The organism is Aquitalea palustris (assembly GCF_003693445.1).
GTDB lineage: Bacteria > Pseudomonadota > Gammaproteobacteria > Burkholderiales > Chromobacteriaceae > Aquitalea > Aquitalea palustris.
In genome coordinates, this window is sequence record NZ_RFAR01000014.1 from 1 (window position 1) to 57,671 (window position 57,671).

51 protein-coding genes (1 of these 51 running past the window's edge) are annotated in these 57,671 nt (G+C 60.5%); 23 read left to right on the forward strand and 28 right to left on the reverse strand.

What is annotated here, in order from left to right; all coding sequences use genetic code 11:
* The 4 genes from EAY64_RS04800 to EAY64_RS04815 all read right to left on the reverse strand — a co-directional run.
* Positions 1-1,169 (reverse strand): methyl-accepting chemotaxis protein (locus EAY64_RS04800; RefSeq protein WP_158604609.1); only part of this gene is annotated, 1,169 nt, incomplete at its 3' end.
* A gap of 475 nt (positions 1,170-1,644) precedes the next feature.
* Positions 1,645-2,646, reverse strand: coding sequence for a cytochrome-c peroxidase (locus EAY64_RS04805; RefSeq protein ID WP_199734386.1), 1,002 nt, complete (start codon positions 2,644-2,646; stop codon positions 1,645-1,647).
* Between the two features lie 522 nt (positions 2,647-3,168).
* Complete coding sequence (locus tag EAY64_RS04810) at positions 3,169-3,387, reverse strand: hypothetical protein (protein ID WP_147456177.1); 219 nt, start codon at positions 3,385-3,387, stop codon at positions 3,169-3,171.
* 233 nt (positions 3,388-3,620) lie between these two features.
* Positions 3,621-4,016, reverse strand: coding sequence for a hypothetical protein (locus tag EAY64_RS04815; protein ID WP_147456178.1), 396 nt, complete (start codon positions 4,014-4,016; stop codon positions 3,621-3,623).
* Positions 4,017-4,870: 854 nt separating this feature from the next.
* Between EAY64_RS04815 and EAY64_RS04825 the strand changes: the two genes are divergently transcribed.
* The 3 genes from EAY64_RS04825 (at position 4,871) to EAY64_RS04835 (ending at position 8,184) form a co-directional block, all read left to right on the forward strand.
* A complete protein-coding gene (locus EAY64_RS04825) occupies positions 4,871-5,119 on the forward strand; it encodes a hypothetical protein (RefSeq protein ID WP_103523658.1) in 249 nt (82 codons plus the stop codon).
* 155 nt (positions 5,120-5,274) lie between these two features.
* A complete protein-coding gene (locus tag EAY64_RS04830; RefSeq protein ID WP_103523659.1) occupies positions 5,275-6,201 on the forward strand; it encodes a restriction endonuclease in 927 nt (308 codons plus the stop codon).
* A gap of 174 nt (positions 6,202-6,375) precedes the next feature.
* The gene (locus tag EAY64_RS04835) at positions 6,376-8,184 is read left to right on the forward strand and encodes an ATP-dependent nuclease (protein ID WP_103523660.1); all 1,809 of its coding nucleotides are present in this window, start codon (positions 6,376-6,378) and stop codon (positions 8,182-8,184) included.
* A gap of 164 nt (positions 8,185-8,348) precedes the next feature.
* Here the strand turns inward: EAY64_RS04835 and gyrB are convergent, their stop codons facing one another.
* From gyrB to dnaA, 3 genes are all read right to left on the reverse strand, one after another.
* Positions 8,349-10,739 carry a DNA topoisomerase (ATP-hydrolyzing) subunit B gene (gene gyrB, locus EAY64_RS04840; RefSeq protein ID WP_103523661.1) on the reverse strand — a complete coding sequence of 797 codons (2,391 nt, stop codon included), beginning with the start codon at positions 10,737-10,739 and terminating at the stop codon, positions 8,349-8,351.
* 146 nt (positions 10,740-10,885) lie between these two features.
* Positions 10,886-11,992 (reverse strand): DNA polymerase III subunit beta, encoded by a 1,107-nt coding sequence (gene dnaN, locus EAY64_RS04845; RefSeq protein WP_103523662.1) that lies wholly within the window; start codon positions 11,990-11,992, stop codon positions 10,886-10,888.
* A 53-nt stretch (positions 11,993-12,045) separates the two neighbouring features.
* Entirely contained in the window at positions 12,046-13,443 is a 1,398-nt protein-coding gene (gene dnaA, locus EAY64_RS04850; RefSeq protein ID WP_103523663.1) for a chromosomal replication initiator protein DnaA, read from the reverse strand.
* 354 nt (positions 13,444-13,797) lie between these two features.
* Between dnaA and rpmH the strand changes: the two genes are divergently transcribed.
* From rpmH to EAY64_RS04910, 12 genes are all read left to right on the forward strand, one after another.
* Entirely contained in the window at positions 13,798-13,932 is a 135-nt protein-coding gene (gene rpmH / locus EAY64_RS04855) for a 50S ribosomal protein L34 (protein ID WP_103523664.1), read from the forward strand.
* Positions 13,933-13,939: 7 nt separating this feature from the next.
* Positions 13,940-14,302 carry a ribonuclease P protein component gene (rnpA, locus tag EAY64_RS04860; RefSeq protein ID WP_103523665.1) on the forward strand — a complete coding sequence of 121 codons (363 nt, stop codon included), beginning with the start codon at positions 13,940-13,942 and terminating at the stop codon, positions 14,300-14,302.
* Entirely contained in the window at positions 14,278-14,487 is a 210-nt protein-coding gene (yidD, locus tag EAY64_RS04865; RefSeq protein WP_045848138.1) for a membrane protein insertion efficiency factor YidD, read from the forward strand. The genes rnpA and yidD overlap by 25 nt, the downstream gene beginning before the upstream one ends.
* Positions 14,488-14,506: 19 nt before the next feature.
* The gene (gene yidC, locus EAY64_RS04870) at positions 14,507-16,156 is read left to right on the forward strand and encodes a membrane protein insertase YidC (protein WP_103523666.1); all 1,650 of its coding nucleotides are present in this window, start codon (positions 14,507-14,509) and stop codon (positions 16,154-16,156) included.
* Between the two features lie 151 nt (positions 16,157-16,307).
* On the forward strand, positions 16,308-17,660 hold the full coding sequence (gene mnmE, locus EAY64_RS04875) for a tRNA uridine-5-carboxymethylaminomethyl(34) synthesis GTPase MnmE (RefSeq protein ID WP_103523667.1): 1,353 nt from the start codon (positions 16,308-16,310) through the stop codon (positions 17,658-17,660).
* A 147-nt stretch (positions 17,661-17,807) separates the two neighbouring features.
* Positions 17,808-18,923: a sterol desaturase family protein gene (locus tag EAY64_RS04880; RefSeq protein WP_103523668.1), complete on the forward strand. Its 1,116-nt coding sequence runs from the start codon at positions 17,808-17,810 to the stop codon at positions 18,921-18,923.
* A 194-nt stretch (positions 18,924-19,117) separates the two neighbouring features.
* A complete protein-coding gene (locus EAY64_RS04885; protein WP_103523669.1) occupies positions 19,118-19,903 on the forward strand; it encodes a substrate-binding periplasmic protein in 786 nt (261 codons plus the stop codon).
* Between the two features lie 673 nt (positions 19,904-20,576).
* The gene (locus EAY64_RS04890) at positions 20,577-21,698 is read left to right on the forward strand and encodes a Re/Si-specific NAD(P)(+) transhydrogenase subunit alpha (RefSeq protein WP_103523670.1); all 1,122 of its coding nucleotides are present in this window, start codon (positions 20,577-20,579) and stop codon (positions 21,696-21,698) included.
* 10 nt (positions 21,699-21,708) lie between these two features.
* Positions 21,709-22,005 carry a proton-translocating transhydrogenase family protein gene (locus EAY64_RS04895; RefSeq protein WP_045848133.1) on the forward strand — a complete coding sequence of 99 codons (297 nt, stop codon included), beginning with the start codon at positions 21,709-21,711 and terminating at the stop codon, positions 22,003-22,005.
* Between the two features lie 9 nt (positions 22,006-22,014).
* Positions 22,015-23,388 (forward strand): NAD(P)(+) transhydrogenase (Re/Si-specific) subunit beta, encoded by a 1,374-nt coding sequence (locus EAY64_RS04900; protein WP_103523671.1) that lies wholly within the window; start codon positions 22,015-22,017, stop codon positions 23,386-23,388.
* 182 nt (positions 23,389-23,570) lie between these two features.
* A complete protein-coding gene (locus EAY64_RS04905) occupies positions 23,571-24,251 on the forward strand; it encodes an META and DUF4377 domain-containing protein (protein ID WP_158604610.1) in 681 nt (226 codons plus the stop codon).
* 29 nt (positions 24,252-24,280) lie between these two features.
* Positions 24,281-24,718 carry an META domain-containing protein gene (locus EAY64_RS04910; RefSeq protein WP_158604611.1) on the forward strand — a complete coding sequence of 146 codons (438 nt, stop codon included), beginning with the start codon at positions 24,281-24,283 and terminating at the stop codon, positions 24,716-24,718.
* A gap of 66 nt (positions 24,719-24,784) precedes the next feature.
* On the opposite strand, the gene EAY64_RS04915 is transcribed toward EAY64_RS04910, so the two are convergent.
* From EAY64_RS04915 to EAY64_RS04940, 6 genes are all read right to left on the reverse strand, one after another.
* A complete protein-coding gene (locus tag EAY64_RS04915) occupies positions 24,785-25,993 on the reverse strand; it encodes a heme biosynthesis protein HemY (RefSeq protein WP_103523674.1) in 1,209 nt (402 codons plus the stop codon).
* Between the two features lie 3 nt (positions 25,994-25,996).
* On the reverse strand, positions 25,997-27,019 hold the full coding sequence (locus tag EAY64_RS04920; RefSeq protein WP_103523675.1) for a uroporphyrinogen-III C-methyltransferase: 1,023 nt from the start codon (positions 27,017-27,019) through the stop codon (positions 25,997-25,999).
* Positions 27,016-27,756, reverse strand: coding sequence for a uroporphyrinogen-III synthase (locus EAY64_RS04925; RefSeq protein ID WP_103523676.1), 741 nt, complete (start codon positions 27,754-27,756; stop codon positions 27,016-27,018). Before EAY64_RS04925 ends, EAY64_RS04920 begins: the two co-directional genes overlap by 4 nt.
* Positions 27,753-28,682, reverse strand: a complete 930-nt coding sequence (hemC, locus tag EAY64_RS04930) for a hydroxymethylbilane synthase (protein WP_103523677.1) — start codon at positions 28,680-28,682, stop codon at positions 27,753-27,755. Before hemC ends, EAY64_RS04925 begins: the two co-directional genes overlap by 4 nt.
* A gap of 190 nt (positions 28,683-28,872) precedes the next feature.
* Positions 28,873-29,190, reverse strand: coding sequence for a hypothetical protein (locus EAY64_RS04935; protein WP_103523678.1), 318 nt, complete (start codon positions 29,188-29,190; stop codon positions 28,873-28,875).
* A gap of 30 nt (positions 29,191-29,220) precedes the next feature.
* A complete protein-coding gene (locus EAY64_RS04940) occupies positions 29,221-29,451 on the reverse strand; it encodes a hypothetical protein (protein WP_103523679.1) in 231 nt (76 codons plus the stop codon).
* Between the two features lie 524 nt (positions 29,452-29,975).
* Here EAY64_RS04940 and ppc point away from each other — a divergent pair.
* Both ppc and EAY64_RS04950 read left to right on the forward strand, forming a co-directional pair.
* Entirely contained in the window at positions 29,976-32,675 is a 2,700-nt protein-coding gene (ppc, locus tag EAY64_RS04945) for a phosphoenolpyruvate carboxylase (protein ID WP_103523680.1), read from the forward strand.
* Positions 32,676-32,867: 192 nt separating this feature from the next.
* Positions 32,868-34,820: an oxidoreductase gene (locus EAY64_RS04950; RefSeq protein WP_103523681.1), complete on the forward strand. Its 1,953-nt coding sequence runs from the start codon at positions 32,868-32,870 to the stop codon at positions 34,818-34,820.
* A 12-nt stretch (positions 34,821-34,832) separates the two neighbouring features.
* Here the strand turns inward: EAY64_RS04950 and EAY64_RS04955 are convergent, their stop codons facing one another.
* The 4 genes from EAY64_RS04955 to EAY64_RS04970 form a co-directional block, all read right to left on the reverse strand.
* Positions 34,833-35,645, reverse strand: a complete 813-nt coding sequence (locus EAY64_RS04955) for an FkbM family methyltransferase (RefSeq protein WP_103523682.1) — start codon at positions 35,643-35,645, stop codon at positions 34,833-34,835.
* A gap of 59 nt (positions 35,646-35,704) precedes the next feature.
* Entirely contained in the window at positions 35,705-36,286 is a 582-nt protein-coding gene (locus EAY64_RS04960; RefSeq protein ID WP_103523683.1) for a TMEM175 family protein, read from the reverse strand.
* Positions 36,287-36,306: 20 nt separating this feature from the next.
* Complete coding sequence (locus EAY64_RS04965) at positions 36,307-37,323, reverse strand: sensor histidine kinase (RefSeq protein ID WP_103523684.1); 1,017 nt, start codon at positions 37,321-37,323, stop codon at positions 36,307-36,309.
* Between the two features lie 75 nt (positions 37,324-37,398).
* Positions 37,399-38,304, reverse strand: a complete 906-nt coding sequence (locus EAY64_RS04970) for a DMT family transporter (RefSeq protein WP_103523685.1) — start codon at positions 38,302-38,304, stop codon at positions 37,399-37,401.
* A 90-nt stretch (positions 38,305-38,394) separates the two neighbouring features.
* Between EAY64_RS04970 and EAY64_RS04975 the strand changes: the two genes are divergently transcribed.
* From EAY64_RS04975 to EAY64_RS04995, 5 genes are all read left to right on the forward strand, one after another.
* Positions 38,395-39,327 carry a LysR family transcriptional regulator gene (locus tag EAY64_RS04975; protein WP_103523686.1) on the forward strand — a complete coding sequence of 311 codons (933 nt, stop codon included), beginning with the start codon at positions 38,395-38,397 and terminating at the stop codon, positions 39,325-39,327.
* Positions 39,328-39,433: 106 nt separating this feature from the next.
* Positions 39,434-40,816 (forward strand): argininosuccinate lyase, encoded by a 1,383-nt coding sequence (argH, locus tag EAY64_RS04980; protein ID WP_103523687.1) that lies wholly within the window; start codon positions 39,434-39,436, stop codon positions 40,814-40,816.
* Positions 40,817-40,908: 92 nt separating this feature from the next.
* Positions 40,909-42,495: an EAL domain-containing protein gene (locus EAY64_RS04985; RefSeq protein WP_103523688.1), complete on the forward strand. Its 1,587-nt coding sequence runs from the start codon at positions 40,909-40,911 to the stop codon at positions 42,493-42,495.
* A gap of 18 nt (positions 42,496-42,513) precedes the next feature.
* Complete coding sequence (locus tag EAY64_RS04990) at positions 42,514-43,221, forward strand: aspartate/glutamate racemase family protein (protein WP_158604612.1); 708 nt, start codon at positions 42,514-42,516, stop codon at positions 43,219-43,221.
* A 125-nt stretch (positions 43,222-43,346) separates the two neighbouring features.
* The gene (locus tag EAY64_RS04995) at positions 43,347-44,117 is read left to right on the forward strand and encodes a DeoR/GlpR family DNA-binding transcription regulator (protein ID WP_059286917.1); all 771 of its coding nucleotides are present in this window, start codon (positions 43,347-43,349) and stop codon (positions 44,115-44,117) included.
* An 86-nt stretch (positions 44,118-44,203) separates the two neighbouring features.
* On the opposite strand, the gene EAY64_RS05000 is transcribed toward EAY64_RS04995, so the two are convergent.
* On the reverse strand, positions 44,204-45,835 hold the full coding sequence (locus tag EAY64_RS05000; protein WP_226034220.1) for a GGDEF domain-containing protein: 1,632 nt from the start codon (positions 45,833-45,835) through the stop codon (positions 44,204-44,206).
* Positions 45,836-46,114: 279 nt separating this feature from the next.
* Between EAY64_RS05000 and EAY64_RS05005 the strand changes: the two genes are divergently transcribed.
* Positions 46,115-47,989, forward strand: coding sequence for a ribonuclease catalytic domain-containing protein (locus tag EAY64_RS05005; protein ID WP_103523690.1), 1,875 nt, complete (start codon positions 46,115-46,117; stop codon positions 47,987-47,989).
* Between the two features lie 79 nt (positions 47,990-48,068).
* Here EAY64_RS05005 and EAY64_RS05010 read toward each other — a convergent pair whose 3' ends face one another.
* The 10 genes from EAY64_RS05010 to edd all read right to left on the reverse strand — a co-directional run.
* The gene (locus tag EAY64_RS05010) at positions 48,069-48,887 is read right to left on the reverse strand and encodes an HDOD domain-containing protein (RefSeq protein ID WP_103523691.1); all 819 of its coding nucleotides are present in this window, start codon (positions 48,885-48,887) and stop codon (positions 48,069-48,071) included.
* Positions 48,888-48,975: 88 nt separating this feature from the next.
* The gene (locus EAY64_RS05015; RefSeq protein WP_103523692.1) at positions 48,976-49,872 is read right to left on the reverse strand and encodes an aldo/keto reductase; all 897 of its coding nucleotides are present in this window, start codon (positions 49,870-49,872) and stop codon (positions 48,976-48,978) included.
* Complete coding sequence (locus EAY64_RS05020; RefSeq protein WP_103523693.1) at positions 49,872-50,981, reverse strand: ABC transporter ATP-binding protein; 1,110 nt, start codon at positions 50,979-50,981, stop codon at positions 49,872-49,874. Before EAY64_RS05020 ends, EAY64_RS05015 begins: the two co-directional genes overlap by 1 nt.
* 3 nt (positions 50,982-50,984) lie before the next feature.
* Entirely contained in the window at positions 50,985-51,842 is an 858-nt protein-coding gene (locus EAY64_RS05025) for a carbohydrate ABC transporter permease (protein ID WP_103523694.1), read from the reverse strand.
* Positions 51,835-52,737 (reverse strand): carbohydrate ABC transporter permease, encoded by a 903-nt coding sequence (locus tag EAY64_RS05030; protein WP_103523695.1) that lies wholly within the window; start codon positions 52,735-52,737, stop codon positions 51,835-51,837. The genes EAY64_RS05025 and EAY64_RS05030 overlap by 8 nt, the downstream gene beginning before the upstream one ends.
* A gap of 208 nt (positions 52,738-52,945) precedes the next feature.
* Entirely contained in the window at positions 52,946-54,190 is a 1,245-nt protein-coding gene (locus tag EAY64_RS05035) for an ABC transporter substrate-binding protein (RefSeq protein WP_103523696.1), read from the reverse strand.
* 259 nt (positions 54,191-54,449) lie between these two features.
* Positions 54,450-55,877 carry a sensor histidine kinase gene (locus tag EAY64_RS05040; protein ID WP_103523697.1) on the reverse strand — a complete coding sequence of 476 codons (1,428 nt, stop codon included), beginning with the start codon at positions 55,875-55,877 and terminating at the stop codon, positions 54,450-54,452.
* 6 nt (positions 55,878-55,883) lie between these two features.
* Positions 55,884-56,579 (reverse strand): response regulator transcription factor, encoded by a 696-nt coding sequence (locus tag EAY64_RS05045; RefSeq protein WP_103523698.1) that lies wholly within the window; start codon positions 56,577-56,579, stop codon positions 55,884-55,886.
* Between the two features lie 127 nt (positions 56,580-56,706).
* On the reverse strand, positions 56,707-57,330 hold the full coding sequence (locus tag EAY64_RS05050) for a bifunctional 4-hydroxy-2-oxoglutarate aldolase/2-dehydro-3-deoxy-phosphogluconate aldolase (protein ID WP_103523699.1): 624 nt from the start codon (positions 57,328-57,330) through the stop codon (positions 56,707-56,709).
* A gap of 1 nt (position 57,331) precedes the next feature.
* Positions 57,332-57,671, reverse strand: the end of a protein-coding gene (gene edd / locus EAY64_RS05055; RefSeq protein WP_103523700.1) for a phosphogluconate dehydratase. It continues 1,496 nt past the right edge of the window; the window shows 340 of its 1,836 coding nt (coding positions 1,497-1,836); the start codon falls outside the window, past its right edge; the stop codon is at positions 57,332-57,334.

Below are 57,671 nucleotides of genomic sequence, written 5' to 3' on the forward strand. Positions count from 1 at the left end.
GCGGCATTCAGTGCCAGCAGATTGGTCTGGTCGGCAATATCGCGGATCACATTGATCACGGTTGCCACCTCGCCGCTATGCGCTTCCATCTCATGAATGCTGCTGGCCGACACGGTGACCACCTGGGAAATCTGGTGGATGTCGTGGATGGTCTGTTCGATGATGCCGCTGCTGTCCAGCACCAGCGTCTGGGCCGATTTGGCACCAGCACTTTGCTGGGCCGACTGGTCGGCCACATGGTTGATGCTTACCGTCATCTGCTCGATGGTGGCGGCGATATTGGCCGAGGCCTCGCTTTGCGCGCCAGAGGCCATCGATACCTCATTGGCGGTTTGTGCCAGTTCCTGCGACGAGCGCTTCACCTGATGCGCGCCATTGGCCAACTGGCCAAACGACTGCTGCAGGCCATCCAGCAGCTGGTTGAAGGCGCGGGCGGTCAGGCCGATTTCATCCTGGCTGCTGCTGTCGGCGCGCAGGCGGAAATCCCGCTGGCTGCTGACCGTTTCGATGGTGTGCTGGATGCTGCCCAGCCCGTGACTGATGCTGCGATACAGCATCAGGGCCAGCACGCTGGTGACCAGCAGCGCCACGGCCATCAGCCCCAGTGCCACGGCAAATACCGTCTGGTAGGTGTGATCGTTATCCGCCGCCAGCTGCTCGGCCAGCCGGTAATTGAACTTGGCATGCTGTTCTACCGCCTGCATCAGCTGGGTGGCGGTCTGGCTGAATTCACTATTGATCAGCGCCACCGCCTGTTCGGTCTGGTTGTTGCGCGACAAGGCCAGAATCCGGCTGCGGCCCTCGCGGTACTGCGCCATCATCGTCTTGTCTGCCGCCAGCAGCTGGCGGTCTTCATCGCTCGCGCTGGCATTGATCTGGTACGACTCCATCAGTGTGTCAAAGCGCTGGTCGGCATCGGCCAGGTTTTTTTCGGCCACTGCTTTTTGCTCGGCCGAGCTGGCCAGTACATGGCGCAAGGTATTGGCACGGATATCCGCCACAGCCCGCAGCGTGCCCTGCATGACTTTCAGATCGGGAAAGGTACTGTTCCGCACATACCCGAAGCGCTGCTGCCCATCATGCAGCGCGTGAATGGCATAACCACCAACCAGCAACATGCCGGCCAATGCAATCGACAAGGTGAGCAATAATTTTTTCGTGATGGTCATCATGTATCCCGAAATCAGAAAGTAGCAATGATTCGCCAGATTAAACCCATTGGAATGACTTTGGCTAAACCGTTTCAGCTTAGGTTATAAGCTAATGTTCGGCCATCTTGAAGTCAATATTTGCAAATTTTACATTAATGTAAATGACATTTTTTGCTGAACACGGAGCAAAACCAAGCCGGACAAGGGTGAGCCGCTGCTGATCGCAGCTGGCAGAGCGCTTGCCATGATCCAGCCGCCGGCCGGCCAGGATGTTGCGCCATATCAGAAATTGCTGATTTTTTAGGGAAAGTCAGGGTTTTGCGGCACAAAAGACCGGCTAGTGCTTGAAAAGCAAACAGGCCTGCCAAATCAGCAGACCTGTTGCCATGTCAAAACCCGCTGGCGTGCTGCCGCTTGACCGCGGCTAACAAGATAGCGTTGCGTCGCAGGGGCAAGGCGGCGCAATGCCGTAGCAGGATATTCTCAGCAGCGCCTAGTTGAAAGGCGTCGGGTGCGGCGTGTTATTGCTGGAAGCCGGCAGAATCGGCAGCACGATCTGCGGCTGCTTGCCGGTCAGCGTATGCAGGAAGGCGACGATATCGCCTATCTCCTGCTGATTGAAGGCCCGGCCCAGCTGCAGCTTACCCATGGTGGACACCGCAGCCTCCAGCGTCGGGGCACCGGCATCATGGAAATAGGGCGCACGCAATGCCACATTGCGCAAGGACGGCACCTTGAACGCCATGCGGTCGGCATCGTTACCGGTGACACCGGCCCGGCCCTGCGCCGGGTTGCTGGTTTGGTACGGCGCCACCAGGCCCATTTTTTGGAAGGAATTGCCCCCCACCGCCGGGCCGTTATGGCAGGCCACACAACCGGCGGTCTTGAAGGTTTGATAGCCGCGCAACTCCTGCGCATTCAGCGCTTTCTTGTTGCCCTTCAGCCACTGGTCAAAGCGCGAATCCGGCGTGACCAGGGTTTCCTCAAACGCAGCAATCGCCTGGGTTACCTCCTGCATGGTGATTTGCTTGCGGCCAAACACCTGGTTGAACTCATTCACATAGGCGGGAATGGAGCGCAGCACATCCAGCGCCAGCACATGGTTGGACGCCATTTCCCGGGGATTGGCAATCGGGCCGCTGGCCTGCTCCTGCAAGGACTTGGCACGGCCATCCCAGAACTGCGCCACATTCATGCTGGAATTAAGCACCGAAGGCGAACGGATAGGCCCTTGCTGCCAATGGTCACCAATCGACGAACTGAGATTGTCACTGCCGCCGGTAGACAGGTTGTGACAGGAATTACAGGAAATGAAACCCGACTTGGACAGGCGCGGTTCAAAAAACAGCTTTTTGCCTAATTCCACCATGGCCGGGTTTTTAATGACGGCTTTGGGAATAGGTTGAATCGGCTCACTCTGAATACTGGGTGCAGCATTGGCAGATATTGCCAGCCATAGCGGAAACATCATGCCGAGATATTTAAGGGATTGCATTGCCATCTCCATTTGCGGTTGAAAAATTCTGTTTGCGCACTGCGCGTCGCGTGTTGTGGTGTGTTGGCAATGATCCGTTACGGCTTTTTATTATAAATATCGCTGTTAAATTATGGTGTTCAGCATGCGTATGGCAGCCCGGATTAAGCCGTGCATAATCCGGGCGTAATGCCAGCCTAAATAATCCCGCAGTGCCAGGATAATGCATGGCCAAGGCTGGGAGACAAGATGAGGCAGATTAAGGCGGGCTGATTTGTCGCAGATCAAATAGCACAAATCAAAATGCTGGCAGGCGAATTGATATTTTCAATTAATATGATAGCCAAAACAAATCAGCATGAATTATTTGGAGGTAGGAATAGCGCCAGATCATTGCGGGGCAATGCTGGGAGTGCAGATGGCTAAAGCCGAATAAAGCAAGTGGCCGTGCCAGTATTCACCACAGCATGTATGCCGGCTATGGCAGATAAAAGCAGGGCAGTGGTATGCCAGGGACGGGCATGAGGCAGAGTATGGCGGGAATTATTTAATTAAAAACATGAAACCCAGGGTGAGCAGGATAAGCAGACACAGCATGCTGATACCACACATCTGTTCGATGATGGCATCCAGACAAACCATCATCCAGCGCACGGCCTTGCCCCTGAAGCCCTCCGCTGGCGGCTGCAGCAGCAGTGGCCTGGCCATGTATTTTTGTCTGAAGGGAAACATTTCTTGAATACTCTTAACAATAATTGCCACAAGACAATAATTGTTAAATTAGTGCAAATCAAGATATTAAAAGGTAAATAAGATGTTAAGGAATGAAAATAATTATATGGCATTAACAAACCAGCCAGCTTGAACCGCACAGAATGGCTGGTCCGCATAGCGGCAGACAAAACAGCGCAGCGCCCTGCCACACTACGCGCCGGCACAGAAAAGAAAGGCTGCGCCAGGATGCGTCACGCGTAGCAGGGCTTTTGTCAGCGGCGCTAAAACCGCTGTAGGGCGGCCAGCGTGCGGGTGAGCAGATTATGCAGATGCTGCAGGATCAGATACTGGTCGCTCGGCTCCAGCGCGGCCGCATGCTCGGTATTCAGCAACTGCAGCAAACCTTCCAGCGTGCGGCGGCTTTCCAGCAAGCGCGCATCCACCTCAGTCAGCTGCGCCTCCAGCCGATGGCAGACCGCCAGCACATCCTGCCAGGCCTGCGCCACGGCCGGTGCGGGCTGATCACCCAGCGCCGCCTGCATGGCAGACAGGCTGGCATGCAGCGGCCCCAGCGGCAGGCAAGCATGCTGCAAGAACTGGGCAAACTGCGGAGCAGACTGAGGGGGAGAAAAAGACGGCCGCCCGGACGGCGGTGTAGCGCGAGGCGTGCTGCTCATGGCAAAACCCTCCTTAGGTAGGTTCACCCGCCACACGTCGCCAAACGGAGGTGGCAGGCGCAAGGCAGGGTTGGCGAACCGGACCTAAGAACCGGCATACCCGAAGGTATCCCCACCAAGGCCCGCCATAGATGCTGCGAAGCAATGGTGTGTTCGGACACTCCGCAGTCGCAGCTGCGTCAGTCCGTCTTAGGTCACAGGTCGCCAAACCTGATGCCGCTATTGAACGACACCGGGGGATTATCAGCCGATAAGAGTACTAGAAGCAAGGCAGGCGGCCAGCCAAAAGCCAACACCCGACCAGACGACACGGCGTGGATGAGCAAGCCAATGGATGAGCAGATTGATGTCCCGCGCAATCCGGCAAGGCAGAGTAAAGAATGTGACGTAAAAGCGGCTGACAAACCAATGCCAGCCACCCAAGATGGCAAAGGCGTTACCAACAACAGGAAACCGGTACCAAAGCGGCTCCCACCAAGGACTGTAAAAGCATAAAAAAGCCCACCATGTTCAGACGTGGTGGGCTTTTTTTGTGATCGCTTACCGCTCGTAGGCTTTGAGAATCAGTGCCTTGGCCAAATCAAATTGCGGGCGAAACACCAGCCGGTCTGGCTGACACAGCGTGAAATGGCTCAGTTGTTTGATGTGAGCACGGACAATGTGGGGCTGCATCTCAAGAAAATCTTTGAGGATGGCAAGTTGCTGCGGGAGGCAACTACCGAGGAATCCTCGGTAGTTCAAACCGAAGGGGGCCGAGAAGTAAACCACCCTGTTACGCTGTACAACCTCGATGCCATCCTAGCCGTCGGCTAGAGGCACTGACAAACATCAGACCCCACCACGAGAAACCAGCCATGTACGACGAAAAAGACCTGATCTACTCCCCGCTGCAACAGAAATACACCGCCGATGGCAAAACGGTGGAGGTGTTCATCTATCGCCTGCCGGATAGCGGCTGGACACTGGAAATCGTCGATCAGTACGACAACTCAACAGTTTACGATGGCGAGTTCGCTACCGATCAGGAAGCCTTTGATCTGTTTCTGGAAGAAGTGGCATCAGAAGGTATTGAGGCAATGATCGGCCCGGCTCCCGGCTTATAAGGTCAGATCTGTAGGGTGGAAGCCCCGCGATTTTTGGGGCGTTCCGCCATCACACACCCACCCCATTGCGTATTAACTGCTTTTCAGGCTTGTGCTTATGCCAATCGCGTGTTTTCCTGTTGGGGTCAATTTATTGATGCTAAGGGAGAGTGGGTGTGGCCCGTCGCAAGCCAAAGCAGAGTTTCGCTCAGGGGCTGATTGCCTCGCCGTGGTATATCAGTGTGGGCTTTGCTGTTGCCAGTTTGATTCTGTTCAAGCAGATACTGCCCGCCATGTGGGCGGGCAATATGTTCTTGAAACCGCTGTCACAAGCCTTTGCCACCATGGCGTGGCTGCCTGCTGGTTTCTTTTTCCTGCTTGCTGCATTAGCAGCCCTGCGCGAGTTTGGCCAACGTCCACCCGCCAACAAACGGGTTATTCCGCCACTCACCCCCGCCACACCACGGCCAAGCACAGCCCCTCCACATGATGTCGTCGCTGATGCGCATGTCCCCCCGCCTACCATTACCAAACCCACGCCAACGTCCAAACCCCAAGTCTGGTCGCTGGCACTGATTCATAGTCTGGAATGGAAACGCTTTGAAGATGTATGTCAGCAGTTTTACCAACTGCACGGCATTAAAAGTGAAACCACCCCGCTGGGGCCGGATGGCGGCATCGATATCCGCCTGTTTCAGGATGATTCCGGGCAGGCAACGTCAATCGTACAGTGCAAGGCCTGGGGCGAACGCTATGTGGGCGTGAAACCCGTGCGCGAATTACTGGGCGTGATGACGCACGAAAAAATCACCAAAGCCTTCTTCATGACCAGCGGCAAGTTTTCCGACGACGCCAAGCAAGTGGCCCGCAGCAACCACATATCCCTGATCGACGGTGCCACGATGCTGACCATGATCGAGCGCCTGCCCACTGCTGCAAAACAACAGCTACTGGAATTTGCCATCCGTGGCGACTACACCACCCCCACTTGTCCGCATTGCGGCATACCCATGCGCCATGTAAACGGCAAAGCAGGCCGCCCGGATTTTTGGGGGTGTCACAACTATCCGAGGTGTAGGCAGGTGCTGGGGATGAGGGGGTAACTCAATGTGGGTCGCTGTTCGTTCAAAATTTATATCCGAATCCTAGAGTAACATCGGTTTTTTGCTGATTAGTGGTGGGTACAAAGGTATCTGGTAAAGACAATGCCATTTAGTAGTTTTAAAAAATTATTTATTGCTGGAATTTAAACGCACTGTTATTCAAAGGAGCAATGCATGAAGTTGCACTCGCTACAGATTGAAGGATTCAAAAGAATTAAATCAGCAAAAATTATTTTTGGTGAGGCAACATTTCTAATAGGTTCCAATAATGCAGGTAAAAGTACCGTATTGAAAGCAATTGAATGTCTGCTGTCAGCAAAAAAGACGATTCCAAGTCCTGAATATTTCTCTATCGTTGATGATGAAACTGGAGAGACCAAGCCAGCAGTAGATACAATTACACTGGAAGCTGAGTTTAGAAATCTTCCAGTTGAAGCAAAGGAGTGGCGAGGGTTCAAGGGGAGAATTTTTTCCTATCATACAGATGATGCATTGGATTCGGGGCTGTCCGTTACATATAAGAAAACATACCCGCTAGGCAAGGATGTCATTATCGAATTTAAGTCAAAAGAACGCACTATCAAGCCAGAGTTCTCATCCTGCAAGACGGTTCAGGATTTAATTGATAGTGGAGCTCCCTTTGCTGATGTTCAAGATATTTTCCCTGATCTCACTGCCAGAATTGTAAACAAAGCAATGCAGGAGAAGCTTGATCAGCTAGATGCTATTTGGGATACAAAGGAAACGGAGACATGGTTTCAGAATCCGGGAGGTATTCCCGGTGTGGTTTTAAAAATGTTACCGCGTTTTTTGCTTATACCGGCAGATACCTCAGCAGGAGAAATCGAGGGTGCTGCTTCAGGAGTGCTTGGAAAGACACTGAACGAATTATTTGAAGATGTACGTGGCGCATCGGAAAACTATGCACATGCACAAGGCTATTTGGACAAGCTTGCCAAAGAGCTAGACCCAGAAGATAGTAGCTCTGAATTCGGAAAGATGATTTCTGAATTGAACTCTGTACTTGCAAGTATTTTTCCAGATTCACAACTTCATGCTACGGCGAGCCTGAATGATCCTAAGACAGCGTTGAAGCCGACATTCAATGTCGAGATGTCTAGCAACGTTCGAACTCCCGTTAGCTATCAAGGGTCGGGGATGATTCGAGCGGCAGCATTTGGCATGCTCAGGTTTCGTCAGAAATGGCTTTCAAAGAGAGAAGATGATCATTCACGATCGCTACTCGTTTGCTTTGAAGAGCCTGAGATCTATTTACACCCAAGTGCAGCGAACCAAATGCGTGACACAATCTATGAATTGAGCAGTCATGATTCGCAAATTGTTGCCACGACACATTCACCTTTCATTATTGATCTTGCACGAAAACCGAAACAAGTATTAAACAGCCTTCAATCTAATGCCGATGGAGTTCATGTATCTCCTTTTAATGTAACTGACGCATACCTAGCCTTGGCGGATGATGCCAAAGCACATGTAAAGATGCTTTTGCGAGTTGATGATCACGTGGCAAGAGTGTTTTTTACCAAAAATGTCGTAATCATTGAGGGTGATACTGAAGAGATTGTTCTTAAAGAAACTCTCAAACGACTTCCCAAAGAGCGTTACCTTAAAATTATCTCAGACTTCGAAATAGTAAAGGCAAGGGGGAAGGCCTCAATCATTGGGTTAGTGAAGTATCTTGTCGCTATGGGCATTAGCCCTATTGTTGTGCATGACCGTGACGGGGGTGTTCCAGGAGCTGAAATATTCAATCAACCAATTGCTGAGGCACTTGCGGGCTGTGGTAAAGTTATTCAGATGCATGAGAACATTGAAGATGAAATGGGATACCTTGCCCCAAGTTCAGAGAAGCCATTTAAAGCATATCAACATACACAAACTTGGGGAGATGATTGGGCAGACCTGCCTGCGGTATGGAAAGAAAAGATGGTAGAAATTTTCGGTAATTATATTGAAAATTAAAATGCACAATTTGGTAGATACAGACTGATGTATCTGTCCATCGTAGATCTCGCTTAGTCTGGCCTTAAATAAAAAAAGCTCCATGTTGGAGCTTTTTTTATTAGCTGAGTCGCTAGTTTTTACTTTTGCGAACAACTTTTACTTGCGATGTCACCCGTCTGTGCTTACACATCAATATTCCGCGCAATCAGGGCATTGCCTTCGATGAAGGCGCGGCGGGGTTCCACGTCGTCGCCCATCAGGGTGGTGAACACGTCGTCGGCACCCATCACGTCCTCGATACGTACCTTCAGCAGGCGGCGCACGTTCGGGTCCATGGTGGTTTCCCACAGTTGTTCCGGGTTCATTTCGCCCAGGCCTTTGTAGCGCTGGATGTTCATGCCCTTTTTCACTTCGGCCAGCAGCCAGTCCAGTGCCTGGCCAAATTCGCTGATCGGCTTCACGGTTTCGCCACGGCGTACTGCTGCGCCTTCTTGCAGCAGGCCGCTCAGCAGTTCGCCGGTTTTGGCCAGTTCCGCGTAGTCGCCGGTTTCCAGGAAGTCCTGGTCTAGCACGGTCACCAGCACGTTGCCGTGCAGTTTGCGGATGATCTTGATCAGGTGGCCGTCGTTCTTTTCGTCGTGCAGCAGTTCCAGCGTGATGGCCTCTGCCGGTACCAGTGCGCGCAGGCGGGCGATGGTGTCGTTGGAGGCTTGCTCGGTTTCCAGTGACAGGCGGCCGGACTTGAGCATGGCTTCCAGTACCAGCGGGTCGATCACGCGGCTTTCGCGTTCGATCACGGCGCGGGCCAGCAGGAACTGGCGGGCTACTTCGGCCAGGGTGTCGCCGGCCAGCGGGGCGGCGTCGGTGCCGGGGACGAGTTCGGCTTTTTCCAGTGCCAGTTGCAGCAGGTACTGGTTCAGCTCGTAGTCGTCCTTCAGGTAGCGCTCTTGCTTGCCGTGCTTGGCCTTGTACAGCGGCGGCTGGGCGATGTAGATGTGGCCGCGTTCTACCAGTTCGTGCATCTGGCGGTAGAAGAAGGTGAGCAGCAGGGTGCGGATGTGCGCGCCATCGACGTCGGCGTCAGTCATGATGATGATGCGGTGGTAGCGCAGCTTGTCCGGGTTGTATTCGTCCTTGCCGATACCGCAGCCCATGGCGGTGATCAGGGTGGCGACTTCCTGGCTTTGCAGCATCTTGTCGAAGCGGGCGCGTTCCACGTTGAGGATCTTGCCCTTCAGCGGCAGGATGGCCTGGAATTTGCGGTCGCGGCCTTGTTTGGCGGAGCCGCCGGCGGAGTCGCCCTCGACCAGGTACAGTTCGCACAACTTGGGGTCTTTTTCCTGGCAGTCGGCCAGTTTGCCGGGCAGGCCCAGGCCGTCCATGATGCCTTTGCGGCGGGTGATTTCGCGGGCTTTGCGCGCGGCTTCACGGGCGCGGGCTGCATCGACGATCTTGCCGCAGATGGTTTTGGCATCGTTGGGGTTTTCCAGCAAATAGCTCTTGAGCGCTTCGCTGATGACTTCGTTGACCACCGGGCCGATTTCGCCGGAGACCAGTTTGTCCTTGGTCTGGCTGGAGAACTTGGGGTCCGGCAGCTTGACGGAGAGTACGCAGGTGAGGCCTTCGCGCATGTCGTCGCCGGTGGTGTCCACCTTGGCCTTTTTGGCTACTTCGTGTTCTTCGATGTACTGGTTGAGCGTACGGGTCATCACCTGACGCAGCGCGGTCATGTGGGTGCCGCCATCACGCTGCGGGATGTTGTTGGTGAAGCACTGGACGCTTTCCTGGTAGGAGTCGTTCCATTGCATGGCCACTTCCACCGTCATGCCGTCTTTTTCGCCAATGCCGTGGAACACCTTGGGGTGCAGCACGGTCTTGTTGCGGTTCATGTATTCGACAAAGCCGGCTACGCCACCGGAGAAGGCGAAGTTTTCTTCCTTGCCGCTGCGCTTGTCCAGCAGGTTGATGCCCACGCCCTGGTTGAGGAAGGACAGTTCGCGGATGCGCTTGGCCAGGATGTCGAAGTGAAATTCCACCAGGCCGAAGGTTTCTTCGCTGGCGCGGAAGGTGACTTCGGTGCCACGGTGGTTGCTGTGGCCGGTGACGGTGAGCGGGGCCACGGCATCGCCACGGCGGAATTCCATTTCGTGCACCTTGCCGTCACGCCAGATCTTCAGCTTCAGCCAGTCGGACAGCGCGTTCACCACGGAGACGCCCACGCCGTGCAGGCCGCCGGAGATCTTGTAGCTGTTGCTGTCGAATTTGCCGCCGGCGTGCAGGATGGTCATGATCACTTCGGCCGCCGAACGTCCTTCTTCCGGGTGGATGTCGGTGGGGATGCCCCGGCCGTTGTCCGATACGGTGATGGAGTTGTCGGGGTTGATGATGACCTTGATGGTGTCGGCATGGCCGGCCAGGGCTTCGTCAATGGCGTTGTCCAGCACTTCGAACACCATGTGGTGCAGACCGGTGCCGTCCGAGGTATCGCCAATGTACATGCCGGGGCGTTTGCGTACTGCATCCAGACCCTTGAGGACTTTAATGCTATCCGCGCCGTATTCCTGTTCGCTCATGCTTATTCCTGAACAGCGGGAGTGGGGAGTCGGGAGTGGGGAGTAAGCCAATCCGTCATCACGCTTCCTGCTGTAATAAAGTCAAATTCAAGACCTGCCGAGGGGAGTGGTCAAACCCGACTCCCCACTTCCTACTGACTACTCCCTTAGATGCGCATTGGCATCACGATGTACTTGAAGTTGCTGTAGTCGGGAATGGTGACCAGCGTGCTGCGGTTGGAGTCGCCAAACGCCATTTGCAGCGTGTCGGCCGGCAGGTTGGTCAGCACATCCAGCAGGTAATTGATGTTGAAGCCGATTTCCAGCTCGCCGCCCTGATAGGCGATTTCCAGTTCTTCTTCCGCTTCTTCCTGCTCGCTATTGGTACACAGGATGGACATCTTGCCCGGTGCCAGTACCAGCCGCACGCCACGGAATTTCTCGTTGGCCAGAATGGCGGCGCGTTGCAGCGCGTGCAGGAAGGTGAGGCGTTCGATCAGGAAGATCTTGTCGTTATCCAGCGGAATCACCCGGTTGTAGTCGGGGAACTTGCCGTCTACCACCTTGCTGATGATCACGGTGGAACCAAAGCTGAAGCGCACCTGGTTGGCCAGCACTTCAATATTGATTTCGTCGTCACTGTCCTGCAGCAGCTTGTACAGCTCCAGGATGGTCTTGCGCGGCAGGATGACTTCGGCCTTGGGCAGGGTGGCTTCCACGTCGGCGCTGGCAAAGGCCAGGCGGTGGCCGTCGGTGGCGATCAGCTTCACCTGGTTGCCATCAGTCTGCATCAACAGGCCGTTGAGGTAGTAACGGATGTCCTGCACGGCCATGGCAAACTGCACCTGCGAGATAAGGCGCTTCAGTTCGCGCTGCGGCAGGGTGAAGCTGGCGTCCGAGGCCGAGCCCACCGACAGCAGCGGGAAGTCTTCCGCCGGCAGGGTTTGCAGATTGAAGCGGCTCTTGCCGGCTTTCAGCGTCAGGCGGCCGTCCAGCTGTTCCAGCGTGACCGTGGCCTTGTCCGGGATGGCGCGCAGGATGTCCTGCAGCTTTTTGGCCGAGGTGGTCAGGCGGAAGTCTTCGCCCGGCAGTTCGTCGGCACTGGCGGTGGTGATCTGGATTTCCAGATCGGTGGCCAGAAAGCCTACCTGGCCGCCCTTCTTTTCAATCAGTACATTGGAAAGAATCGGCAGGGTATGGCGTCGTTCGACAATACCGGTCACCGCCAGCAGGGGCTTGAGAAGGGCATCGCGTTCGGCTTGCAGGATCAGCATGTTTCGGGCTCCCGAATGTGTCCAGAGTCAGTTATCGGTTGAATCAACATCGTTCAGTTACGCAGCATGGATAGCAGCGTATCGTAATCGTGTGCCATATCGGCGTCATTACTGCGCATTTCGGCAATGGTCTTGCAGGCATGCAGCACGGTGGTGTGGTCGCGCCCGCCAAAGGCGTCGCCGATATTGGGCAGGGAAAGCTGGGTCAGCTCCTTGGCCAGTGCCATCGCCACCTGGCGCGGCCGGGCGATATCGCGGCTGCGCTTTTTGCTGTGCATGTCGGACAGCTTGATCTTGTAGTACTCGGCCACGGTTTTCTGGATGGCATCCACCGTGACCTGGCGGTTGCCGGCGGCCAGGATGTCTTTCAGCGCTTCTTTTACCAGATCCAGCGAGATGTTCTGGTTGGTAAAGCGGGCATAGGCCACCACGCGTTTGAGCGCGCCTTCCAGTTCGCGCACATTGGAGCGTACGTTCTGGGCAATGAAAAACGCCACCGGGTGATCCAGCTTGATACTGTCGGCCTCGGCCTTTTTCATCAAAATAGCCACACGCATTTCCAGCTCCGGCGGCTGGATTTCCACCGTCAGGCCCCAGGAGAAGCGCGAGATCAGCCGCTCTTCCATGCCTTCTATCTGCTTGGGGTAGGTATCGCAGGTCATGATGACCTGTTTGCCGCCCTCGATCAGCGCATTGAAGGCGTAGAAGAATTCTTCCTGCGTGCGGTTCTTGCCGGCAAAAAACTGGATGTCGTCGATCAGCAGCAGGTCCAGCGAATGGTAGTAGCGCTTGAACTCGTCAAACGCCTTGTGCTGATAGGCGCGCATGATGTCGGCCACATAGCGTTCGGCGTGGATGTAGCGGATCTTGGCTTGCGGGTTTTTCTGGAATACGTGGTTGCCGATGGCCTGAATCAAGTGGGTCTTACCCAGGCCGACACCGCCATAGACAAACAGCGGGTTGTAGGCCTGGTCGCCCGGATTTTCGGCAATCTGCATGGCCGCTGCACGCGCCAGCTGGTTACCCTTACCGGTTACCAGGGTGTCAAAGGTAAACGAGGGGTTGAGCCGGGTGCTTTCGTGGCTGCCGCCAATGGCTTTTACCGCGGCCTGCTTGGCCTGGCTGGGAATATTGCTGGCGGCCGGGGTGGGCGCGGGTTTGCGCGCGCCATTGCCCGTGGCTGCCGGCACGGCCAGCGGCTTGCTGCTGGGCGCACCCAGGCGCAGTTCGACCGGTGCTTCGCCAACCAGCTCGACAGCCAGTTCTTCAATGCGGCCGAGGAAACGGTCCTTGATGAACTGCATGATGAAGCGATTGGGTGCAAACAGCGCAATGCCTTCATCGTTGGCTTCGGCCGCCAGCGGCTTGATCCAGGTGTTGAACTGCTGTGAAGACAGTTCGGCCTCGAGGCGAGCGAGGCAGGCAGGCCAGAATTGATCCAGTTCGGTCATTAAGTACACACAAGTAAAAGCAAAAACCCGCCGTGACGATTATCAGGTTCGGCGGGATGGGCCATGGTTTGCCGCCCGGTGGGTTGGCCGGCGCAGTGCGCCTGGCGTGGGGCGTAACCTTGGCATGTGTTCATGCATGGCAGTGGCTTGCACCATCCTCCTGTCGCGCATACCGCCCTGGGCGGGTGGTCTCGTTTAATAATTACGCAGGGGGTGAGGTGCGTTAAGTTTCGACATTCTAACGGTTTTCAGCAAAGTTATCCACAGGTGTGCTAAAAATTTGCCATTGACAAGCGGCGGTTTTTCTTGTGAAATCACGCGTTTATTTCCGTTTCGAAACAGGAATTCTTTATCATGAAGCGTACTTACCAGCCTTCCAATACCCGCCGCAAGCGCACTCACGGCTTCCTCGTTCGCATGAAGTCCCGTGGTGGCCGCGCAGTTATCGCCGCCCGTCGCGCCAAGGGTCGCAAGCGCCTGGCCGTATAAGTTAGCAATGACTTATCGCTTTCGCCGTGTGCACCGGCTATTAAAAACGGATGAATTTTCATCCGTTTTTAGTTTGCGGCAATCGCGCAGCACGGCCTTGTTTCAGGTGTACGCCCGCCCCAACGAACTGGGCCATGCCCGTGTCGGCCTTGTTGTCGGCAAAAAGGTTCACAAGCGGGCAGTACGCCGAAACTACATCAAGCGTACGGTACGCGAGTGGTTTCGCCTGAATCAGGCAAGCTTGCCGGCGCAGGACTACATCGTCCGGGCCAAGCAGGCTTTTTCCCGCGCTGACAGAGCAGAAGCTGTCATCGCCTTGTCTACACTCTTTGCTAAACTGGCACGATGTCGCGCCTCCTCATCCTCCTGATCCGTTTTTATCAACTGGCCATCAGCCCCTGGCTGGCACCACGGTGCCGCTATGTGCCGACCTGTTCCAGTTACGCGATCGAGGCGGTGAGAAAGCATGGCGCCTGCAAGGGCGGCTTTCTGGCGATGAAACGCATCGGGCGCTGTCACCCCTGGGGTGGCAGTGGTTATGACCCGGTTCCCTGAACTTTCCGGTATCGTAGAGATGGATTCCAAGCGACTCATAATCTTCATCGTCCTGTCCATGGGCATCCTCCTGCTGTGGCAGGAGTACTTTGCGCCCAAGCCTGCCCCGCAGCAGGTGGCACAGACCCAAACGGCTTCGCAGCCGGACGCACCGGCCAGCCATACCGCCAGCGCCCAGCCTGCTGATGCAGCCAAGCTTAGCGCCGGTCAGCGCATTCGCGTCAGCACCGATGTGATCAAGGCCGAAATCGATACCGTAGGCGGCGACCTGCGTCAGCTCGACCTGCTGAAACACGATTCCGCCACGGATGCCAAAAAGCCGTTCGAGCTGCTCACCGACAAGAATGGTCGCGTGTATGTAGCCCAGACCGGCCTGGTGGCAGCCAGCAATCCGGCACTGCCCACCCACAAAACCGTCTATAGCGCCGAGCAGTCCAGCTACACCCTGAGCGGCGACAGCCTGCAGGTGAAACTGACCGCCCCGGTAGCCAATGGCGTGCAGGTGGTGAAAACCTACACCTTCAAGAAGGGCAGCTACGATATCGGCGTTCGCTTCGATATCCACAACGGCGGTAGCACGCCGCTGGCCCCGACCGCCTACTACCGTCTGCTGCGTGACGGCCAGGCACCGGAAGGCGAAGGCCGCTTTGCCCACACCTTTACCGGCCCGGCGGTGTATACCTCCGACAACAAGTTCCAGAAGGTTTCCTTCGACGATCTGGCCAAGGGCAAGGGCGACTACGCCAAGAACGCCACCGACGGCTGGGTGGGCATGCTGCAGCATTACTTCATGACCGCCTGGGTACTGAAGCCGCTGGACGCTGCCAGCGTGTGCAAGGATGAAAAATCCTGCCACTTCGAGCTGAAGGACAGCAACGGCCTGTATTCGGCTGCTGCCACCGTGGACCTGAAAGTCATCAACCCCGGCCAGACCGCCTCCATCACCGTGCCGCTGTATGCCGGCCCGGAAGACTACAGCGTGCTGACCAAGGTTGCCGATGGCCTGGAGTATTCCAAGGACTATGGCTGGGTGCACATCTTTGCTTCGCCGCTGTTCTGGCTGCTGACCAAGCTGCACGGTCTGGTACAGAACTGGGGCTGGGCCATTGTGCTGCTGACCCTCACCGTCAAGGCCATCTTCTACCCGCTGACTGCTGCATCCTACCGTTCCATGGCCAAGATGAAGGCCCTGGCACCGCGTCTGGAACGCATGAAGGAACAATACGGCGACGACCGCATGAAGTTCCAGCAGGCAGTGATGGAGATGTACAAGAGCGAGAAGGTGAATCCGCTGGGTGGCTGTCTGCCCATGCTGATCCAGATTCCGGTGTTCATCGGCCTGTACTGGGCGCTGCTGGCTTCGGTTGAGCTGCGTCAGGCACCGTGGATCCTGTGGTACACCGACCTGGCCCGCCCGGACCCGTTCTATGTGCTGCCGGTGATCATGGCGGCCACCATGTTCCTGCAAACCTTCCTGAACCCGCCGCCGACTGACCCGATGCAGGCCAAGATGATGAAAATCATGCCGGTTGCCTTCTCGGCCATGTTCTTCTTCTTCCCGGCTGGTCTGGTGCTGTACTACGCAGTCAACAACATCCTGTCGATTGCCCAGCAGTGGTACATCAACAAGAGCATTGAAAACAGCAAGAAAGTAGCCCTGCAGTCCTGAAACGGACGGTAGTGACTGACAAAGCCCGGCCAGATGAAGGCCGGGCTTTTTTCCTGATACAGTAAAAAATCAGCGCAAGCTGACCCAAGCAGCTGTCGCCATCCTTGTAGCGGCTGCTTCGGTCAGCCTGTCAGCCGCAAGGAAAGCCCGCATGTCTACCCTCTACGCTCCTGTCACCATCTGCGCCATTGCTACCGCTCCCGGTCGCGGTGGCGTGGGCGTCATCCGCGTTTCCGGGCGCGACTTGCTGCCCTTTGCTGCGGCACTGAGTGGCGGCAAGCAACCCAGGCCGCGTTATGCCACCTATACCGATTTCTACGCGGCCGACGGCCAGGCCATCGACAATGGCCTGCTGCTGTACTTCCCCGGCCCCAACAGCTTTACCGGCGAAGACGTGCTGGAGCTGCAAGGCCATGGCGGGCCGGTGGTGCTCAATATGCTGCTCAGCCGCTGCCTGCAACTGGGCGCACGGCTGGCCGAGCCGGGCGAGTTCTCCAAGCGCGCTTTTCTCAATGACAAGATGGACCTGGCCCAGGCCGAAAGCGTGGCCGACCTGATCGACGCCTCCAGCGAAAGCGCTGCCCGCAGCGCGCTCAAGTCGCTGAAAGGGGCGTTTTCCAATGAAATCCATGTGCTGGTGGACGAGCTGATCACCCTGCGCATGCTGGTGGAAGCCACGCTGGATTTCCCGGAAGAGGAAATCGATTTTCTCAAGCAGGCCGACGCGCTGGGCAAGCTGCAAACCCTGCGCCAGCGTCTGCAACAGGTGCAGGCCACTGCACGGCAAGGTGCCATCCTGCGTGAGGGCATGCACGTGGTGCTGGTGGGCCAGCCCAATGTTGGCAAGTCCAGCCTGATGAATGCGCTGGCCGGCGACGATATTGCCATCGTCACCGACATCGCCGGCACCACCCGCGACACCGTGCGCGAGGAAATCGTCATCGACGGCGTGCCGGTGCACATCATCGATACCGCCGGCCTGCGCGATACCGACGATGTGGTGGAAAAAATCGGCATCGAACGCACCTGGCAGGCGGTGGAGCGCGCCGATGTGGCGCTGGTGCTGGTGGATAGCCGTGACGGTGTTACCACCGAGCTGGAGGCTATTCTGGAGCGCATTCCGCCGCAACTGCCGCGCCTGTTCATCTACAACAAGGCCGACCTCAGTGGTGATGCCATCGGCCTGTCCGAGCAGGATGGCCGCAGTGTGCTGCACCTGTCCGCCCGCACGCATGCCGGGGTCGACTTGCTGAAAGCCCGCCTGCTGGAACTGATTGGCTACAGTGGTGCCAGCGAAGGTGTATTCCTGGCACGCGAACGCCACCTGGACGCCATCCGCCGCGCCGCCGAGCATATGGAGCTGGCGCATACCGATTGGGAAATGGTGGAGATTTTCGCCGAAGAGCTGCGACTGGCGCAGAACGCGCTGTCGGAAATCACCGGCCAGTTCACCCCGGACGACCTGCTGGGGGTGATCTTCAGCCGTTTTTGCATCGGCAAGTAAGCCCCGCCAGCGCCGGCACTTGGCCGGGCTACCTGCCGCCTGGCGCGTGCCGCAACAAAAATCCAACAAACATCTGCCCGGCTTTGCTGTACCGTTGGGTACAGGCACACATTGTGCCGTTTTGCCATGTCTTGCGGATCAAGTCTGATGGAACAAATCACCGTATACGCCTTCCCGGTTTTCCTGCTGCTGATGCTGGTGGAGCTGGGCTATGGCCTGGCCATTGGCCGCAACACCTATCGTCTGAGTGACGCGCTGGCCAGCCTCAGCCAGGGTTTGCTCAGCCAGCTGGTTGCCAGTGTCAGCACCTTGTTCCAGATCGGCCTGTATGCGCTGACATGGCGGCATCTGGCGCTGTTTCCCCGCGCCGCGCTGTGGAATAGCGCCTGGGGCTGGCTGCTGGCCATCGTGATGTTCGATTTCTGCGATTACTGGCTGCATCGGGTGGGGCATGAGAGCGCGGTGTTCTGGGCGGCGCATGCCGTGCATCACCAGAGCCAGGATTTCAATCTGTCCACTGCCTTGCGCCAGGAAAGCACCGTGGCTTTTCTCGGCTGGCCGTTTTATTTGCCCATGGCGCTGGCTGGCGTCGCGCCGGAGCAGTTTGCATTGGCCGGGCTGATCGTCTTGCTCTACCAGTTCTGGATACATACCGAGCATATCGGCAAGCTGGGCTGGTTCGACCGGGTGTTTTCTTCCCCGTCCAATCACCGGGTGCATCATGCGGTGAATGACCAGTACCTGGACAAGAACTACGGCGGCATGTTGATCATCTGGGACAGGCTGTTCGGCACCTTTGCCGAGGAGGACGAAGCGCCGGTATACGGCACCCGCAGCCCGCTCAATAGCTGGAATCCGCTGTGGGCGGTGGCATCCGGCTATGTGCCGTTGTGGCGGCTGGCTTGCCAGGCCCCACGCTGGCAGGACAAGTTCAAGGTGTGGTTCAAGCCACCGGGCTGGCTGCCGGCCGGCGTGGTGGATGACAGCCCGGCTTTTGACCTGCAGCGCGCCCGCCAGCGCTTTGATCTGCCACTGAGCCGCAGCAGCATGGTGTTGGCGCTGCTGCAGTTTGTACTGCTGACAGCAGCCGGCGCGGCTTATCTGTGGCAAGCCGATGGCCTGGACAATCTGCAGCTGTGGGCATTCGCCTTGTTGCTGGTGGCCGGCCTGATGGGCTTGGGCAGCCTGCTGCAGCGCCGTCTGGCGGTGGCCGGGCTGTTGCTGCTGGATGCACTGCTGCTGCTGGCAGCATGGCTGCTGTAAGAGCCTGCCAAGTTCTCGTGAGCGAGGCATGGCGAAAACCGCCTGAAACAACTAAGGATGCGGCGTTTACCGTGATTCAATGAGCGTTCGCCCGGTGTTGTTCACGCCGCATCAGCGCGGCCCTGCACACGCATGCACCGCCCCTGTGCTGGCAGCAACAAAAAACCTGCACCGTGCCAGGGTTTGGCGATAGCATGAGCAAAAATCATTTTGCGGATGCCATATTGCCTTTCCTGCGCGGCTTGTTGCCCATTCTCCTGTCACTGTGTTTATGCCCGGCTTGGGCGGCCAGTCCGCCACTGGTATTGGCATTCAATACCTTCAGCCCCTGGAAAACGCTGGATGCACAGGGCCAGCCATCCGGTCCCTATGTGGAAATCATCAAATTGCTGGCCGCCCGGCTGGATGCCCCCGTGCGTTATCTCTCCTGCCCCCTGCAACGTTGTCTGCAAGCCATGCGCCAGGGCCAGGCCGATCTGGTGATCGGCGTGCGCAATAGCGATGACCGTGATGCATACATCACCTTTCTCGATCCCCCCTATGCGGCGGCCACGCCGCTGGCGATTTACCTGCGGCGCGCGGATTCGCGTCAGGTGCGCAGCTATGCCGACCTCTATCCATTACGCATCGGTGTGGTGGAGGGCATGCGCTATCAGCCGGCTTTTGATGAAGATAAACAACTGGAGCGTGATTTCGCGCCAAGCAGTTTGTCCAATTTTCGCAAATTGCTGGCCGGGCGCGTCGATGCCGTAGTCATCAACCGCCGTAATGGCATGGCGTTGTTGCACAGCCAGGGCTGGGAAGCCCTGGTGCGTGAGCAGCCGCTGCAATTGCCCGGGCTGGAAGAGCGCCGGATCGGCTTGTCGCGTCGCTCGCCCTGGTATGCCCGGCGTGAGCGGCTGACGACCGTGCTGCGTGGCATGCTGCGTGATGGCAGCATTGCCAGATTGCTGGCGGCCACCAACCCCGCGCCACAGTGAGTGCTCGCCAGGCCTCTGCGGTGGTTGCCGCGCAAGCGGTGCGGGATACCTGTTCCAAGCCCGTCCCACATCAAAACCGTCGTTGTCGCTGGCCCTATCTGATCGGGTAGCCCTGCCTGAGGCTGACCATGCTGCGCTATCAGTCTGGCCGTCCTCTTTGCCAGTGCCGGTAACTGGCTTTGCATTATGGTGCAGTGCACGATAAAAGCCTTTCCGCTCAGGGTTTTCACCCCGCTCAGCCGGCCATTCATTTTGATTTACAGTACCTTAGTGTTAATGGTTAACCCTGCTTTACAAGCTGGCGGGCGAACCGTTAGTGTCAGGCAACGCGGTGCTTATCCATACTTGGCATTGTTCTTGCCCCCCTGTATGCCAGTTGATTTCCCTGCACTGGTCGTGCAGCACAGACTGGGCGCAGAACAGGCAGTGCCGACTCCCTGCCCGCACCCGACTTCCGCGCTGCGTGACCCCGGCCCGGAAAACCCTGCCGTATTGACCGGATCGTCAGACGGTATATGGTTGGTGACTGTCGCAATTGTGTAAAATTATTGCGCAAAATCAACATTCATGGTTTTAATATAATTCAAACGCTCGTTCGAAAATGCCTCGCACGGGCGTTCGCTATCTTTTGGGTTTTGTTTTTTGTCATTTCACATTGCAGGAGAATTTGACCATGCAGATCGCTATTCCGGCCGAAAGGCTGGCTGGTGAAAAACGCGTGGCCGCGACACCGGAAACGGTGAAAAAGCTGATCGCCATGGGTCACACCGTGGTGGTGGAGCAGGGAGCCGGGCAGTTTGCCGCCGCTCCCGACGCGGCTTATGCAGAACTGGGTGCCAGCATTGCGGCCAATCGGGCCGAGGCGCTGGCGCAGGCTGACATCGTGCTCACCGTGCGTGCGCTGGACGAGGCCGGCATTGCCGAGCTGAAAACCGGTGCTGTGCTGATCGGCCAGCTGGCCCCCTACCAGAACACGACTTTCCCGCAGCTGGCTGCGCGCAAGGTTTCCGCCTTTGCCATGGAGCTGCTGCCACGTACCACGCGGGCGCAGAGCATGGATGTGCTGTCCAGCCAGAACAATATCGCCGGTTACAAGGCGGTGCTGCTGGCCACCCATTACTATCCGCGCTTCATGCCCATGCTGATGACGGCTGCCGGTACGGTAAAGCCGGCCAAGGTGCTGATCATGGGCGTTGGTGTGGCCGGTTTGCAGGCCATTGCCACCGCCAAGCGGCTGGGTGCGGTGGTGGAAGCCACCGACGTGCGCCCGTCCACCAAGGAGCAGGTGGAATCGCTGGGCGGCAAGTTCATCGAAGTACCGATGACGGCTGAAGAAAAGGCCGCCAGCGACGGTGTGTACGCCAAGGAAATGTCGGACGACTACAAGCGTCGTCAGGCAGAGCTGGTGAGCAAGCACGCCCGCGCTGCCGACATCATCATCACTACCGCGCTGATTCCGGGCAAGAAGGCCCCGACGCTTATCAGTGCCGACATCGTGGCAGCGATGAAGCCGGGCTCGGTCATCATCGACATCGCCGCGGAAGCCGGTGGCAACTGTGAACGCACCCAGCCGGGTGAGGTGGTGGTGACCGAGAATCACGTCACCGTGGTGGGCCAGTTCAACCTGCCGGGCGAGCTGGCGGCAGACGCCTCCAGCCTGTATGCCAAGAACCTGCTGACCTTCCTGTCGCTGATGCTGAGCAAGGATGGTTTCACCCTCAATCTGGAAGACGACCTGCTGGCGGCCACCCTGGTGACCCACGACGGCCAGGTACGTTTCCCGGCGGCCAACTAAGGAGAACAAGATGGTCGATCCCTTTATCGCCAGCCTTACCGTCTTCGTGCTGGCCGTGTTTGTCGGCTACCACGTGGTGTGGAACGTCACCCCGGCGCTGCATACCCCGCTGATGGCGGTGACCAATGCCATTTCCGGCATCATCATCGTCGGTGCCATGCTGCAGGTGGTGGACATCAACGGTTCCGAAATCACCCTCACCTCGGTGCTGGGTACCATCGGCATCTTCCTGGCCAGCATCAACATCTTCGGCGGCTTCATGGTCACCCAGCGCATGCTGGACATGTTCAAGAAGAAGAAAAAATAAGGAAGAACCATGGCTAATATTTCTGCAGTACTTTATCTGGTGGCGGCCGTGCTGTTCATCCTGGCGCTCAAGGGCTTGTCCAGCCCGGTGACAGCGCTGCGCGGCAACAAGTTCGGCATCATCGGCATGGTCATCGCCGTGGTCACCACCTTCATGATCATGGACAAGCCGGTGCTGGGGCTGATTGCCGCTGCCATTGTTGCCGGTGCCGTGATCGGTGGCTGGAAAGCCAGAACGGTGGAGATGACCGGCATGCCGGAGCTGGTGGCTGCCATGCACTCGCTGGTGGGCCTGTCGGCGGTGCTGATCGCCGTGGCCGCCATCTTCCATAGCGGTGTGGAACACACAGGCGTACAGAAGGTGGAGCTGTTCATCGGTGCCTTTATCGGCGCCATCACCTTTACCGCCTCGGTGATTGCCTACGGCAAGCTGTCCGGCCGCTTTGGCTCCAAGGCCGTCAGCTTCAATGGCCAGCATCTGCTGAACCTGCTGCTGGCGCTGGCCATGGTGGGCTTTGGTATTGCCTACTTCGTGACCGACAGCCACGCGGCCTTCCTCGCCATGGTGGCCATTGCGCTGGTATTGGGCGTGACGCTGATCATCCCCATTGGCGGCGCTGACATGCCGGTGGTGGTGTCCATGCTCAACTCCTACTCCGGCTGGGCGGCGGCGGGTATCGGCTTTACGCTGAACAACCCGGTGTTGATCATTGCCGGTGCCTGCGTGGGTTCGTCTGGTGCCATTCTGTCCTACATCATGTGCAAGGCGATGAACCGTTCCATCGTCTCGGTGCTGCTGGGCGGCTTTGGTGCGGAGTCGGGCGGTGCTGGCCCGGCAGGAGATGCCGGTCCGAAGAACTACAAGTCCGGTTCGGCTGAAGATGCGGCCTTCCTGATGAGCAATGCCGACAGCGTGGTGATCGTGCCGGGTTATGGCCTGGCGGTATCGCGCGCCCAGCATGCCTTGCAGGAGTTTGCCGAGTTGCTGCACGAGAAGGGCGTGACCGTGCGCTACGCCATTCACCCGGTGGCAGGCCGCATGCCGGGCCACATGAACGTGCTGCTGGCCGAAGCCGAAGTGCCCTACGAGCAGGTACTGGAGATGGAGGAGATCAACTCCGACTTCAACAATACCGACGTGGTGCTGGTGATCGGTGCCAACGACGTGGTCAACCCGGCGGCGCAGAAGGACAAGGCCAGCCCCATCTACGGCATGCCGATTCTGGAAGCGCACAAGGCGCGTACCGTTATCGTGGTGAAACGTTCGATGAGCGTGGGCTATGCCGGCCTCGACAACGAGCTGTTCTACATGGACAAGACCATGATGGTGTTTGGCGATGCCAAAAAAGTGGTGGAAGACCTGGTGAAGGGTGTGGTGCACTAAGCCTGCGCACTACCGCTTTTCCAGCAAACCCTGCCTGGCCGGCAGGGTTTTTTCTTGCCTGCCGCGCCGGCTTGGCGGCAGGCTTGACCATCCTTAGGATGGGTTGACAGTGGCAACCGCATGGAACTCATGGCCTGCTGCGGCCTCTTAAATATTAGCGTTGTTTAATTTTGGAGATGAATATGCACTGGAAAACCACCGCCATTATTGCCGCCCTGTTGTCTGGTCCTGTATTTGCCCAGCCCAATCTGCAGGGCAGCGAATGGCAACTGGTATCGCCCAAGGTGGCCGAACCGCTGCCCACGCTGTCGTTTCAGGCCAAGGGCATCAGCGGTTTTGCCGGTTGTAACCGCTTTACCGGCCACACCAATGCCGAGGGCAAGCTGGTGGTGGCCACCACGCGCATGATGTGCCCGCCCGCCATGATGCAGACCGAACAGGCGTATATCGGATTTCTGTCGCAACCCTTCCAGATCAAGACCGATGGCAAGTTGCAGCAACTGGTGCTAACCAGTAGCGCAGGGGAATACCGCTTTGTACGCAAGCTGGATAAGACGGCAGGCCACCCCGCAGCCGCCGCAGCTCCGGCGCAGCGGCCGCAGTATCTGTATGTCAGCAGCCAGCGTAAAAACTGCAGTGCGGGAGCCGGGCAGATGCAATGCCTGCAGGTGCGCAGTAGCGAAAACCAGCCCTGGCAGTTGTTCTACGGCGCGATCGAGGGTTTCACCCCGCAGCCCGATACCGCCTACTACCTGAAGCTGCGCTATGAGACCGTGCCGAACCCGCCGGCCGATGCCTCGGCGGTACGGACCATTCTGGAGCGCGTGGTATTCAGCGAAACGATCAGCCGCAGTGTGCAATGAGCACCGACTGCTCAGTCAGGAGTCAGCGCATGAAACATTTCTGGATGCCGGTACTGGTCCTTGGCTGGTTGACTGGCTGTGCCAGTCCACAGCCCGCCACACCGGCCGACAAGCCGCAGGGCTGGCAAGCACCGCGTGATCTGGCCAGCCTGGATGGCCGCTGGCAGCAGGTGGATGCCGGCAAGAATCAACCCTACCGGCTGGAGTTTGCCGCCGGCCGCCTGCATGCTTCCGCTGGCTGTAATGGGCTGGGCAGCGTGGTGAGCCTGGAAAACGGCCTGCTCAAGACCGGAGCGATGATGTCAACCCTGATGGCCTGCCCGCCACCGCTGGAGCAGCGTGAGCGCAGCCTGAGCCAGTTGCTGTCGGCACAGCCACGGCTGGTGGTGCAGGGCAATCGGCTGCAATTGCAGGCTGGCAATGACCAGCTGGAATTCCAGCGCGAGGCCAGTTCTGGCGGCAGCTGAAGCGCAGGGATGACAAAGAAAAAGCCCGCGTTGTTAAACGCGGGCTTTTTACTGGGTGACCGGGCTTCAGTCGCCTTTGGCCAGTGCCAGTTCCAGGCTGCGGTGGTAATGCTGCGCGGCTTGTTCTTCCTTGCCGGTAGCCTCGAACAGACGGGCCAGTTCGGCATTGGCACACAGGGTGGCGCTGATGGAGTTGCTGGCCTCCAGATAGCTTTGCGCCTTGCCCCACAGCTGCTGGTTCATGGCCAGCCGGCCCAGCGCCAGCAACAGCATGTGGTCGCGTGGGCGGCTCTTGAGCCAGCCTTCGGCATCGCGCATCAGTTCCAGCCGCTTTTCCGGCGACAGGCGTTCGGCCAGCTGGCCCAGCTCGCGTGCCAGTTCCGGCGTGGCCTGTTCTTCATCGGCCAGGGCCTCACCCAGCAGGGTGGCGGCATAGTCGAAGTCTTCCAGCGCAATCAGCCGGCTGACGATTTCGCTGACCAGCACCGGGTTGCGCCGTTCGGCGTCCGGGATGCGGCGCAGCCAGTCGCGTACTTCGCGGCCACCGACAAAGCCGGTGAGTTGCTGGCTGTAGGCGGCCAGGCGGTAGCGGCGGGCCTGTGCCGGTTCCAGCGCCTCGGCCTTGAGCAGTTTTTCGGTCAGGGCCAGTACCGCTTCCGGCTGGCGTTGCAGCAGGCGCACCTTCAGCTCCAGGCGCAGGGCATTGGTGAGGTTGGGCGACAGGGCACGGGCGCGTTCGATGGCAGCCAGCGCACCCAGTGCGTCCTTGGCTTCCAGCTTCAGCTCGGCATCCAGCATGTGGCGCGCCAGCTGCAGGCGTTCCGGCAGGACATCCAGCTGTTGCAGATAGCTGTCGCGCTTGTCCAGATCTCCAGTGGCACCCGCGGAGCGCGCTGCCAGCAACAGGGCAAGGGCGCGGTTTTCCGGAGCGTACTCGTCGGTCATGGCCTTGAGCGCTTCGCGTTCCGCTTTCTGGAAACGGCCTTCAAAAAAGGCGATACCGGCCTCACGCAGGGCGTGGCGGGCGGCTTTCAGCTTTTTCTGGCGCTGGAAACGGCGTACCTCGGTGGGCAGGCCGGCGGTGATGCTGATGATGCGCATCACCACATAAGCCAGCGCTATCAGTGCCACGATGCCCAGCAGCAGCAGGTTGAACGACACCTCCATGCGGTAGGGCGGCAAGAACAGGATGGCATAGCCGGTATTCAGGGTGGAGGCCAGCCCCACCAGCACGGCCAGGGCGAACAGGCCGGTAATCCAGATGACAAATTTCACCGGTCAGTCTCCCTTGTTGCCCTGGGCATCACGTACCGCTTTCAGGCTGGCATTGAGGTCGGGCAGGGTTACGGACAGTGGCGCACCTTTCAGTTCCAGCAAGGTGGACAGCCACTGGCGGGTGGCCGGCGCGTCATTGTCGAAGTAGCGCAGCACATAGGACTGGGCGGCGCTGACATCGGCATCGAAGGTGGTGCCGTCACGCTGGATCAGGGCCAGGCGGGCATCCAGCAGGCGCATTTTCAGGTTTTCGCGCAGGAAGAAGGATTGCTCAGGCGACAGCAGCAGCGCTTCGGGCTTGTCCATGCGGCGGATGTGCACCAGCTCGCCCAGGCTCTGGCTGATATCGGCCACCAGGCGTTCCCAGAAGGGGGCGCTGGCCGGCAGCGGCTTGGCGGTACGTTTGTCTTGCAGGCGATGGGCATCCACCACCAGCGGCAGGCTGTCGCCGGACAGCATCAGCCGGTCCAGTTTGACGGTGAGGCCGACGGTGTCCAGATAGGGCAGGGCCTTGAGCTTTTCCAGATCGGTGGCCACGGCTTTTTTCACTGCGATCAGCTGCGGCTGGTCGAATTTGGACAGGCGGGCATCCACCATCTGCAGTGCCGAGATGGCGGCGGGGACGTTGCCGGCCAGCTGCAGCTGCTGGCTGGCAATGGCCAGGGTGTGCTCCACCTCGGACAGCAGCCAGTCGCTACGGGTCTTGGTCAACTCCTGGTACATGCCATTCAGGGTGGCATATTGTCCGGCGGATTCATTGACGCGGGTTTCCAGTACCGCCAGCTTGGCGTCGGTGGCGCGGGCGGCGGTCAGCGCCTGCTCGGTCATGCCACGCAATTCCTTGGAGGCGCCATTGCCTTCAGCCAGCCGGCCTGCCAGTTCCTGGCGGGCGGCAGTCAGTTCCTGCTGGGTGCTGTACAGCTGCCAGCCGGATAGGCCAAGGGCAGCCAGTGCTACCAGCAGGGCCAGGTTCAGCTGTTTCTTGCGGGACGGACGGGGGGTGTCGACAGTCTGGGTTTCGCTCATGGGTGACGGGAGAACCATTCTCTGAGGCCGGCGACGAGCGCATCGTCATCGGCCCGGGTTGTCACGATGCGTGTCGCGCCCAGAGCCTGCAATCGTTCGGCAATGCGCGGGTGCGGCACACAATACAAAAGGCATTGTAACGTCCCGGCTCTTGCCGGACCAGCCAGTCTGAACAATTGCTCGGCCATTTCACTGGAAGTCAGCACCATGGCGTCCGGCAGGCCGTCATCCAGCAGGCGCCAGTCCGGCCGGCCATCCACCCGCTGGTAGACCTCGGCCAGGCTCACCTGCGCACCACGGGCGCGCAGGGTATCGGCCAGCAGGGCTCGGCCGCCCTGGCCGCGTACGATCAGCCAGCGCTGGCCGGCGACATCGGCCAGCTGGGGCAGGGCCAGCAGGGCTTCGCTGTCGCTGCCTGCCGTGGGAAACAGAATGTCCTGCCCGCTGAGCATGGCCAGGCGGCGGGCACTGGCCTGGCCGACACAGGCCAGCCGCGCCGCCGGTGGCTGTGCCTGCAGCGTCGGCCAGGCCACGTCGATGGCGCTGGGGCTGACGAAAAACAGCCAGTCGGCCTGCGCGGCCTGCTGTGGCAGGTGGGCCAGTGTTTCTGGCTGCGGCTGGATCTCCATCACCGGGAAGCTTTGTCCCTGCCAGCCGGCAGCGGCCATTAGTTGCAGCAAACGGCCGCTTTGCGCGGCCGGTCTGGCCACCAGGATGCGGCGGCCAGCCGTTGTCATTGCTGGTCTTTCAGTACGGCGTCGATCAGCGGCTTGGCGCCGTCATCCAGCAGGCGTTTGGCCACGGCGCGGCCCAGCGATTCGGCATACTGGCGCGGCGCACTGGCGGCGGCGGTGAGCATGACCGAGCCATCCGGATGCGCGACAAAGCCGCCCAGGCTGATGACTTCGTCGCTGAGGGTGGCAAAGGCGCCCAAGGGTACCTGACAGCTGCCGCCCAGTTCGCGTGCCAATGCGCGCTCGGCGCTGACACAGGCGTGGGTGTCCGGGTGATTCAAGGGCTGCAGCAGCGCCAGCATGTCGGCGCGGTCGGCGCGGATTTCAATGCCCAGCGCGCCTTGCCCTGCCGCCGGCAGGCTTTCCGACGGGGCGAGTTCTGACCGGATACGGTCGTGTAGTTCCAGGCGCTTGAGGCCGGCGGCGGCCAGAATGATGGCATCGTATTCGCCATCATCCAGCTTGCGCAGGCGGGTTTGCACATTGCCGCGCAAAGGTTTGATCACCAGTTGCGGGTAGCGTGCGCGCAGTTGCGATTCGCGGCGCAGGCTGGATGTGCCCACCACGCTGCCTGCCGGCAGCTCGGCCAGGCTGGCAAACTTGTTGGAGACAAAGGCATCGCGCGGGTCTTCGCGTTCGCAGATGGCAGCCAGGGCAAAGCCTTCCGGCAGCACCATGGGCACGTCCTTGATGGAATGCACGGCCAGGTCGGCACGGCCTTCGGCCAGCGCCACTTCCAGCTCTTTCACGAACAGGCCCTTGCCGCCGATCTTGGACAGGGTCTTGTCCAGGATCTGGTCGCCCTGGGTGGTCATGCCGAGGATTTCGACGGTGAGGTGCGGATACCGCGCTTGCAGGCGGGCCTGGATGTGTTCTGCCTGCCACATGGCCAGCCGGCTTTCGCGGCTGGCGATGACGATCTTGTCCATGAATTGCATTCCTGACGATGAAATTCGTCCGATTCTAGCATGCAGGCAGGGCAAGGCCTGGAGTCGGATCAAGGAAGGGATATTTGCGGCAGAACCGTGCCGTCAGGGTGGCCGGCGGGCACCGGCCATTTGTCTGCCGCTGGCGAAGTGGGGGCCTGGCCAAGCTGCAAAACTGCCCCGGCCGGCCTGCTTACTGCGGTTTGTTTGCGGCCTGCTGTTCAAGCTGGCTTTGGGTATCGATGATTTTCTGGATGGAAATGCCGCTGGCCAGCGTAAAGAATTTATCCCAGTCCTCGTGTTTGTCGTGGGTGAAGTCCTTGATCTGGCGCCGTTCATCCGGCGTCAGTAGTACCAGCGATGCCATCTTCCATGGCTTGGAGGTATTCATTTTGGCGATATCCATCGTCAGCAGGCTGTGACGGGCACGCAAGCCTCCCCAGCCGGCGATCAACAGCAGCACCAGTAATAGCAGGAGGGATTTGCGCAGCAGGGAGCGATGTTCAGACATGGCGAACGGTTAACCTTATCGATGAATGTTTCAACAGCCGTCGGCATCCAGCTGCTTGTTCTTGGCGCGACGGGTCAGGCCGATGGCAATCGGGTTCTTGTCCAGAGCCCGGCCAATGGCCTGATTCTGCAGGATGCGTTTTCCCCTGGCGGCTTGCTCGGCCTTTGGACAATCGACAGCAGGGGCGCTTGCGCCATTGGCAAGAGCCATTTCACCCAGCAGCAGGCTGCTAGCTGCCAGCAGGGCCAGGCGGGTGAACATAGGTGTTCTTGGGTTCAAGCTGTTTATGACGTAAGGGTTATTATCGATCATTCCATTTCACAAGCAAGTTGTTTTCTGAAGGCTGGTGCCACAGCAAGTCCGGGGTGCTTGGCCGCTACGGTGGTGGCGGATTCGCGCGGCCGCCGCTGCTGTCGTTTTGGCGACATGCCTAGACTTGGCGGAAGGGGAAATGGTTCAGCCGCAGCAGAAAAGTCTGCTGCGCTTAATTTGTGTGCTGGGTGCTGGCATGGCTTCATCGGGCTGCGGCAGGGCGCAGGCAAGGGTCAACCCCCGTTGCTGTTGTGCACAAAATGTGCGAAAAAAATCAGGAAAATTCGGTAATGAACACACTACAGCGGCAATGCTGCCTATGATGTTTGTTCGCCAGTCTGCTGACGCCAGGTTGCAACCTGTCTTGAGAAGATTGCCATCCCATTCATACACAAGGCCTTCATCACGGTTCCGGTGGCAGGTTCACCGCAAGCGGATAGTTCGGCCAGACGATTCGACAAAGGAAACAGGACATGACGGAGCTGGACAAGGATCTTCCCCTGCGTGCCGACCTGGCGCGGCTGGACCGCCTATTGGGCGAGGTATTGCATGCCCAGGAAGGCCCCGAGGTGTATCAGGAGGTGAAAGCCATTGCCGCGCGCACGCCGGAACAGCGCGCGCTGCCGCTGCCGGCCAGCCTGTCGCCCAAGGCCACCACCGCACTGGTGCGCGCCTGTGGCCTGTATGCGCAGCTGTTCAATATCGCGGAAGACCTGCACCACACCCGTCGTCGTCGTGCGCACCAGATTGCCGGTTCGCGCCCGCAGCAGGGCAGCCTGAACCGGGCGCTGGCGCGGCTGAAGGAAGACGGGGTCAGCTTTGCCCAGCTGGCGACAACGCTGCAGGATGCCTATGTCGGCGCCATCCTCACGGCCCACCCCACAGAGGTACAGCGCCAGAGCGTGCTGGATGGCCACCGCGCCGTGCGCAAATTCCTCAGCCAGCTGGGTTCGCCCGACATCACCCCCGAAGAAGAAAGCGAGCTGGATGGCAAGCTCAAGCGGGTGATCCTGTCCATGTGGCAAACCTCGGAAATCCGCCATTTCAAATTGTCGGTGGAAGATGAAATCAAGAACGGCGTGGCCTACCACCCGATGACTTTCTTCTCCGCCCTGCCACGGCTGTATCAGCGCCTGGGCAAGGAAGTGGAAACGGCCTGGGGCCAGACGCCCACCTTGCCGCCGTTTATCCGTGTCGGTAGCTGGATCGGTGGCGACCGCGACGGTAACCCCAATGTCAACGCCGCGGTCTTGCGCCACGCCTTCACCCTGCAAGCCACCCAGGCTTTCGAACAATATCTGGCTGAGCTAGCCGCCCTGTACCGCGAGCTGTCGCTGTCCGAGCGCCATGTCGCGGTCAGCCCGGCCTTGCAGGCGCTGTCCGACCAGACGCCGGACAACAAGGAAAGCCGCGAGCAGGAGCCTTACCGCCGCGCCCTGGCTACCATCGAAGCCCGCCTGCTGGGCAAGGCGGCCGAACTGGGACTGGCAGTACGTGGTCGCTGGCCGGTGGGTGAGCCCTATGCCGATATCGCGGCGTTTCAGGCCGACCTCGCCACCGTGGCCGATTCGCTCATCGCCCATGGCAGTGACTTGCTGGCCGATGGCCGCCTGGCACGCCTGCGCCGTGCGGTGGAAGTGTTCGGTTTCTTCCTGATGCCGGTGGATCTGCGCCAGTTTGCCGGCATGCACGAAGCCGTGGTGAGCGAGCTGTTCTCCAGTGCCGGGCTGGAGCATTACCCGGCGCTGGACGAGGCGGCGCGCATCCGTGTGCTGCTGCGTGAATTGTCCACCCCGCGCCTGCTGTATTCGCCGTATCTGAGTTACAGCGCCGACACCGAAAAAGAGCTGGCCATCTTCCGCGAAGCGGCACTGATCCAGCAGCAGTTTGGCAAGGAAGCCATCAGCCAGAGCATCATTTCCAACTGCGCCACCGTCAGCGATATCTTGTCGCTGGCGTTGATCCTGAAGGAAACCGGCCTGATCCGGCTGGAAAACGGCATGCCGGTATCCACCATCAATGTGGTGCCGCTGTTCGAAACCATTGCCGACCTGGTGGCCGCCACCGACATCATGGACACGCTGTTTGCCCTGCCGTGGTATCAGCTGCTGCTGAAGAGCCGCGGCATGATGCAGGAAGTGATGCTGGGCTATTCCGACAGCAACAAGGACGGTGGTTATCTCACCAGCCAGTGGGAGCTGTACAAGGCCGAGCAGCGGCTGGTGCAGAGCTTCGACAAGGCCGGTGTCAAGCTGCGGCTGTTCCACGGCCGTGGCGGCTCGGTGGGGCGTGGCGGTGGCCCGTCCTTCGAGGCCATCATGGCGCAGCCGGCCGGCAGCGTGGCCGGGCGTATCCGCATTACCGAGCAGGGCGAAGTGATTGCCTCCAAGTATTCCGATCCGGACATCGGCACGCGCAACCTGGAAGCACTGGTGGCGGCCACACTGGAAGCCAGCCTCACCACCCACCCCAGTTGCGAGGCGGATGGCGAAGTGTTCGACGAACTGTCCGAGGCGGCGTTCAAGGCCTACCGCCAGCTGGTGGAAACCGAAGGCTTCATGCAGTACTTCCTGGAAGCCACGCCGATCAACGCCATTGCCAAGCTCAATATCGGCAGCCGCCCGGCCTCGCGCAAGAGCCTGTCCTCCATCAAGGACCTGCGCGCCATCCCCTGGGTGTTCTCCTGGTCGCAGTCGCGAGTCATGCTGCCGGGCTGGTTCGGCTTCGGTTCGGCCGTGGCCGGCTTCATTGCCCGCCATGGCGATGCCGGGCTGGCCCGCCTGCAGGGTCTGTACCGTACTTCGCCGTTCTTCCAGGTGATTCTGTCGAATATGGAACAGGTGCTGGCCAAGGCCGACCTGGGTATCGCCCGTCGTTTTGCCGGCCTGGTGAGCGACCGGGCGCTGGCCGAGCAGCTGTTCGGCCAGATCGAGGCGGAATGGCAGAAAACCCACGACGCCTTCTTCGCCATCAGCGGCCAGAGCAGCCTGTTGCAGCAGAACCCCACCCTGCACCGCAGCCTGGAAACCCGTCTGCCCTATCTGGATGCGCTTAACCTGCTGCAGGCCGACCTGCTGCAGCGCCTGCGCGAAAATCCGGACGATGCCGAAGCGCTGTACGCCATCCATCTCACCATCAATGGCACCTCGGCCGGCCTGCGCAACAGCGGCTGATCGCCCATCCAAGTGGGAAATGACAACAAACCGTCACCTTCGGGTGGCGGTTTTTCTTTGCCCCGCCTTACCGACTTCGCTGTTGCAGTCCAGCTGAGCTCAGCATATCGAAGTGACAGCAGGCAAGCGCGCCCGGCGTCCTATCATCGGCAGTCCCCCGCTGTGATTACCCCTCACCAGAATGGAGCTGCCATGTCGACTACCTTTCCCCATTTGTTGTCGCCTTTGCGTATCGGCAAGGTGACCTTGCGCAATCGCATCGTTTCCACCGGCCACGATACCGTGCTGCCGGTGGACTGCCAGGTCAGCCCGGCGCTGATTGCCTATCATGCCGCGCGGGCACGTGGCGGGGTCGGGCTGATTGTGCTGCAAGTATCCGGCGTGCACGAAACCGCGCGTTACACCTCGCACGCGCTGATGGCCACCGACGACAGTTGCATTCCCGGCTATCGCGCCCTGGCTGACGCGGTGCATGCACAAGGCAGCGTGTTGTTTGCCCAGCTGTTTCATCCGGGACGGGAAATCATGGAGACCGCCGACGGCATGCAGGCGGTGGCGTATGCGCCGTCTACCGTGCCCAGCGAGCGCTTCCACGTGATGCCGCGTGCGCTGAACGAAACAGAAATCGCCGCGCTGATTGCCGCCTATGCCACGGCGGCACAGCGCATCCGTGCCGCCGGCATCGACGGGGTGGAGATCGTCGCCAGTCATGGCTACCTGCCGGCACAGTTTCTCAATCCGCGGGTCAATTTGCGCACTGATGCTTATGGCGGCGATTTTGCCGGCCGCCTGCGCTTTTTGCGTGAAGTGGTGGTGGCGATTCGCACGGCCGTGGATGAGCACTGCGTGGTGGGCTTGCGCATTTCACTGGACGAGCGCGACTGCGAGGGCCTGCAAGAGGACGAAGCCTTGCAAGCCTGCGTCGCACTGCAGGACCAGCTGGATTATGTCAGCCTGGTGGCGGGGACCTCGGCCAGCCTGGGTGGCGCGGTGCATATTGCGCCGCCGATGGCTTTCCCGGCGGCTTATCTCGCCACCCCGGCCGGACGTTTCCGTCAGGCGCTGTCGATTCCGCTGCTGCTGGCGGGACGTATCAACCAGCCACAAGAAGCCGAACAACTGCTGGCCCGCGGGGTGGTGGACGCCTGTGGCATGACCCGGGCGCTGATTTGCGACCCGGAACTGCCCAACAAGCTGTACGCACAGCACAGCGAATCCATTCGCGCCTGCATTGCCTGCAATCAGTCCTGCATTGATCGCTTTCATCGCGGCCTGCCGATTTCCTGCATCCAGAACCCGCTCTCCGGGCGCGAATTGCAATTTGGCGCGCTGACTCCCACCACCAAGCCACGCCGGGTGATGGTGGTGGGCGGTGGTCCTGCTGGCATGCAGGCCGCAGTGATCGCGGCGCAGCGCGGCCATCAGGTGACCTTGTACGAAGCCGGCGCCCAGCTGGGCGGACAGGTGCTGCTGGCGCAACAGCTGCCAGGGCGGGCCGAATTTGGCGGCCTGATCACCAATTTGCACTACGCACTGCGTGAGGCCGGGGTGGAGGTGGTGCTAAGGCAGCGGGTGGACCGGGCCGTGGTACAGCAACAAGCGCCGGATGTGCTGATTCTGGCCTGTGGTGCCACGCCAGCCGCACCACGGCTGGAGGTGGGCGGCAGCATGCCGGTGCACGACAGCTGGGAAGTATTGCAGGGTGTCAGTGTCGGGGCACGGGTGGTGGTAAGCGACTGGCGTGCCGATTGGGTGGGGCCGGGCCTGGCCATCCGGCTGGCCGAAACCGGGCACCAGGTCACCCTGGCGGTGAATGCGCCGCTGATGGGACAGGCCTTGCCCATGTACGTGCGCGACCAGCTGGCCGCCCAGCTGCACCAGTTGCAAGTGACCATCCTGCCCTATGCGCGCCTGTATGGCGTGGACGACCGCACCGTATATCTGCAACACACTGCCAGCGAGGAAGCCATGGTGTGCGAGGACATTGACGGCGTGGTGCTGTGCCAGCCGCCACAGCCCGATGACAGGCTGCGTCAGCAACTGGAGGGGCTGGTGCTGGAGGTTCACGCCATTGGCGATTGCCAGACACCGCGCACCGCCGAAGAGGCCATTTACGAAGCCACCCGGCTGGCCTGGGGGCTCTAGCCACGCACAGGGCTACACCAGTTGCAGGCGGCCGCCTTCGTTTTTCAGATGCGGGATCAGTGCATCGTCCTGATGCACGGCCAGCACATTGACGCCGGCCGAGTACAGCCGGTAGCCCAGCGCCTCCAGCCAGGGGCGGATCACCCCCATGTCGGACTTGATGATTTCCATGAAAATCAGCGGCCGGCAACGGCGGATGGACTGCTCCGCGCCTTGCAGCACCTGTTCTTCCATGCCTTCCACATCGATCTTGATGAAGTCGATGCGCTGCAGGCCCAGTGAATCCAGGCTGACCAGGTCGATGCGGATGGTGCGGTGCTGGTAATCCAGCGCCTGGCCGATGAACTCATTGCTGGCCGACTGCTGCAATTCCACGCTGCCAAAGGAGCCGGGGCGCAGGTAGTCCGGTTCGGGGATGTCGATCTGGCCGCAGCTGGCCCCCACCGCCGAGTTGAGTGCATTGACGTTCAGGCAGTTGTTGAGGGCGATATTGCCGCACAGCGCGTAGTAGATCTTTTCCTGTGCCTCAAAGGCAAGGACATGGCCCCAGGTGTACATGAAACGGGCCATTTCGATGGTGTGCACACCGATATTGGCACCACAGTCGATGGCCAGCACCCCTTCACCCCGGTCGCGCAGGCAGCTGGCCAGCAAGGCCAGCACGAAATCCACTTCCTCCTGCTCATAGCCGCTTTGCGTCATCAACTGGTAGCCGACGCCATAGGATTCGCCGTCGGAGGGGGCGAAGTCGTTACGGTTGACGATCATGCTGCCGTGATTGGTGGACAGCAGCATGAAGGGAGCGGGGCGCGGAATGTTTTTCATGGCCAGGATCTGTACGTGGAGATGGGGCGATTATGCCGCACTGTGCCGGTGATGACAGATCAATGTTGTGTCCGGCTTGCCTGTTCCATGCGCTGGTCAGGCACCAGCCACCACAATGCCACCAGGCCGTAGATGGCAGCCCCCAGCCAGCTTTGGTAAAACGACAGCCCGATGCCGGCCACGTAGAACCAGGGCGACAGCCTGCCTTTCAGGTCGCGGCCCAGGGCCTGGCGCATCACTTCGCGGTTGCCTGGCACGCACAGCAGGGCGCGCTGCATCAGGAACCAGGCCAGTGCTGACATCAGCAATACCACGCCATACAGCGCCACCGGCACGGCTGCCATGTGGTTTTCTCCCATCCAGCCGGTGGCAAACGGCAGCAGCGACAGCCAGAACAACAGGTGTAGATTGGCCCACAGCACGCGCCCGTCCACCTGGCGCACCACGTGGTAGAAATGGTGGTGATTGTTCCAGTAGATGCCGACATAGACAAAGCTCAGCACATAGCTGAGGAAGACCGGCCACAAGGTGGTCAAGGCCGTCAGGCTGGTGTCGTGCGGGACTTTCAATTCCAGCACCATGATGGTGATGATGATGGCGATCACGCCATCGCTGAAGGCTTCCAGGCGGTTCTTGCCCATGGTGGCTCCCTTAGTGGTGTTCAGTGCAGCAGTGCGGATTGTTGCTGGGGCGACAGCGGGCGATAGGGCAGGCGGATCAGGGTATGGTACTGGCCATCGGCGGCGGCCACCTGCAAGGAGGCCTCGGCATCGTAAAACAGCTCCAGCCGTTCGCGCAGATTGTCCAGTGCAATGCGGTTGCCGCGATGCGGTTCAGCAGGCTCGGCCGCCAGCGGATTGCTGACGCTCAGCAACAGCTGGCCGCTTTTGAGCTGGGCGCGGATGCGGATCTCGCCGCCAGCGCCACAGCGCTCCACGCCATGGTGCACGGCGTTTTCCACCAGCGGTTGCAACAGCAGTGGTGGCAGGCTGGCATCCAGTGCGGCCTGTATATCCCATACCACGTTCAGGCGCTGGCCCAGCCGCTCGCTTTCGATGGCCAGATACATCCTGGCCAGCTCGATTTCCCGCTCCAGGCTGGAGGTATGGCCGGGGTCGGCCATCTGGGCGCGAAACAGGTCGGCCAGGTTTTCCAGCACCATTTCCGCCTTTTCCGGCCGCGAGCGGATCAGGGCGATGGCGGCATTCAGGCTGTTGAACAGGAAGTGCGGGCGAATGCGCGCCTGCAGTGCCGCCAGCCGGGCTTCGCCCAGTGCCGGCGACAGTGCACGCTGGCGCAGGCTGAAGTAGTGCAGCAGCAACAGGGCCAGCAGCGCCGCCAGCAGCGGGCGGTCCAGCCGCGGCAGCTCCAGCGGATTGAGCAATCTGTCCTGCACCAGTACGCAGAACATGCACAGGGCTACCACCAGCCAGCTGCCGCGCTGCTGCCGGGCCAGCCAGGGTGACAGCAGGGCAAGCAGGCCCAGGCTCAGCAGCAGGGACGGCTCCACCCAGCTGGCCCGGCTCAGGATGCGCAGGGTCAGCGTATCGCCATCCGGCTGGAAAACGGCGCTGCATAACAGCAGCAGATTGAGTGACAGCATGATGCGCAGCATCACCCCCAGATTACGGAAATCAGGGATGGCAAAAACCGGGTGTTGTCGCTGAGGCTGGCGCATGGAATCGGTGGCAATGGACAGGTAGCTGCATCATAGCAAGCCGCTGTCCGGCACGGCCAATCAGCGCGGCGGCATTCAGGCGGTGACGGCTTGCCATCTGCCCGGGCGTACTGCCCACAGGCTGGCTGCCACCATCAGCAAACCGCCCAGCCAGCTGCTGGCACTCAGCGTCTCGCCCAGCCATAGCACGGCGAACAGGGCGCCGAATACCGGCTCGCTGCCGGTGAGCAAGGCCACCCGGGTGGCACTGCTGTGACGCAGCGCGTAGTTCATGGCGAAAAAGGCAAACAGGGTGCAGCACAAGACCAGAAACAGGATATCGCCCCAGAATGCCGGCTGCCGCGGCAGGGTGGGCAAGCCGCCGTTCAGGCTGGCCAGCAGCAGGCAGCCCAGGCAGATCAGCAGCCCTTGCAGGCCGGTCAGCGCCAGCGTGGCTACCGGCCGGTCTGCGGTCAGCTTGCGGGTGAGGCTGGTCACCAGGGCACGCAGAACGGCGGCCAGCAGGATCAGCAGATCACCGCTGTTCAGCTGCAAATGAGTGGCACCGCTCAGCAGCCAGGCACCGCAGAGTGCGGCACCTGCCGCCAGCAGCGCATCCTTGCTGGGGGTTTGTCCGAGCAAAAGCCATTCGGCAAAAGGCGTCAGCACCAGGCACAGGCTGATCAGAAAGGCGGCATTGGCCGCCGTGGTATGGGCGATGCCATAGGTCTCGCACAGGAAAATCGCCAGCAGGCCCAGCCCCAGCGGCAGGGCCGCACCCAGGGTTGCGCGGCGGACGTGAGGATCGGTCAGGGTGCGCTGGGCCGGCAGCAATAACAAAAAGCTCAGACCAAAGCGCAAGGCCAGCACCCCCAGCACCGGATAAAACTGCAGCGCTTCCTTGGCCAGCCCGTAACTGCTGCCCCATACCATGGCCACCAGCAGCAGCAACAGGTCGGGCAGGCCGGGGTAACGTTGATGCAAGGGGTGGCGGCTGGGCATGGCGGGCTTTCATTGTCGGGTCAGTGCGCTCATTATCATTACCTGCTCATGGCTTGATAATCGCTGTTGTCGGAACAGGAATTGTGCGTAATGGGAACAAATGGCTTGATAGCCATGCTGCCGGACATGGCGGTATTTGTGCTGGTGGTGGAGCGTGGCAGCTTTTCGGCGGCGGCACGGCAGCTGGGCATGACGCCATCGGCGCTCAGCCGCCAGGTAGCACGGCTGGAGGCGGCGCTGGGGGTGCGGCTGCTGGAACGCACTACCCGCCAGCTGCGGCTGACCGATGCCGGGCAGGCCACGCTGGCACGCTGTCGCAGCATGCTGGATGCCGCCGACGAAGCGGTGCAACTGGCCCAGCAACAACATGCCCGGCCGCAGGGCCGGGTGCGCATCAGCATGCCCAAGGCTTTTGGCCGCTTTGTGGTGGCACCGCTGATGCCGGCCTTCCTCGCCAGTTATCCACAGGTGGATGTGGAGCTGTTCATCAGCGACCGCGATGTCGACCCATTGGCCGAGGGGCTGGACCTAACCGTTCGGGTGACCGACACCCCGCCGCCGGGCATGGCCGGGCGGCCCTTGCTGCCGGTGCGCCAGCTGCTGTGTGCTTCGCCGCAGTATCTGGCCACGCATGGCCGGCCCGTCCATCCACGTGATCTGACCCAGCACCTGTGTCTGTACCTGGCCGAGCATGAGGCCGACAAGCGCTGGCAGCTGCAGCGTGGCAATGAACAGCTGACAGTGGCGGTGAGTGGCCGCTATGCCACCAATCACAGCGAACTGCGGCTGCAAGGCGTGCTGGCCCACCTGGGCATTGCACCCCTGCCGCACTTTACCGCGCAGGCCGCACTGGCGGCGGGGCAGGTGGAAACCGTGCTGGACGATTGGGAGTTCACCACCGCCTATCGCGGCATGGCCTGGCTGCTGTATCCGCCCAATCGCTATCTGGCGCCCAAGGTGCGGGTGCTGATCGACTATCTGGCCGATGCGCTGGCGGATCAAACCACACCCATGACACGGTAATGCCACAGCCGGGCAAGAGCCGACTCGCCCTGAGGGGAGGCTTTCCCTATAATTGCCGCTGCTGCCTTGGGGTAGCCCAGAACAATCACCGCAGGGAATCATCGAGATGCAAGAAAGCCATGCCTGGTCCGGTCGCTTCAGCGAACCGGTTTCCGAACTCGTCAAGAAATACACCGCCTCGATCGACTTCGACAAACGTCTGGCCGAATTCGACATCGAAGGCTCGCTGGCGCACGCCGCCATGCTGAACAAGGCGGGTGTGCTGTCCGATGACGACGTGGCGGCAATCCGACGCGGCATGGCTGAAATCCTGGACGATATCCGCGCCGGCCGGCTGGAGTGGAGTGTGGATCTGGAAGACGTGCACATGAATGTGGAACGTCGCCTCACCGACAAGATTGGCGATGCCGGCAAACGCCTGCACACCGGCCGTTCGCGTAATGACCAGGTAGCCACCGACATTCGCCTGTGGCTGCGCGCGCAGATCGACGCCATCGTCGGCTTCATCGCCGAACTGCAAACCAGCTTGCTGGAGCTGGCAGAAAAGCATGCTGACACCGTGATGCCGGGCTTCACCCACCTGCAAGTGGCCCAGCCGGTGACCTTTGGCCACCACATGCTGGCCTATGTGGAAATGCTGGCACGCGACGCCGAACGCATGAGCGACTGCCGCAAGCGCGTCAACCGCCTGCCGCTGGGTGCGGCCGCACTGGCCGGCACCACCTTCCCCATCGACCGTCATTACACCGCGCAGCTGCTGGGTTTTGACGATGTCTGCCACAACTCGCTGGACGCCGTGTCCGACCGTGACTTCGCCATCGAATTCACCGCCGCCGCCAGCCTGGTGATGGTGCACCTGAGCCGGCTGTCGGAAGAGCTGATCCTGTGGATGAGCCCGCGTGTCGGCTTCATCGACATCGCCGACCGCTTCTGCACCGGCAGCTCCATCATGCCGCAGAAGAAAAACCCGGACGTGCCAGAACTGGTACGTGGCAAATCCGGCCGCGTGGTAGGCCACCTGATTGCGCTGGTCACCCTGATGAAGGCGCAGCCGCTGGCTTACAACAAGGACAATCAGGAAGACAAGGAACCCTTGTTCGACACCGTGGACACGCTGATCGACACCCTGCGCATCTACGCCGACATGATGCGTGGCGTCACCGTGAAGCCGGAAGCCATGCGCGCCGCCGTGCTACAGGGCTTTGCCACTGCCACCGACCTGGCCGACTACCTGGTGAAGAAGGGCCTGCCCTTCCGCGACAGCCACGAAGTGGTGGCCCTGAGCGTGCGCTATGCCGAAGGCCGTGGCGTGGATCTGGCCGATCTGTCGCTGGAAGAGCTGCAACAGTTCAGCAAGCTGATCGAGCAGGACATCTACCAGGTACTGACGCCGGAAGGCAGCCTGGCCCAGCGTGACCATGTTGGCGGTACCGCACCCAATCAGGTACGTGCCCAGATTGCCCGCCACAAGGCAAGACTGGCAGGTTGATCAGTTAATACAGTTTCAAACCAAACCGCCGCTCTCGGCGGTTTTTTATTGGCCTACAGTGGGACCTGTGATGAATTTTCAGCGGGGGTTCCGTGCAATTTCCTTCCATCGAACCGCTGGGTCGCAGCCAGCGCATCATGCTGACCATGCTGCCCGGCCTGGCCTTGTTGATGCTGGGCGGCCTGTTGATGCTGTATCAGTTTCATGCGGGCATCCAGCACACGCTGGCGAGCCAGCTGGCCTTCAAGCTGAAAAAGATCGAACAGATACTGGATCAGGCCCAGAAAGTCGGCGAAAGCATGCTGCAGCAGCCCAGCCTGGAGTGTCCGGTCATTTATCCGGAAATACGCCGTCAGGTCACGACCCAGCCTTATGTCCGTTCGATGCGGCTGGTTGATCACGCGGGCAGGGTGTATTGCGATTCGGTCATTGGCTGGCATGCACCGGCCTATTCGCAGGAATACCCGCGTGCGGAACGGCTGCAATTATGGCGCGGCAACCGCTTGTCGCCCTGGCACCCCTTGCTGATGTTGTGGCTGGAGGCCAAACGTAGCGATGTCAACGGCATCCAGGTCGTGGTGGATAGTGATTATCTCAAGGACCGACTGGCCCATCTGGAGCGGGATACCCGGTTTTATCTGCAGGTTGGTGAACGCTGGCTGGACGAAGACGGTGGCATGACCTTCCCGCCGGTCCGCCCTTACTGGCAACAGCGCAGCCTGGCATCCGCGCATTATCCCCTAGCCATCGTCATGGACTACTCCATGCCAAAGATGCTGCTGCAAAGACTGAGCCAGGAGCCGGATCAGCTGGTTTTGCTGCTGCTGTTCAGCTGCACTTTCAGCTGGGGTTTTCATCGCCTGCTGCTGCGCAGTGGTGCGCCCAGCCGCGAACTGCAAAGGGCAGTCCGCCAGCAGGAATTCATTCCCTACCTGCAACCGCTGGTCGACAGCCACCATCTGCAGTGGTGCGGGGTGGAGGTGCTGATGCGCTGGCAGCATCCGCTTGATGGCATGGTGCTGCCGGAGTTGTTCATCCCCTTTGCCGAGAGTACCGGCCATATCGTGGCCATGACCCGCTCGCTGATGCAGCAGACTGCCGCGCAACTGGGTACGCTCAGCTTGCCGGCCGGTTTTCAGATCAGCATCAATGTCAGTGCCGCCTATGTGGCGGATGGCTCCTTGCCGGTCGACTGCGCCGCCTTTCTGGCGGTTTTCCCGCCTGGCAGCATCCGGCTCACCCTGGAATTGACCGAGCGCGAACTGATCACCACCGGCCCCCAGACCGATGCCCTGCTGGCGCAGCTGCACGAGCTGGGCGTGCGCATCGCCATCGATGATTTCGGCACCGGGCATTCCAGCTTGTCCTATTTGCAGAAAATGGATGTGGATGAACTGAAAATAGACCGCAGCTTTGTGGCCGGCATCGGCAGTGACAGCCTGTCGGCGGATATCCTGGACAGCATTTTGCAGCTGGCGGCCAAGCTGGGGCTGACAGTGGTGGCAGAAGGGGTGGAGTACGTGGAGCAGGAAGATTATCTGCGCCAGCATGGTGCCCATCTGCTGCAGGGCTACCGCTATGCGCGGCCCATGCCGATCAGCGAGTTCCTGCTGCGTCCCGAATGGCATAATAGGCCTTCCGAACCGCGTACCCGCCCACGTGCCGAGCTACCCCTCTAATGGATGACAAGCCCAAACATGACTCTCCCCGTTATCGGCATTGCCGGCGTAACCGTTCCCGGTGCGCTGGACTGCCTGTCCAAAATGCATCAACTTTCCGCCCTCATGTGTGGCGGTCACCATCATCACCCCCGCTTCGTGCTGGACCAGCCAGACTTTGGCGTGGTGCATGCCGCCCAGTTGCAAGAGCGCTGGGATATTGTCGAGGACTCCATTGTCGGCTCTTTGCAGCGACTGGCCGTGGCCGGGGCGCAACTGGCGGTGATCCCGGCCAATACCGTGCATTGCCGTATCGACGGCATCCGCCAGCGCTCCCCCGTGCCGGTGCTGAGCATGCTGGATGTGGTGGCGGCCGATTGCCAGCGCCGTGGTTTGCGCCGGGTGGGCGTGCTGGGCACGCGCTGGACCATGCAGTCCCATCTTTACCGTGCGCCGTTTGCTGCTGTGGGCATCGAAGAGTGCATTCCGGATCCGGCGCAGCAGGCCATGCTGCAGCAGGTGATTTTTGACGAGCTGGTGCCCACCGGCAGGGCCAGTGCGGATGGCCTGCGCCAGCTGCTGCTGGTGGTGGCTGGCTTGCGTGCCGAGGGCTGCGATGGCCTTGCCCTGGCCTGTACCGAGCTACCGCTGGTGCTGGACGAGGCCAATTGCGGCATGCCGGCAGTGGATACCACGGCGGCACTGGCGGCAGCGGCCATGCAGGCCGTGCTTGGTGCGTCCGGCTAGCTGTTGTACGGGATACGGCTTTCGCTGCCGGCTTGTGGCGGGTCAAGGGCGGATAGGTGCAAGCATTTGCCCTTTGACCGGAAAATATGTTAGTAACTAAACATGATTTTCGGAATCGAATCCCTATGAGCCGCTCACCCCGTCACGACAAGATTCTGCAGCTGGTCCGCGAAAACGGCTTCATGCCGATCGAAGAGCTGGCCAGACTGCTCGATGTCACGCCGCAGACCATCCGGCGCGACATCAACCAGCTGTGCGAAGAAAATTTGCTGCGCCGTTATCACGGCGGTGCTGCTCTGGGCAGTAGCGTGGAGAATGAGGATTACTTTGCGCGCAAAGGAAAATTCCAGAGCGAAAAGGCACATATTGCCGACATGATCGCCGGCAGCATTCCCGATCATGCCTCGCTGTTCATGAGCATCGGTACCACCATCGAGGCGGTGGCGCAGGCGCTTACCATTACCCACAAGGGTTTGCGCGTCATCACCAACAATATCCATGTGGCTTCCATCATGTCGGCCAACCCGGATTTCACCGTGATGATTACCTCCGGCGTGGTGCGTGCATCGGATGGCGGTATCACCGGGGTGGCCACGCTGGACTTCATCAACCAGTTCAAGGTGGATTACGCCATCATCGGCGTGTCCGGCATCGAGACCGATGGCTCGCTGCTGGATTTCGACTATCGCGAAGTGCGGGTGGCGCAGGCGATGATGGCCAATGCCCGTCACCGTTACCTGGCGGCCGACCATAGCAAGTTTGGCCGCAATGCCCTGGTGCGCATGGGGCATATCAGTGAATTCCACACCGTGTTCACCGATGCCGAGCCGCCAGAGTCGCTGGCCAAGCTGCTGGAAGAGCACAATGTACGGTTGATTCTGGCCGACGCAGTCTGAGCGGGTGGGTGCGATTGCACCACCCTGTTGAAGATGAAAAACGCCCGCTTAGCGGGCGTTTTGCTTGGGCGGGTGCTTTGCCGGATTCAGGCCTCGGATTCGCGCCGCGACAGCGGGGACTGCTCGGGTGAGTAGCCCTCTACCCGGTTGCGTCCCAGTCGCTTGGCCTGGTACAGCATGTCGTCCGCCTGCTGCACCAGCTGGGTGGTGTCCTCGGCGCTGGCCAGCGAGCTGATGCCGACGCTGAAGGTCTGGTGGAAGGTTTGTTGGTTGCTGCGCTGCTCGATCTGGGAAAAGGCCTGGCGCATGGCATTCATGATGCGCAGCGCGTCCTCCTGGCGGGTGCCGGGCAGCACGATGGCAAATTCTTCACCGCCATAGCGGCTGATCAGGTCGGAACGGCGTAGCCGCTCTTTCAGGAAGCGCGCCAGATTCACCAGCACCTCGTCGCCGGCCGGGTGGCCATAGCTATCGTTGATGGTCTTGAAGTGGTCCAGATCCAGCATCACCAGCGACAGCGCACGCTGGTCGCGCTTGGCGCGCAATACTTCGTATTCCAGCTGGGCATACAGATGAGAGTGGTTGAGCAGGCCGGTGAGGCTGTCGTTGATCATGTAGGAGCGCAGCTTGCGGTAGCGGCGGGCGCGGTTGATCACCGTGACCACCAGCTCCTCCGGCGCCACCGGCTTGGTGAGGAAGCCGTCAATGCCCAGTGTCAGGGTATCCAGCTGGATGGACTGACGCTTTTCCACTGAGAGGAACAGGATGGGAATCCCGTCCAGCAAGCGTTGCTGGCGGATGATCTGCGCCAGCTCCATGCCGTTGCACTCCGGCATGTACATATCCATCAGGATCAGGTCCGGGCGGAATTGCACGATGCCGTCCAGCACCCGTGCCGGGTCGGTCACCTGCAGCGCATCCACGCCATGGCTGTTCAGCACATTGGCGTAGAGGCCAGCCAGCGAGGCCATGTCCTCCACGATCATCACCCGCAGCGGATCGCGTTTTTCTCCCAGGTCGCCAAAGTTCAGGTTGTCGATCAGCTCGTGCGCCAGCAGCGGCCAGGCCAGGAAGCCGGCGGCACCGGCTCGCACCGCTTGCAGCCGCGCCTCGAAGTCGTAGCGCGGCGAGCAGAACAGCAGCGGACACAGGCCGCGTATGGTATCGGCCAGCGCCATGATCGGGTCGCCGGGGGTGAAGTCGGTATAGGCCACCACCGCTGCTGGCGTGGCCTCCTGCAGCGCCTGGGCCAGCTTGGAGGCCTGGTACATGGTCTGCACCATGAAGCCATAGCAGGACAGCTGCTCGCTCAGGTTGTGCGCTTCCTCGCTGGGCGGCATCCACAGATAGACCAGATGCGGGCCCTGCTGCATCAGTCCACCGCTGAAGTACTCCGGCAACAGCTGGCGGCCTTCCATCATGGCCAGCTGGCTGACGATGCCCAGATGGTGGCGTAGCGCACCATAGCGTTCGGTTTCACCCGGCACCGTGTCGTTCTGTATCAGCCATAGCTGTAACAGCTCGCGCAGTGCCAGGCACTCCGGCAGCAGTTGTGCGGCGTCTTCACCCTGAATGTAACGTTCCAGATTACTGACCAAGGACAGCAGATGCGCGGCCAGCGAGCGATCCCAGCGGGTAACCAGCATGTGGCCAATACGGTCGATCTCGCGTGCCGCGTGCTCTCTTGCCGAAATATTTGCGTTGCTTTCCAGCGTCATGGTGAATACCCGCTTCCTGCCGACATGCGAATTGTTATGTAAAGACGAGCTGGCCTGTGGCCGCCGCATGTTAAGACCCGCTGACAAAACCCCCGCTCCGGTGTTGCGCCGCCTTGCCGTACTATTTGTACTGTCTGCGGCGGTGCGTCTTGGCCCGGATTCTCTACGAGGTTTTGCCAGCCGTTCCAAACCCTGTTGCTGCGCCGGCGTTTGCAAAGTGGCGCAGGGCTTGGAGGTGAAATGATATAATTTTGGCTTAATGAATCAGTTGGCGCGCAAATGAACGTATTTTACGAAGAAAGCGGCTCCTTCAAGGTTGGCACGATCGTTTCCCGTTCCGATGCCAGCTTGCAGGTAGATACTCAACATGGCAAGCGAGCCAAGATCAAATCCAGCAATGTTTTCCTCGAGTTTAGCTCGACTGTGGCAGATTTTCTGCCCGCCGTAGAAAAAATGGCGAATGAAATTGATCTGGATTTCCTGTGGGAGTGCAGCCCGGAAGACGAGTTCGAGCACGATGTGCTGGCCGCCGATTACTGGGGCCATGCGCCTTCGGCACTGGAAAGCGCAGCCATCATCCTGCGGGTGTTCGGCGCGCCCATGTATTTTTACAAAAAGGGCAAGGGCCGTTACAAGAAGGCCCCGGAAGAAGCCCTGAAAGCTGCGCTGGCCGGCATCGAGCGCAAGAAGCGCGAGCAGGAACAGATCGACGGCTGGGTAGCCGAACTGAAGGCCGGCAGCTTGCCCGAGGCCATCCGCAGCCAGTTGATGTCGCTGCTGTGGAAGCCGGACAAGAGCACGCTGGAGTTCAAGGCCTTTGATCAGGCCGCGCGCGAACTGAACCAGCCGCCGCTGAAACTGGCGCAAAGCGTGGGCGGCATCAGCTCGGTGCCCGACTACCTGATGGCCGGTTTCCTGATGGAGTACTTCCCCAAGGGCGCGGGTTTCGGCAAATACGCCGCACCGCAGCTGCCGCAGGATCTGCCGCTGGCCGAGGCGGTGGCCTTCTCCATTGATGATGCCAATACCACCGAGATCGACGATGCGCTGTCGGTCGTGGATCTGCCGGATGGCAACAAGCGGGTCGGCATCCATATCGCCGCGCCCACGCTGGGCGTGCCGGTGGATTCGGACATCGAAAAGCTGGTGTGGAGCCGCTTGTCCACCGTGTATTTCCCCGGCGACAAGATCACCATGCTGCCGGATGACGTGGTACAGGCTTTCACCCTGCAAGAAGGCCAGGACTGCCCGGCGCTCAGCCTGTATGTGGACGTGACGCCCGAGTTCGAACCGGTGGCTTATGAAAGCCGCATCGAGAAGGTGCGCATCGGGGCCAACCTGCGCCATGCCCAGCTGGAACAGCAGTTCAACGAAGACACCCTGCTGAACGATCCGGGTATCAACTACCCCTTCAAGCAGGAACTGACCTGGCTGTGGCATTTTGCCAATGCGCTGGAAAAGCGCCGTGGCAAATACGACCCCACCCGCCCGGTGCAGATGGACTACAACTTCGATGTGGTCGATGGCAAGGTGCAGATCACCCTGCGCAAGCGCGGTGCACCCATGGACAAGCTGGTGTCGGAACTGATGATTCTGGCCAATAGCGAATGGGGCCGTATGCTGGCCGAGGCCGATATCCCGGCCATGTACCGCGCCCAGAGCATGGGCAAGGTGCGCATGACCACCCGTCCCGAGCCGCATATCGGCCTGGGCGTGGCGCAATATGCCTGGGCCACCTCGCCGCTGCGCCGTGCTACCGACTTCGTCAACCAGCGCCAGCTCACCGCGATGATCCGTGGCGAAAAGCCGCAGTTCGAACAGGGCAATGCCATGCTGTTTGCCCTGCTGCGCGATTTTGACACCACCTATTCGGCTTATCTGGGCTTCCAGGACAAGCTGGAGCATTTCTGGTGCCTGCGCTGGTTTACTCAGGAAGGGGTCAGCAATATCACCGCTACCTTCATCAAGGAAGATCTGGTGCGTATTGATGGCTTGCCGATGCGCGTACGCATTCCGGGCCTGCCTGAGCTGGCGCGGGGCGACCGTATCCAGCTGAGCGTGATCCGCATCGACGAACTGATGGCCGAGATCGAGTTCCGCTTCACCGGCGTGGTGGGCCATGTCGAAGCGGCCAGCGAGGAAGAGGAAGGTTAAGCCAGCAAGGCGCTTCCACTCAGGAGTCAAACAGAAAAGGCTGCCAGGAGGCAGCCTTTTTTCGTATTGCTACGCTGGCTCAGAACATATCGTCGATGCCGGTACAGGCTTCTTTCAGTTCGCTCATGGCGGCGTTGATGGCGTCGCGCTCGATGCCCAGCTTGTCCACCACCGTCCACGGCAGGGTGGCTTGCATGTCGGCCTCGCTCATGTCGTGATTGAAGCCGGCCACCAGATAGGCCGCCAGGCCGATCACGATGGCAAACTGGGTGACATCGCCCAAGAGATCGTGCTGATCGCGGATGGCTTGCTGGATGTCGTCGGGGAAATTCCAGCGCCGTGCCAGCTCGGCACCCACTTCGGTCAGGTCCACGCCCAGCAACATGCGTTCGGTGGCGACCCGGTCGGCACCGCCGGCGACGATCTTGTCGATCTGCACGGCTTGTTCCGGCATGGCCACATGCAGTACCAGCTCGCCGATATTGGATAGCAGGCCGCAGGTATAACCCAGCTGGGCATCCAGCTTGGCCAGCCGGGCCAGCCGCTTGGCGGTGTTGGCCATGGCAAAGCTGCGCTGCCAGAAGCCCTTCATGTCAAAACCGGCAATGCCGGCGGTGGCACCGGTGATACCGGAGGCGATCACCAGAATGCGCAGATTGTCGAAGCCCAGCAGTACCACGGCATCATCCAGCGAACCGACGCGGCGGCTGCCGCCAAAGCGCGCGGTATTGGCCAGCCGCAGCACGCGCGCGGTCAGCACCTGGTCATGGCCTACCTTGTCGCTGATTTCATCGATATTGATATCGGTCTTGTGAAAGCTTTCGATCAGCTCCTGTACCACCTTGGGCACCATCGGCAGCCGTCCCGAGGCTTTTTCAAAAATGTCCGCCACTTGCATGTCTTACCCCCTTTGTCATTGCCTGGCTTATTGAGCTTAGGCGAAGCAGCGCGGAAAAAAAGATTTAAAACACCGCGTGCTATCGCTGTCAGGCCACGCAGTGGCCGTGGGCTGCTTCCAGCAGGGCAAACCAGTGCTGGCGGTCCAACTGTAGCCGGCAGGCTGCGGCTGCCTCATCCAGTGAGCTCAGGCGGCGTGAACCTGAAATGGCAATGGGCCGCGCCGGGTGGCGCAACAGCCAGGCCAGCGCCACGGTGGCAGGGGTGACGGCCAACTCGGTGGCCACCTGCTGCAGGGCCGCGTGCAGTGCCGGGTGGGCTGCCGGCTGTAACAGACGGCCTCCCGCCAGCGGCGACCACACCATGGGGCGGATGCCGGCCTGCAGGCACTGGTCGAAGCTGCCATCGAACAGCGGGGCGGTGTGCAGCAGCGAGGCTTCCAGCTGGTTGGTCAGCAGCGGGGTGCGCGCTGCCAGTAGGGCAAACTGGCTGGGGCTGAAGTTGGACACGCCAAAGTGGCGCACCTTGCCACTGGCCTTGAGGCTGGCAAAGGTATCGGCCACTTCGTCCGGGTTCAGCAGCGGGTCCGGGCGGTGGATCAGCAGCAGGTCCAGATAGTCCGTGCCCAGATTGCGCAGGGAAGCATCCACCGAGGCCAGGAGGTGGGCGCGGCTGCTGTCGTAATGCTTTACCTGCCAGCCGCGTGCCGGGTCTGCCGGCTTGATGCCGCACTTGCTTACCAGCTGGATGTGCTCACGCTGGCCGGGATTGGCTTTCAGCCATTGGCCGAACAGCGCCTCGCAGCGAAAGCCGCCATAGAGATCGGCATGGTCAAAGGTGGTGATGCCAAGTGTAATGGCGTGTTCTATCCATTGCGCCAGTTCTGTGGAGGAAAAATTCCAGTCGTGCAGCCGCCACAGGCCGGCGGCCACCGGAGAAAAAACTGGCCCTCCCGGGGCCAGTTGTGCAGATGACAAGCTGTGCATCAGGCAATCCGTTGTTCGGTGGTGGGGTCGAACAGCACGGCCTTGGACACGTCGAACACCAGTTCCATGCTGTGGCCCGGCAGTTTGGCTTCTGTCGGGTGGGTACGGCAGCATACCTTGGTGTTGTTGAGCGAGACAAACACCAGGGTGTCCGGGCCGGTGGGTTCGATCACGTCGATATGGCAGGCCATCACCGGCAGCCCTTCGCGGTAGGCGGTGCGGGCATCGGTGATCTGTTCTGGGCGGATGCCGAAGATGACTTCGCGGCCCAGCCACGGCTTCATCTTGTCCTGGGCATGCGGCAGCGGCAGGATGACGCAACCCTGGTCGTCGCAGATTTTCACCCCCAGCACGCCGGCGGATTCCACCACCTGCGCCGGAATGAAGTTCATCGACGGCGAGCCGATGAAGCTCGCCACAAACAGATTGGCCGGATTGTCGTAGATGTCCTGCGGGCTGCCGAACTGCTGCACGATGCCGTCCTTCATCACCGCAATGCGGTCGCCCAGCGTCATGGCCTCGATCTGGTCGTGGGTGACGTACACAATGGTGGATTTCAGCCGCTGGTGCATCAGCTTGATTTCGGTGCGCATTTCTACCCGCAGCTTGGCGTCCAGATTGGACAGCGGCTCGTCAAACAGGAAGATGGACGGATTGCGCGCCAAAGCGCGGCCCATGGCCACGCGCTGACGCTGGCCGCCGGACAGCTGCGAGGGCTTGCGGTCCAAGAGGTGGGTCATTTGCAGCATCTGCGCCACGCGTTCGACGGTGGCGTCGATTTCGCCCTGCGGCATCTTGCGGATTTCCAGGCCGAAGCTGATGTTCTTGCGCACGCTCATCGAGGGGTAGAGCGCATAGCTCTGGAACACCATGGCGATGTCGCGGTCCTTGGGCGACAGGTCGTTCACCCGCTTGCCGCCGATTTCGATATCGCCGCTGGAAATATCATCCAGCCCGGCAATCATGTTCAGCAGCGTGGATTTGCCGCAGCCGGAGGGGCCCACCAGTATCAGGAACTGGCCGTCTTCGATGGCGATGTCGATGCCCTTGAGCACATCGGTGCCGTTGGCGTAAGTCTTGCAAACATTATTGATGGAGAGAGCGGCCATCGTTCAACCTTTCACAGCACCGGCTGTCAGGCCACGCACGAAATAGCGGCCGGCAACCATGTAAACGAACAGGGTGGGCAACGCGGCGATGATGGCGGCAGCCATGTCCACGTTGTATTCCTTCACCCCGGTAGAGGTATTCACCAGATTGTTCAGCGCCACGGTGATGGGCTGCGATTCGCCAGCGGCAAACACCACGCCGAACAGGAAGTCGTTCCAGATCTGGGTGAACTGCCAGATCACGCACACCATGAAGATGGGGCCGGAAATGGGCAGCAGGATGCGCAGGAAAATCGTCCAGAAACCGGCACCGTCAATGCGCGCGGCTTTTACCAGCTCGTCCGGGATGGTGACGAAGAAGTTGCGGAAGAACAGCGTGGTAAAGGCCAGGCCGTAAATCACGTGCACCAGGATCAGCCCGCTGGTGGTATTGGCAATGCCCAGCTCGCCCAACAGGCGCGCCATCGGCAGCAGCACCACCTGGAAGGGAATGAAGCAGCCCACCAAGAGCAGGGTGAACAGCACGTCCGAACCACGGAAGCGCCACATCGACACCACGTAGCCGTTGACCGCGCCAATCAGCGTGGAAATCAGCACCGATGGCACGGCCATCTTCACCGAATTCCAGAAAAAGCCCTTCATGCCGCCACATTCCACGCCGGTGCAGGCGCTGGACCAGGCTTTGCTCCAGGCATCCAGGGTGATGGATTGCGGCAGGGCAATCAGGTTGCCGCCACGGATGTCGTCCAGGGTTTTTACCGAGGTGGACAGCATCACGTACAGTGGTAGCAGGTAATAAATGGCCATCAGCAGCAGTGCGGCATACAGCACGATGCGGCCGGGAGTCAGGTGTTTAGCCACGTTTGGCGCTCCTTGTTTCCATATACATCAGCGGCACCAGCACGGCGACGATGGTCATCAGCATCATCATGGCCGAGGCGGCCCCCAGGCCCAGCTGGCCACGGGTAAAGGCAAACTGGTACATGAAGATGGCCGGTACGTCGGATGCGGTGCCGGGGCCGCCGCCGGTCAGTGCCATCACCAGGTCGAAGCTCTTGATGGCGATGTGCGACAGGATCAGCAGCACGCTGAAAAACACCGGGCGCAGGCTGGGGATGATGATGCGCCAGTAGATCACCGGCAGGCTGGCGCCATCCACCTGGGCGGCCTTGATGATGGAATCGTCGATGCCGCGCAGGCCGGCCAGGAACAGCGCCATCACAAAGCCGGACGACTGCCACACCCCGGCAATCACCACGGTGTAGATGGCCTTGTCCGGGTCCACCAGCCAGTCGAAGGTGAAGTCGGGAAAGCCCCAGTCGTTGATGACCTTCTGCAGGCCCATGTCGGGGTTGAGCATCCATTTCCAGGCGGTGCCGGTGACGATGAAGGACAAGGCCATCGGGTACAGGTAAATGGTGCGCAGCGTGCCTTCGGCACGGATTTTCTGATCCAGCAGCACGGCCAGGAACAGGCCGACTGCCAGTGTGCAGCCGATGAACAGGCCGCCGAAAATGCCCAGATTGGCCACGGCGGTCCACCAGCGGTCATTCTCGAACAGTGCCTGGTACTGCACCAGGCCGGCAAAATCCATCTGCGGCAATAGTCGCGATTCGGTCAGCGACAGCCAGCCGGTCCAGGCAATGAAGCCGTAGACGAACACCAGGCTGATCAGCAAGGTGGGCGACAGCACCAGCTTGGGCAGCCAGCGGTCTGCCAGTGCCGACAGACTGGCTTGTGATTGGGGTGTGGACATGAATCAATCCTCGCCATGCCGCTGAGGCGATGCCGCGCGGGGCGCGCAGCGTCGATCTGTCCTGGCGGGAAGGCAGGACGGATGGTCAGACGGTATGGCTTGCTTAGCTAGGAGTTAGACAGACAGCCGCTGGCCGCTTGCTGCGTCAGGGCTGTCCACGGCAAAAAAGCGCCCGGGTCGGCTGACCCGGGGCAAGGTTGCTGCTCGCTTAGTGCACTTTCCCGGCCTTGGCCAGGCGCTCGGTGGCGGTTTTCGGGCTCATCGATGAGTTCATGAACTGCGAAATCACGTCGTCCATGGCGCCTTCGGTGGCCGACGGCATGGCCATCTTGTGGGCGAAGCTGGGCACCAGGCCACCGCTCTTGGAGGCGGCGGTCAGGTCAGCCTTGGATTTCTTGGCGCAGTCGTCGAACTTGTCCATCGGCGTGTCCAGACGGGCCGGGATCGAGCCTTTGTTCAGGTTGAACACTTCCTGGAAGTTCTTGCTCATCACGGTTTCGGCCAGGTCAGCCTGCGCCTTCTGCGCGGCGGCGTCCTTCTGCTTGAACATGGCCAGGCTGTCGATGTTGAAGGTGAAGCTGCCGGCAGTACCCGGTGCGGCTACACAGAGGAAGTCCTTGCCCGGCTTCTTGCCGGCGGCGGTGAATTCACCCTTGGCCCAGTCGCCCATGAACTGCATGCCGGCCTTGCCGTTGATGACCATGGCGGTAGCCAGGTTCCAGTCACGGCCCGCTGCGCCCTTGTCGATATAGCCCTTCACTTTTTGCAGGGTTTCAAACACCTTGACCGTGGTCGGGCCGGCCAGCGTGGCCTGATCCAGCTGCACGAAAGCCTTCTTGTAATAGCCCGGGCCACCTACACCCAGTGCTACCGATTCGAACAGGGTGGCGTCCTGCCACGGCTGGCCGCCATGGGCCAGGGGCTGGATACCGGCTTTTTTCAGTTTTTCGGCAGCATCAAAGAATTCCGGCCAGGTGGTTGGCACCTTGGCACCGGCCTTCTTGAAGGCATCCGGATTCACCCACAGCCAGTTCACGCGGTGCACGTTGACCGGGGCGGCCACGTACTGGCCCTTGTATTTCATCACCTGGCTGACTACCGGCGGCAGTTGCTTGTCCCAGCCTTCGGCCTTGGCTACGGCATCGATATTGGCCAGCACGCCTTCGGCACCCCATTCCTGGATGGCCGGGCCCTTGATCTGGGCGGCGGTCGGCGGGTTGCCCGATACCACGCGGGTTTTCAGCGCGGTCATTGCATTGTCGCCACCACCACCAGCCACGGCGAAGTCTTTCCAGTTATCGCCCTTGGCGTTCATCATTTTTTTCAGTTCGGCCACGGACTTGGCTTCGCCGCCCGAGGTCCACCAGTGCAGCACTTCCACTTCACCGGCAAATACCGTGGCCGGCAGCAGGGTGGCGGCCAGCAGTGCTGCGCTCAGCTGTTTGCGTTTCATTCTCTTGTCTCCATCTTGTAGCGTTGCATTTCGGTTTTTTATGGTGCATCCGGCGGCGCTCGGCCAGGACCGGGGCCGGATGTGCAAGAACTATAGCGGCAGATTGTAAGTTTTGTGTAAGGTTTGAAGCGAAATGCTGTAAGAAAATGACAAAGCCTGAATGCGTTGCAGCATGACATTGGAGATAATTCAATAAACATAAGGCACTGCGCTGGTGCTGCTATGCAACAAAATGGTGCGCCGTAGTGTGTCAACTACACTACGGGCCGGTTTGCTCGGGGGGATTTTCCCGCAGGAACAGCAGGCTGGCACACAGCCCGTGCGGGCTGTTGTCGCTCAGTTCCACCCGGGTGTGATGGCGGCGGGCGATCTCCTGCACGATGGCCAGCCCGAGGCCACAGCCCTTGCCGCCAGCCAGGCTGTTGACCCGGTAAAAGCGCTGGAACACCTTGTCGCGTTCTGCCGGGGCGATGCCCGGCCCGCTATCGCACACCTGCAACTGCACTTGCCGGCCCAGCCGGCGCAGTGTCACGGTGATTTCTCCGCCGGCCGGGGTGTACTGGATGGCATTGTCCAGCAGATTGGCCAACAGTTCGCGCAGCAGGCCGGCATGGCCCAGCACCAGCAGGCTGTCGTCGTCACTGTCCAGCCCCAGGTCCAGCTTGCGTGCCAGCGCGCGTGGCACAGCCTCGGCGGTGACTTCGCGGCACAGCTGCTTCAGGTCGAGCCGTTTTAGCTGCAGGCCGGCTTCCGGCTCGGCCCGTGCCAGCGCCAGCAGCTGGTTGACCAGGTGAATGGAGCGCGCCACGCTGGTTTCCACCTGCTCCAGCTGGCGGCAGGCACGCGGGATGTCCGGCGTGCTGCCCAGCAGTTCGGCCTTGACCAGCTCGCTTTGCGATTTCAGCCCGGCCAGCGGCGTGCGCAGCTGGTGCGCGGCATCGCCGATAAAGCGCCGTTGCTGCTCCACCTGGCGATTGACCTCTTCCAGCAGGCTGTTGATGGCGGCGGTGAGGGCGCGTACTTCGGCCGGGGCATTGTTGACCTCGATGGGGGCCATATCGCGTGGCGAGCGGTTCTCCACCACCCGGCGCAAACGGCGCAGTGGTGACAGGCCACGGCTGATGCCGGCCCAGACCAGAAGGCTGGTCAGCAACATCAGTCCCAGCAGGGGCAGGCCCATGTCCAGCAGGATCTTGCGGGTCAGCTCGGCGCTCAGTGTGCGGCTCTTGGCCACCTGCACCAGCATCAGCTGCGGCTGCTCTACCGTGCCAGCCAGGAGGTAAAGTGCGGCCACGCGTACATCCTGGCCCTTCATGCTGGCGTTATAGAAATAGCTGGCGCCAGCGCGGGCGGCCAGCGTGGCCGGTGGGCGCGGCATGGCCGGTTCGCCCAGCAAAAAGGCGGCTGGTGGCGAGCTGACCATGTAATAGACGCGGTCGGTGGGGTCTTCTTCGAGGATTTCGCGCGCGGCGCGCGGGAAGTCGACATAGAAACCGTTGCCGAAGGGCTTGACCTGCCGCGCCAGCGCGCGCGAGGTCTGCGCCAGCGTCTGGTCGATGACCTCGTTGGCATAGCGCACCGCCATGGCATGCGCCAGCATGGCGGCGGCCAGCCACAGCACCAGCTGCGGCAGCAGCAGCCAGATCAGCAACTGGCGGCGCAGGGAAAGTTGGCGCGGGCGCGGCATGGCGGCTTAGCTGTCTTCGGCCAGCGTCAGCAGATAGCCCAGCCCGCGCACCGCACGGATACCGGCACCGCTGCCATCCAGCTTCTTGCGCAGGCGGTGCACATACACTTCCACCGCATTGCTGCCGATTTCTTCCCCCTCGCCGGACAGGGCGGCGGAGATTTGCTCCTTGCTCAGCACTTTTTCCGCCTGACTCATCAGGATGAACAGCAGCTCCAGCTCGCGTGCCGACAGCTCCAGCGGCTGCGCGCCGGCCCAGGCGCGCTGGGCGCTGCGGTCCAGTCGCAGCGGGCCAAAGTGCAGTTCTTCCCGTTGCAGTTCGTCACGCACGCTATCGCTGGCGCGCTGGCGGCGCAGCAGGGCGCGGATGCGGGCTTCCAGTTCGGGGAAGTCGAAGGGCTTGACCAGATAGTCGTCGGCACCGGCATCCAGCCCGGCGACCCGGTCTTCCATGCTGTCCAGTGCGGTCAGCAGCAAAATGGGCAGTGCCGGCTGATGCACGCGCACATGGCGCAGCACCTTGAGCCCGTCTTGGCCGGGCAGGCCGATATCCAGAATGACGGCATCGAATGCTTCGCTCAGCAGCATCTGCTGGGCGGCCAGACCATCGCTGCGATGGCAGACCTCGAAGCCCAGCTGGCTCAGGCGGGTAAGCAGGGCATCGGCCAGTACGGCATCGTCTTCGGCCAGAAACAGTTTCATAGGAGCGGCAGGCGGCAGGTGAAGGCCTGATGGTAGTGCAGATCAGCCGGGCTGTGCCATTAGCGTGCGGTGTGCGCTGCAACAAAAAAGCCCGCACCAGGCGGGCTTTGTCAGGGCAGACGAGGGTTTACTGCGTCAGTGCGCTGGCTTGTTTGGCCAGCTCGGTGATGCGCGCCCAGTCGCGGTTGGCGATGGCGTCTTCCGGGGTCAGCCAGCTACCGCCAACGGCCAGGACGTTTTGCAGGGCCAGGTATTCCTTGGCCTTGACCAGATCAATGCCGCCAGTGGGGCAGAAGCGCAGGTCGGGCAGCGGGCCGGCCAGCGACTTGAGCAGCTTGATGCCGCCCACGGCTTCGGCCGGGAACAGCTTGAGGATGTCAAAGCCTTCGTCCTGGGCGCGCATGGCTTCCGAGGCAGTGGCCACACCCGGCAGCAGGGTCAGGTTGGCATTGCGCGCAGCCGAGGCCAGTTCCGGGGTCAGGCCGGGGCTGACGCCAAACTGGGCACCGGCGTCCAGCGCTGCTTCCAGCTGGGCGCGGTTGCGCAGCGTGCCGGCACCGACGATGGCACCGGGTACTTCATCGCGCATGCGGCGCATGGCGGCCAGTGCCGCCTTGGTGCGCAGGGTGACTTCCAGCACGCGAATGCCGCCATCCACCAGCGCGCGCGCCAGGTCTACCGCAACAGCGGCGTCATTTACCACGATGACCGGCACAACCGGTCCCTGACGCAACAGGGTCAAAGCGTCCATATCAGTTTCTCCACAGCGGGTGATGGAAGCTCATGGCACCAGCTTCCGCAGCATCGGCGGATTCGCGGAATACCGCGAACAGTTCACGCCCTACGCCAAATTGATTGTGTTGCAGATCGACACTGATCTGCTCGCGCGCCGCCCATTCTTCGGCCGGCACTTTCACTTCCAGCGTGCCGGCATTGGCATCCAGTTTCACGATGTCGCCATCGCGAACCTTGCCGATACTACCGCCCATTACCGCCTCCGGCGAGACGTGGATGGCAGCCGGCACTTTGCCCGAAGCACCGGACATGCGGCCGTCGGTGACCAGGGCCACGGCAAAGCCGCGTTCCTGCAGG

Excerpts from the sequence above, each read along its gene's own strand:
- EAY64_RS04805 (WP_199734386.1), bottom strand. The coding sequence starts at position 2,646 with ATGCAATCCCTTAAATATCTCGGCATGATGTTTCCGCTATGGCTGGCA.
- EAY64_RS04815 (WP_147456178.1), bottom strand. The coding sequence starts at position 4,016 with ATGAGCAGCACGCCTCGCGCTACACCGCCGTCCGGGCGGCCGTCTTTT.
- EAY64_RS04825 (WP_103523658.1), top strand. The coding sequence starts at position 4,871 with ATGTACGACGAAAAAGACCTGATCTACTCCCCGCTGCAACAGAAATAC.
- EAY64_RS04835 (WP_103523660.1), top strand. The coding sequence starts at position 6,376 with ATGAAGTTGCACTCGCTACAGATTGAAGGATTCAAAAGAATTAAATCA.
- gyrB (WP_103523661.1), bottom strand. The coding sequence starts at position 10,739 with ATGAGCGAACAGGAATACGGCGCGGATAGCATTAAAGTCCTCAAGGGT.
- dnaN (WP_103523662.1), bottom strand. The coding sequence starts at position 11,992 with ATGCTGATCCTGCAAGCCGAACGCGATGCCCTTCTCAAGCCCCTGCTG.
- dnaA (WP_103523663.1), bottom strand. The coding sequence starts at position 13,443 with ATGACCGAACTGGATCAATTCTGGCCTGCCTGCCTCGCTCGCCTCGAG.
- rpmH (WP_103523664.1), top strand. The coding sequence starts at position 13,798 with ATGAAGCGTACTTACCAGCCTTCCAATACCCGCCGCAAGCGCACTCAC.
- rnpA (WP_103523665.1), top strand. The coding sequence starts at position 13,940 with ATGACTTATCGCTTTCGCCGTGTGCACCGGCTATTAAAAACGGATGAA.
- yidD (WP_045848138.1), top strand. The coding sequence starts at position 14,278 with ATGTCGCGCCTCCTCATCCTCCTGATCCGTTTTTATCAACTGGCCATC.
- yidC (WP_103523666.1), top strand. The coding sequence starts at position 14,507 with ATGGATTCCAAGCGACTCATAATCTTCATCGTCCTGTCCATGGGCATC.
- mnmE (WP_103523667.1), top strand. The coding sequence starts at position 16,308 with ATGTCTACCCTCTACGCTCCTGTCACCATCTGCGCCATTGCTACCGCT.
- EAY64_RS04880 (WP_103523668.1), top strand. The coding sequence starts at position 17,808 with ATGGAACAAATCACCGTATACGCCTTCCCGGTTTTCCTGCTGCTGATG.
- EAY64_RS04885 (WP_103523669.1), top strand. The coding sequence starts at position 19,118 with ATGAGCAAAAATCATTTTGCGGATGCCATATTGCCTTTCCTGCGCGGC.
- EAY64_RS04890 (WP_103523670.1), top strand. The coding sequence starts at position 20,577 with ATGCAGATCGCTATTCCGGCCGAAAGGCTGGCTGGTGAAAAACGCGTG.
- EAY64_RS04895 (WP_045848133.1), top strand. The coding sequence starts at position 21,709 with ATGGTCGATCCCTTTATCGCCAGCCTTACCGTCTTCGTGCTGGCCGTG.
- EAY64_RS04900 (WP_103523671.1), top strand. The coding sequence starts at position 22,015 with ATGGCTAATATTTCTGCAGTACTTTATCTGGTGGCGGCCGTGCTGTTC.
- EAY64_RS04905 (WP_158604610.1), top strand. The coding sequence starts at position 23,571 with ATGCACTGGAAAACCACCGCCATTATTGCCGCCCTGTTGTCTGGTCCT.
- EAY64_RS04910 (WP_158604611.1), top strand. The coding sequence starts at position 24,281 with ATGAAACATTTCTGGATGCCGGTACTGGTCCTTGGCTGGTTGACTGGC.
- EAY64_RS04920 (WP_103523675.1), bottom strand. The coding sequence starts at position 27,019 with ATGAGCGAAACCCAGACTGTCGACACCCCCCGTCCGTCCCGCAAGAAA.
- EAY64_RS04925 (WP_103523676.1), bottom strand. The coding sequence starts at position 27,756 with ATGACAACGGCTGGCCGCCGCATCCTGGTGGCCAGACCGGCCGCGCAA.
- hemC (WP_103523677.1), bottom strand. The coding sequence starts at position 28,682 with ATGGACAAGATCGTCATCGCCAGCCGCGAAAGCCGGCTGGCCATGTGG.
- EAY64_RS04935 (WP_103523678.1), bottom strand. The coding sequence starts at position 29,190 with ATGTCTGAACATCGCTCCCTGCTGCGCAAATCCCTCCTGCTATTACTG.
- EAY64_RS04940 (WP_103523679.1), bottom strand. The coding sequence starts at position 29,451 with ATGTTCACCCGCCTGGCCCTGCTGGCAGCTAGCAGCCTGCTGCTGGGT.
- ppc (WP_103523680.1), top strand. The coding sequence starts at position 29,976 with ATGACGGAGCTGGACAAGGATCTTCCCCTGCGTGCCGACCTGGCGCGG.
- EAY64_RS04950 (WP_103523681.1), top strand. The coding sequence starts at position 32,868 with ATGTCGACTACCTTTCCCCATTTGTTGTCGCCTTTGCGTATCGGCAAG.
- EAY64_RS04955 (WP_103523682.1), bottom strand. The coding sequence starts at position 35,645 with ATGAAAAACATTCCGCGCCCCGCTCCCTTCATGCTGCTGTCCACCAAT.
- EAY64_RS04960 (WP_103523683.1), bottom strand. The coding sequence starts at position 36,286 with ATGGGCAAGAACCGCCTGGAAGCCTTCAGCGATGGCGTGATCGCCATC.
- EAY64_RS04965 (WP_103523684.1), bottom strand. The coding sequence starts at position 37,323 with ATGCGCCAGCCTCAGCGACAACACCCGGTTTTTGCCATCCCTGATTTC.
- EAY64_RS04970 (WP_103523685.1), bottom strand. The coding sequence starts at position 38,304 with ATGCCCAGCCGCCACCCCTTGCATCAACGTTACCCCGGCCTGCCCGAC.
- EAY64_RS04975 (WP_103523686.1), top strand. The coding sequence starts at position 38,395 with ATGGGAACAAATGGCTTGATAGCCATGCTGCCGGACATGGCGGTATTT.
- argH (WP_103523687.1), top strand. The coding sequence starts at position 39,434 with ATGCAAGAAAGCCATGCCTGGTCCGGTCGCTTCAGCGAACCGGTTTCC.
- EAY64_RS04990 (WP_158604612.1), top strand. The coding sequence starts at position 42,514 with ATGACTCTCCCCGTTATCGGCATTGCCGGCGTAACCGTTCCCGGTGCG.
- EAY64_RS04995 (WP_059286917.1), top strand. The coding sequence starts at position 43,347 with ATGAGCCGCTCACCCCGTCACGACAAGATTCTGCAGCTGGTCCGCGAA.
- EAY64_RS05000 (WP_226034220.1), bottom strand. The coding sequence starts at position 45,835 with ATGACGCTGGAAAGCAACGCAAATATTTCGGCAAGAGAGCACGCGGCA.
- EAY64_RS05005 (WP_103523690.1), top strand. The coding sequence starts at position 46,115 with ATGAACGTATTTTACGAAGAAAGCGGCTCCTTCAAGGTTGGCACGATC.
- EAY64_RS05010 (WP_103523691.1), bottom strand. The coding sequence starts at position 48,887 with ATGCAAGTGGCGGACATTTTTGAAAAAGCCTCGGGACGGCTGCCGATG.
- EAY64_RS05015 (WP_103523692.1), bottom strand. The coding sequence starts at position 49,872 with ATGCACAGCTTGTCATCTGCACAACTGGCCCCGGGAGGGCCAGTTTTT.
- EAY64_RS05020 (WP_103523693.1), bottom strand. The coding sequence starts at position 50,981 with ATGGCCGCTCTCTCCATCAATAATGTTTGCAAGACTTACGCCAACGGC.
- EAY64_RS05030 (WP_103523695.1), bottom strand. The coding sequence starts at position 52,737 with ATGTCCACACCCCAATCACAAGCCAGTCTGTCGGCACTGGCAGACCGC.
- EAY64_RS05035 (WP_103523696.1), bottom strand. The coding sequence starts at position 54,190 with ATGAAACGCAAACAGCTGAGCGCAGCACTGCTGGCCGCCACCCTGCTG.
- EAY64_RS05040 (WP_103523697.1), bottom strand. The coding sequence starts at position 55,877 with ATGCCGCGCCCGCGCCAACTTTCCCTGCGCCGCCAGTTGCTGATCTGG.
- EAY64_RS05045 (WP_103523698.1), bottom strand. The coding sequence starts at position 56,579 with ATGAAACTGTTTCTGGCCGAAGACGATGCCGTACTGGCCGATGCCCTG.
- EAY64_RS05050 (WP_103523699.1), bottom strand. The coding sequence starts at position 57,330 with ATGGACGCTTTGACCCTGTTGCGTCAGGGACCGGTTGTGCCGGTCATC.